The organism is Streptomyces mexicanus, from assembly GCF_902506575.1.
Lineage (GTDB): Bacteria > Actinomycetota > Actinomycetes > Streptomycetales > Streptomycetaceae > Streptomyces > Streptomyces mexicanus.
In genome coordinates this window covers 3,886,162-3,927,394 of record NZ_LR732544.1, presented here as the reverse complement: position 1 = coordinate 3,927,394, position 41,233 = coordinate 3,886,162, and the positions used below count along the sequence as shown (strand labels likewise).

Here is a 41,233-nt window from a genome sequence, read left to right as displayed (position 1 = left end):
GTGCCGCCCCACTCCACGGCACTGCCCGCACAGCCCCGCTCCGGCGGCTCGGTGGAGCGGCCCGGCGGCAGACCGTCCCAGCCACAGCCCGCGCCGGCGCCCCCGACACTGATCGGGTCCGTGCAGCGCGCGATGCGCCTGCTGGAGACCGTCGCCGGTCACCAGCACGGAGCCCCCGCCAAACAGCTCGCCAGGGAAACCGGCCTCGCGCTTCCCACCGCCTACCACCTGTTGCGCACCCTGGTGCACGAGGGCTACCTCCAGCGCGACCGGGGGCTGTTCTTCCTCGGGGACGCGGCCGAACGTCTCGTCAGCAGCGGAGCGGCGCAGAAACGTCGCAGCACGATCGTCGACACACTCGCACAATGGCGTGATCTGATCGGTGTACCGATCTATTACGCGCGGTACCGGGACGGCGAGATCGAGATCCTGTGCGTGTCCGAGACCCCGAGCAACCCGGCGGTCCATGAGTGGGCCGATTTCCGGGAGACCGGACATGCGCACGCGATCGGCCAGTGCCTGCTGTCCCAGCTGGACGAGGCCGCCCGTCGCGACCATGTCGACCGCTACCCGGTGCAGTCCCTCACTCCGTACACGGTCCGTGACGATCACACCCTGCTCCGACGTTTGGAACGCATCGAACGGATGCAGCCTGTAACGGAACGGCAGGAGTATGTGCTGGGAACGATCTGCGCGGCCGTGCCCCTGACCGTCGGGGACGCGGCGGCGACCATCGCGTTGTCACTCCCTGTACATCAGTCCGAACGACTGCTGCCCGCCGCCCGGCAACTGCAGCGCGAGATGGGACGGCGTGTGGGCTCCCTGGCCCTCGCTATCAGTATCTGAAAAATCACTCCTTGTGATCTGCCATATACGTTCAGCAAGATGCCACCAGTGTCACGGGGATGATTCCCGGCCAGTCGACGGCAGATGACGGGGTAGCGATGCGCGAGTCCGTACAGGCAGAGGTCATGATGAGCTTTCTCGTGTCCGAGGAGCTCTCCTTCCGTATTCCGGTGGAACTGCGGTACGAGACCTGTGATCCCTACGCCGTGCGGCTGACCTTCCACTTGCCCGGTGACGCTCCGGTGACGTGGGCCTTCGGACGTGAGCTGCTGATCGACGGGGTGGGTACGCCGTGCGGAGACGGTGATGTGCGGATCTCGCCGGCGGACGGAGACTCCCTGAGCGAGGTGCTGATCCGGCTTCAGGTAGGAAACGACCGGGCGCTCTTCCGTTCTTCCACCGCGCCCCTCGTGGCGTTCCTCGACCGCACGGACAAGCTGGTGCCGCTGGGCCAGGAAGGAGCACTGGCCGACTTCGACGCCCACCTCGACGAGGCCTTGGACCGCATCCTGGCGGAGGAACAGAGCGCGGGCTGAAGCGTTTCCGCATCGGAGTGCGCGGAGGCGTAACGCTTCACCGCGTGCGCCCGTGCGACAGCACCGCTCGGGCACCTCCCGGGCGCGCGGTCACCGCTTGCGCCGCCTGCCCCTTCCCCCGCGTGCCGGAGCCGGCACACCCGCCCGGGAGTGGTCCGGCATCTGCCCCGACGTACGCCCCGGCCGGTCGGCCGCGACCACGAGTGCCGCCAGCGCGGTGGTGACGGGCACGGAGGCGACCAGGCCGATCGAGCCGACCAGAGTACGGACGATTTCCTCCGCGACGAGTTCGCTGTTGGCGACGGTCCCGATGCTGCTGCGTGCGATGGAGAACAGCAGCAACAGGGGCAGCGCGGCACCCGCGTACGCCAGGACCAGAGTGTTGACGACCGACGCGATGTGGTCGCGCCCGATGCGGATCCCTGCGCGATACAGCCCGCGCCAGCCCATCGATGGATTGGCCTCGTGCAGCTCCCAGACGGCCGAGGTCTGTGTCACCGTCACGTCGTCCAGCACGCCGAGCGATCCGATGATGATCCCGGCGAGCAGCAGACCGCTCATGTCGATCGACGGATACAGGCCATGGATGAGGCCGGTGTTGTCGTCGGTGTTGCCGGTCAGCGCGGCCCAGCCGATGAACAGCGAGCCCAGAGCGCCGGTGAGCACCAGGGAGACCAACGTGCCCAGCACCGCCACGGAGGTACGGGCGGACAGACCGTGGCACAGGTACAGCGCGAGCAGCATGATGGCGCTCGACCCGACCACCGCCACGACCAGCGGATTCGAGCCCTGCAGAATCGCCGGCAGGATGAACAGGCTCAGCACCAGAAAGCTGATGGCCAACGCGATCAGCGCCATCACGCCGCGCATCCGCCCGACGACCACTACCGCGAGAGCGAAGGCACCGGCCAGCAAGCCCACCGGAAGGCGCCGGTTGACGTCCGTCACCGAGTACTGCAGCTCCCGTGGCGCGGAGGGCTCGTAGGCGACCACCACCTTCTCACCGCGGTGCAACTGCCGTGACTGGTCCGGCTGCACGATCTCGGTGAACGTACGGCCCTTGTCCTTGCCGGTGTCCACCCGGATGGTGGCCTTCTTGCAGGTGCCGGCTGCCTCAGCCCGGCCAGGGGCCGCTTCGGCGGACGAACTCTCCCCGGTGGGGTTGCCCTCGGCCGACATGCCCCCGGACGCGTTCACCGCTGAACAGCTCACCGCCACCACCGTGGTGACCGTGGCCTGCTGTGTCTGCCGGTCGAAGCCCACGCCGGTGCGCTGGTGCGCGGGCGCGCCACCGGGCCAGAGCACGACGAGCCCGGCCACCACCGCGGCGGCGAACGGGATGAGGATCGCGGCGATGACCTTGCGCAGGTGCTGGGAGACGGGCGCCGCGGGGCCGTGGCTGTGGCTGTGCCCGTGCCCATGGCCTGGGCCACGACCGGGGTCGTGTGAGGGAACCCCACCGGCATGGCCGGGCCGGTCCGGTACCGAGTCCCCTGTGACCCGGGGATCTCCGGCCGGATGCACGCGATGGCCGGAACCCGGGCCACGCCGTGGGTCAGGAGGCGGATGCGGGAACTGCTGGGTGGTCGTCACCGCCCGATCATTGCAAGAACCGGGGAGGCCCACTGTTCAGCGCGCCACACATGACGCTAGCGTGGAGGCACCTTTGCACACGCGGGAGCTCGGAGCACCGGGCTGAGAGGGCGCTGACCTCCGTTTTCGCGATGTTTCACGTGGAACAGCGGTGTTCCACAGCAGACATCGACAGACGGAAACCGCTGCGTCGACCGCTGAACCTGTTACCGGGTAATGCCGGCGTAGGGAGTAGGTCTCATGACCAACAAGGACGTAAGCACGCCTGCCTCCACACAGATGGCCAGCGACGGGGCGCACACCGCTGCCCCCGGGGAGGCGGGGAAGTCCATCGGCTGGCACAAGGCGTACGTCGAGGGCTCACGCCCCGACCTGCGCGTGCCGGTCCGTCAGGTGCACCTGACCAACGGCAGGTCGGTCACGCTGTACGACACATCGGGCCCGTACACCGATCCGCTCGTCGACACCGATGTCCGCAGGGGTCTCGCACCGCTGCGGGAGAACTGGATCATCGCTCGCGGCGACACCGAGGAGTACGCCGGTCGTCCCGCCCGGCCCGAGGACGACGGCATCAAGCACACCTCGCCGCGCGGGGGCCTGCGCAACCTCGACGCGGTGTTCCCGGGCCGACCGCGGCAGCCGCGGCGGGGCCGGGACGGTCAGGCGGTGACGCAGCTGGCGTATGCGCGCCGTGGCGAGATCACCCCGGAGATGGAGTTCGTGGCGCTCCGGGAGAACGTGTCTCCCGAGGTCGTCCGTGAGGAGATCGCGGCAGGCCGGGCCGTGCTGCCGGCCAACGTCAACCACCCGGAGATCGAGCCGATGATCATCGGCAAGCGGTTCCTGGTGAAGGTCAATGCCAACATCGGCAACTCCGCGGTCACCTCCTCCATCGAGGAGGAGGTCGAGAAGATGACCTGGGCGACCCGCTGGGGCGCCGACACGGTGATGGATCTGTCCACGGGCCGCAACATCCACACCACGCGCGAGTGGGTGCTGCGCAACTCCCCGGTCCCCATCGGCACGGTGCCGCTCTACCAGGCGCTGGAGAAGGTCGACGGCAAGGCCGAGGAGCTGACCTGGGAGATCTACAAGGACACCGTCATCGAGCAGGCCGAGCAGGGCGTGGACTACATGACGGTCCACGCCGGCGTGCGCCTGGCGTACGTGCCGCTGACCGCCAACCGCAAGACGGGCATCGTCTCGCGCGGCGGCTCGATCATGGCGGCCTGGTGCCTGGCGCACCACAAGGAATCGTTCCTGTACGAGCACTTCGAGGAGTTGTGCGAGATCCTCGCCGCCTACGACGTGACGTACTCGCTCGGGGACGGTCTTCGGCCCGGCTCCATCGCGGACGCCAACGACGAGGCGCAGTTCGCTGAGCTGCGCACGCTCGGGGAACTCGGCCGGATCGCCAGGCGTTTCAACGTACAGACCATGATCGAGGGCCCGGGACACGTCCCGATGCACAAGATCAAGGAGAACATCGACCTTCAGCAGGAGATCTGCGATGAAGCCCCGTTCTATACGCTCGGCCCGCTGACCACGGACATCGCTCCGGCGTACGACCACATCACGTCCGGCATCGGTGCCGCGATGATCGCCTGGTGGGGCACGGCCATGCTCTGCTACGTCACCCCGAAGGAGCACCTGGGCCTGCCCAACCGGGACGACGTCAAGACAGGCGTGATCACCTACAAGATCGCCGCCCATGCCGCGGACCTCGCCAAGGGGCACCCGGGCGCGCAGGAGTGGGACGACGCGTTGTCCGACGCCCGCTTCGAGTTCCGGTGGGAGGACCAGTTCAACCTCGCCCTCGACCCGGACACGGCACGGGAGTTCCACGACGAGACCCTCCCGGCGGAACCCGCCAAGACGGCCCACTTCTGCTCGATGTGCGGCCCGAAGTTCTGCTCGATGAAGATCTCGCAGGACATCCGCCGTGAACACGGCACCACGCAGGCCGAGATCGAGGAGGGAATGGCACAGAAGTCGAAGGAGTTCGCGGCCGCCGGCAACCGGGTGTATCTGCCGATCGCGGACTGACTCCGGTGGTGGCCGTGCTGGTCCGGGAGTGCCACAGGGTTGCTCCTGGACCAGCCGGCACCGCGGCGCCCCGCCCGTCACGGAAGATCGGGCGGCGCGGCCACGGGCCGGTCACTCGGGCCGGTGCTCGGGCCCTCCGAAGTCCGGGCTGGTGAAGTCAGGGCTGGAAAAGCTCGGCCGGGAGCTGGGAGCCCCGTCGTCCGGACTGCTGAACCCGGGCCGGCCGTAGCCGAGGTGGGGCATGCGGCCGCGCTCGGTGTCCGGATCCGTGCGGCGTGCCGCCGTGGAGCCGGGTTCGGTGAGCGCGTCACGCAGAAACGGGAGGATGCCCCGTTCGAGCAGTGCCGTGCGCCAGGCGTCCCGGGCCTCGGCCACCTCCTCGTCGAGTGCGCCGTACGGACCGGAATCCGACGAGGGACGGTTGCGCAGGGCGGTGACCAGCAGCCCGATGGCGGCGACGAGGATCGCCGCCGCGGCCACCGCGCCGAACACCCAGCCGGCGGTGACCATGGTCTGACCGAAGGCAGCGTCCGTGTCGAGCATCTTCAGGAGGTACCCGAGCAGCAGGAACAGCGCCGCGGCGACCCCCGCGAGGACAGGGGCGAGCACGGCGACGACGGCGCCCGCGCCCGCACCGGCCGCCTCGGCGACCTGCCCCACGGTGGTGCCGAGCGTGGGGGACGTCCCGTCGGGCCCGGCGGACCCGGACGCGGGGACGGACGGGGTGGTGGACGGTGCCGGACGGCGCAGTTCCTGGCGGACCTTGACGTAATGGTGGTACTCGGTGGCCGCGGCCGCCGTGATCAGAGCGGTGGCGTTGAGCGCCATGGTGCGCAGTTGCTCGGTGGTGAGGCGTCGGCCGGTGGCGGCCAGTTCCGGGCGGTGTGGGGCGGAGCGCAGCGCCTCATCGAGGATCCGCTCGTATTCCTGGCGGTCCTCGCTCAGCAGGTGCTGCGGAACGCTGTTCATGTGCATCCCCCGATGCTCCGTAGGGCTTGGGGCTCGCATGCCGGCGAGCCGTCGGGCAGAAACGGAGGGGAGCCTGCTACGGATAAGCCGATGGTAGAGCCGCGACCGCGCGCGGTGACAGGGGGTTTTCACAAATTGCATGCCGAGCTGGGCGGATGCCGACACTCGGCATATGACGGGTGAAGCGTCAGCCTTCCAGCGGCAGTTGGCGGACCAGCAGCTTTCCGGCCATGGTCACACCGCCGTCCATGGCGATGGCCAGGCCGTCGGCGTAGACGTGCGGTCCCTCCACGACCGGGCCGGCGGACTCGTCGCCGTCCTCGGAGCCGACCTCGCCCAGCAGATAGGGGATCGGGCTGTGGCCGTGAACGATCCGGGTGCCGCCGTACGTATCGAGCAGGGAGCGTACGGCGTCGGCGCCGCCCTCGTCGCGGAAGGAGAAGCGCTTGGTGAACTTGCGGAACAGGTCCCAGACCTCGTCCGCGTCGTTGCGGGTGAGTGTCTCGCGGACGGTGTCGTTGACCTCTTCGATGGAAGAGCCGTAGTCGAGATAGGCGGTGGTGTCGGAGTGCACGAGCAGATAGCCGTCGACCTCCTCGACCGCGTCCAGGCGGGCCATCCATTGCAGGTGGTGGTCCTGCAGGCGGTCCATGTCGGCCTTCTGGCCGCCGTTGAGCAGCCAGGCCGCCTGGAAGGTGGCGGTGCCCGCGCCGGAGTTGACGGGCGTGTCACCGAACCGCTTGGCGCCCAGCAGCAGCAGTTCGTGGTTGCCCATGAGCGCCTTGCAGTAGCCGCCGGCCGCGGCGGCCTCGGCGGACAGGCGCATCACCAGGTCGATGACGCCGACCCCGTCCGGGCCGCGGTCGGTGAAGTCGCCGAGGAACCACAGCCGCGCCGTGCCCGCGCACCACTGGCCCGCGGCGTCGATCAGTCCCTGTTCCTGCAGGGCGGCGACCAGCTCGTCCAGATAGCCGTGCACATCGCCGACGACGTACAGCGGGCCGGGGCCGGTGGCCGTCTGCGGGGCCGCGGCGGCGGTCGGGTCCAGGCCCGTCTGGAGCGGGTCACCGGGATGGATGACGGGCAGGTCGCGCTCGGTGGGCGTGTACGCGTCCGAGTAGCCGGCACCGGGTGCCGGGTAGCCCTCGTCGGCGGGCGGGGCGGTATCGGCGGAGTGCGCGCCGGGGGCGTACGGACCGGCCTCGTTCACGTACGCGGGCACCCGGAAGTCGCGCAACGTCGCCGTCCGCTCCACCTCGGGTCCCTGACCGGCCCCCTGAGTCATCGACCCCTCCACCATCGCGCCGCATCTGCACCGCTTCGGACTGCCTGGTCGCAGCGGCCCGCGGTGTCGTGCGCCCATCATAGGAATGCCGATCGCGCCATGTGATGACCCAGGGGTGGTGAATCGGGGCAGGACTCAGGTTCACTGCGGCTTTCGCCCCGTTTGGGCAGTCTTCGGCGGTCCGGCGCCCGGACCGTCCTACTGTTCCTCCGGTGCGCGTGGCGGGCTGACGGTGGTGCGGGGCGGGCGCCGCTGGGACGAGGTGCGCACGATCAGCTCGGTCGGTATGACCTGCTCGACCGGGCGGTCGGATTCGACGCCCTCGATCGCGTCGATGAGGAGCTGGACCACCGCCGTGCCGATGCGGCGCGGCTTCAGCGACAGCGTGGTGATGGGCGGCTCGGTGCTGGCGTACACCGTGGACTCGCTGCAGCACACCAGCAGCAGGTCGTCGGGGACGCGCAGGCCGTAGCGGCGCGCGGCGGCGAGCAGGTCCGTGCCATTGGGGTCGAACAGTCCGTAGACGGCGTCCGGCCGGTCGGGCCGGGCCAGCAGCCGGTCGGCGGCGACGGCGCCCGCGCACGGGTCATGGGCGGGGTAGGCCTCGTACACCGGCTCCTGGCCGACGCGCTCGCACCAGCGCAGGTAGGCGGTGGTCGACAGATGGGTGTACGTGTCCGTCGTGGTGCCGGTGAGCAGCCCGATGCGGCGGGCACCGGCTTCGGCGAGGTGGTCGAGGATGTCGAGGACCGCGGCCTCGTGGTCGTTGTCGACCCAGGCGGTGACCGGGAGCGTGCCGGCCGGGCGGCCGTCGCTGACCACCGGTAAACCCTGGCGGACCAGTTCGCTGACGACCGGGTCCTGGTCGGAGGGGTCGATGACGACCGTGCCGTCCAGGGCGACGTTCGACCACACGTCGTGGCGGGAGGTCGCGGGGAGGATGACGAGGGCGTAGCCGCGGGCCAGGGCGGCCGAGGTGGCGGCGCGGGCCATCTCGGCGAAGTACGCGAACTCGGTGAAGGTGAAAGGTTCATCCCCGTACGTCGTCACGGTCAGGCCGATCAGACCCGACTTGCCCGTACGGAGGGTGCGGGCGGCGGCCGACGGGCGGTATCCCAGCCGGTCGGCCACCTCGCGGACGTGGCGCCGGGTGGCGTCCGGGAGCCGGCCCTTGCCGTTGAGGGCATCGGAGACGGTCGTGATGGAGACTCCGGCGGCGGCGGCCACGTCTCTGATGCCCGCCCGGCCCGGCCGGCTGCCTCGGCGTGAGGTTTCCGCGCGGCTCACCTGATGCTTCCCTGCTGCTGTCATGGCGAGCCGATAGTAGGGCTCATGCGGCGGGGTAGTGCGGACGCATATGCACGCGTTGACAGGCACGTTTCTGCATGGCGGAGAGGGGTGAATTCCCTTGAAAAGGAAGCCAGTTGGGTGACTTGATGCCAGGTTGTGAAGCGGTGGACCGCATGTGCCTGTCGCTCCTCCGAGGTCTCGAAGAGGTCTCAACTCACCTTGACGAGCGACGCGCGCCACGGCGCGAGCCACCGGCGCATAGATATATGTGCGACGCGCCCCCATGTTCGTACGGATTGGGGCGCCGATGCCCGTGATGCCTCTGTGACCTGTGAGGCGAGCCGTCGCGCCGTGGTGGGGGCTGCCGACCCATACGCAGCGGCGCCCAATCCTCATAAGGTGTGCAGTATTGAAGAGCCGGTGTGGTCACGAGGAGGACTGCGGTGAGCGAGACGAGCCCGAAGCTGCGCGCCGAGCTGGAGGGTATCCCCACCTACAAGCCGGGCAAGCCCGCCGCGGCCGAGGGACCGGTGGCATACAAGCTGTCCTCCAACGAGAACCCCTACCCTCCGCTGTCGGGTGTCATGGAGACGGTGACGGCCGCGGCCTGCTCCCTGAACCGGTACCCGGACATGGCCTGCACCGCCCTGACCGCCGAGCTGGCCGATCGCTTCGGGGTGCCGGCCTCCCACGTGGCGACCGGCACCGGTTCCGTGGGCGTCGCCCAGCAGCTCATCCAGGCCACCAGCGGCCCCGGCGACGAGGTCATCTACGCCTGGCGGTCCTTCGAGGCCTACCCGATCATCACCCAGATCAGCGGCGCGGCCTCGGTACAGGTGCCGCTGACGCCGGGGGACGTGCACGATCTCGACGCGATGGCGGACGCGATCACCGACCGCACGCGCCTGATCTTCGTCTGCAACCCCAACAACCCCACCGGCACGGTCGTGCGGCGGGCCGAGCTGGAGCGGTTCCTCGACCGGGTTCCGAGCGATGTGCTGGTGGTCCTCGACGAGGCCTACCGCGAGTTCATCCGCGATGCCGAGGTACCCGACGGCGTGACCCTGTACCGGGAGCGCCCCAACGTCTGCGTGCTGCGGACGTTCTCCAAGGCGTACGGCCTGGCCGGCCTGCGGGTGGGGTTCGCCATCGCCCATGAGCCGGTCGCGGCGGCACTGCGCAAGACGGCGGTGCCGTTCGGCGTGAGCCAGCTGGCGCAGGAGGCGGCGATCGCCTCGCTGCGCGCCGAGGACGAGCTGCTGGGCCGGGTCGGCTCGCTGGTGTGCGAGCGCACGCGCGTGGTCGACGCGCTGCGCGCACAAGGGTGGACGGTGCCCGAGACGCAGGCCAACTTCGTGTGGCTGAGGCTGGGGGAGCGCACGGTCGCCTTCGCCGAGGCGTGCGAGCGGGCGGGAGTGGTCATCCGTCCGTTCCCGGGTGAGGGCGTACGGGTGACCGTGGGCGAGGCCGAGGCGAACGACATCTTCCTGAAGACGGCGGAGGCGTTCCGCAAGGAGATGTGAGCAGCCCCTCGATCCTCCAGGGCCTGTCCGGCGTGGTGCGCCGGGCGGGCCCTCAGTCGTTCAGGCGCTCCACGCGCACCGGGTCGCCGTTGCGGATCGCGGCCAGGCGACGCGGGTCGCCGTCGATCCGGCCGAGGACGTTGCAGGGGCTTGCGAGACGGCACTCGTCACCTTGTGAGATCGGTGTGGGGCCGTAGGGGAGGGCCAGTGCGTCGCCGTCGGTCCAGAAGGCGACCGTGCCGGGCTCGACGACCTGGCGGGCGTCCGTTTCACGTGGAACCGAGACGCCGGTGTCGAAGTAGACCTCCTGGCCCCAGGTGCGCGCGGTGGAGACCAGGGGCAGCGCCTTGGCGAGGGCCTCGGTGGTCGGGGTGTTCTCGAGGGTCGCGGTGAGGTGGCCGGAGGGCCACGAGATCCGTATCTGCATGGCGCGCAATTCAACAAGCTGTTGAAGTTCTTGCCAAGGGGTTGACGCGGTGGCGCAGGGGGGACCCCGCCTTCCGCCCCGAAAATCGGTAGGTCATAATTGCTTGTGAATGTGAACGCGTTCACAAGCTAGTCCGATTGCTGCCCTGTTGTGCAGGACACATCGGGGCAAACCGCCGCCGTGACCACGGCGACGTAAGGAGAGTGACGACGTGAACCTGGCTTTGGCGCCGGAGACACTGGCGCGCTGGCAGTTCGGCATCACGACCGTCTACCACTTCCTGTTCGTTCCCCTGACGATCTCCCTGGCCGCCCTGACGGCCGGCCTGCAGACCGCCTGGGTGCGCACGGAGAAGGAGAAGTACCTAAGAGCCACCAAGTTCTGGGGCAAGCTCTTCCTGATCAACATCGCCATGGGTGTGGTCACCGGCATCGTGCAGGAGTTCCAGTTCGGCATGAACTGGTCGGACTACTCCCGCTTCGTCGGGGACATCTTCGGCGCACCGCTCGCCTTCGAGGCCCTGATCGCGTTCTTCTTCGAGTCCACGTTCATCGGCCTGTGGATCTTCGGCTGGGACAAGCTGCCCAAGAAGATCCATCTGGCCTGCATCTGGATGGTGTCGCTCGGCACGATCCTGTCGGCGTACTTCATCCTGGCGGCCAACTCCTGGATGCAGCACCCCGTCGGCTACCGGATCGACAAGGCCAAGGGCCGCGCCGAACTCACCGACTTCTGGGCTGTGCTGACCCAGAACACCGCCCTCACCCAGGCCTTCCACACGCTCTCCGCCGCCTTCCTGACCGGTGGCGCCTTCATGGTCGGCATCGCGGCCTACCACCTCGCCCGCAAGAAGCACGTGCGCGCGATGAAGACCTCGCTGCGGCTCGGCCTGGTCACCGTCGTCATAGCCGGGCTGCTCACCGCGATCAGCGGCGACACCCTCGGCAAGGTGATGTTCAAGCAGCAGCCGATGAAGATGGCCGCTGCCGAGGCGCTGTGGGACGGGCAGAAGCCGGCTCCCTTCTCGGTCTTCGCCTACGGCAACGTGGAGAAGGGCCACAACTCGGTCGCGATCGAGATCCCCGGTCTGCTGTCCTTCCTGGCCGACGACAGCTTCAGCTCCTATGTCCCCGGTATCAACGACGTCAACAAGGCCGAGCAGCAGAAGTTCGGACCCGGCGACTACCGGCCCAACATCCCCGTCACCTTCTGGGGCTTCCGCTGGATGATCGGGTTCGGCATGGCGTCCTTCGCCATCGGCCTGGCCGGGCTCTGGCTGACCCGCAAGAAGTTCATGCTGCCCCAGCACCTGAGGGTCGGTGAGGACGAGGTGCCGCACCTGGTGCTGTTCAAGAACAAGGCCCTCGATCCGCAGTGGACGAAGTGGTACTGGCGCATCGCGGTGTGGACCCTGGCCTTCCCGCTGATCGCCAACTCCTGGGGCTGGATCTTCACCGAGATGGGCCGGCAGCCGTGGGTCGTCTACGGAGTGCTGCAGACCCGGCACGCGGTCTCCCCCGGCGTCTCCCAGGGTGAGGTCATCACCTCCATGACCGTCTTCACGCTGCTCTACGCCATCCTCGCCGTCGTCGAGGTCAAGCTGCTCGCGAAGTACGTCAAGGCCGGCCCGCCCGAACTGACCGAGGCCGACCTCAACCCGCCCACGAAGATCGGCGGCGATGCCCGTGACGCCGACAAGCCGATGGCCTTCTCGTACTAGGCCGAGGGAGGCACCGTCATGGAACTGCACGACGTCTGGTTCGTCCTCATCGCGGTCCTGTGGACCGGCTACTTCTTCCTGGAGGGATTCGACTTCGGGGTCGGCGTCCTCACCAAGCTGCTCGCCCGGAACCGGACCGAGAAGCGAGTGCTGATCAACACCATCGGCCCCGTCTGGGACGGCAACGAGGTGTGGCTGCTCAGCGCGGGCGGCGCGACCTTCGCCGCCTTCCCCGAGTGGTACGCCACGCTGTTCTCCGGTTTCTACCTGCCGCTGCTGCTCATCCTGGTCTGTCTGATCGTCCGGGGCGTCGCCTTCGAGTACCGGGCCAAGCGGCCGGAGGAGAACTGGCAGCGCAACTGGGAGCACGCGATCTTCTGGTGCTCGCTGATCCCCGCCTTCCTGTGGGGGGTGGCCTTCGGCAACATCGTGCGGGGTGTGAAGATCGACCGGCACCTGGAGTACGTCGGCAACCTCGGTGACCTGCTCAACCCGTACGCGCTGCTCGGCGGTCTGGTGACGCTGACGCTGTTCACCTTCCACGGTGCGGTGTTCACGGCTCTGAAGACCGTCGGTGACATCCGGGAGCGGGCACGCAGGCTCGCCCTGCGCGTGGGACTCGTGACGGCCGTGGTGGCGCTGGCGTTCCTGCTGTGGACGCAGGCCCACTCGGGCAACGGCCGGAGCGTGGTCGCGCTGGTCGTGGCGGTGGTGGCCCTGGTCGCCGCGCTGGTCGCCAACCAGGCAGGACGCGAGGGGTGGTCGTTCGCCCTGTCCGGTGTGACCATCGTGGCCGCCGTGGCGATGCTCTTCCTGTCGCTCTTCCCGAACGTCATGCCGTCCACGCTGGACGCGGGCTGGAGCCTGACGGTCAGCAACGCCTCGTCCAGCCCCTACACCCTCAAGATCATGACCTGGTGTGCGGGGATCGCCACCCCGATCGTCCTGCTCTACCAGGGGTGGACCTACTGGGTGTTCCGCAAGCGGATCGGCACACAGCACATCGCCGAAGCCGCGCACTGAGTCCGATCGGGGTGTGTTTCCCGTGAAACACACCCCACTGGACCGAAGGGCATGTTTCACGTGAAACCGATCGATCCGCGTCTCTTGCGCCACGCCCGGGCCACCCGGCTCTTCCTGTTCGCCACTGTGGCCCTCGGCGCCCTGGGGGCCGGCCTCGTCATCGCCCAGGCCATGCTCATCGCCGAGGCGGTCGTCGGTGCCTTCCAGCACCGGATGACGGTCGGTGAACTGCGCACTCCCCTGCTGCTGTTGGTGGCCGTCGCCTGCGGTCGCGCGCTGGTGTCCTGGCTCACCGAACTCGCCGCGCACCGGACGAGCGCCGCGGTGAAGTCGGAACTCCGTGGACGGCTGCTGGAGCACGCCACAGCACTCGGCCCGGGATGGCTGGGCGGGCAGCGGACCGGTTCCCTGGTCACACTGGCCACGCGGGGCGTGGACGCCCTGGACGACTACTTCTCTCGCTATCTGCCGCAGTTGGGGCTCGCGGTGGTCGTCCCGGTGGCGGTGCTGGCGCGGATCGTCACCGAGGACTGGGTCTCGGCGGCCATCATCGTCGGGACCCTTCCGCTGATCCCCGTCTTCATGATGCTGATCGGCTGGGCCACCCAGTCCCGGATGGACCGGCAGTGGCGGCTGCTGTCCCGGCTCTCCGGGCACTTCCTGGACGTGGTCGCGGGTCTGCCCACCCTGAAGGTGTTCGGCCGGGCCAAGGCGCAGGCGGAGTCGATCCGGCGCATCACCGGCGAGTACCGGCGGGCGACCCTGCGCACGCTGCGGATCGCCTTCCTCTCCTCCTTCGCCCTGGAACTGCTGTCCACCCTGTCGGTGGCCCTGGTGGCCGTGACGATCGGCATGCGCCTGGTCAGTGGGGACATGGACCTGTACACCGGTCTGGTCATCCTGGTGCTCGCGCCCGAGGCCTATCTGCCGCTGCGGCAGGTGGGCGCGCAGTACCACGCGGCAGCGGAGGGCCTGGCGGCCGCCGAGGAGATCTTCGCCGTGCTGGAGAGCCCGCTGCCGCAGTCCGGCACGAGGCCCGTGCCGGACTGCGGGGCCGTGGCCTTCGAGAACGTCGCCGTGCGTTACCCCGGCCGGTCCGCGGACGCCGTGTCCGGTGTCTCCTTCGCGGTGGAGGCGGGGGAGACGGTCGCGCTCGTCGGGCCGAGCGGCGCGGGCAAGTCGACCCTGCTGCACGTCCTGCTGGGGTTCGTCCGTCCCACGGAGGGCCGGGTCCGCGTCGGGGGTGCCGATCTCACCGGCCTTGACCTGGAGCAGTGGCGTTCGCGCATCGCCTGGGTTCCGCAGCGGCCCCATCTGTACGCCGGGACCGTCGCGGAGAACGTACGGCTCGCCCGGCCCGACGCCGACGAGGCAGCGGTCCGCGCGGCCCTGGCCGACGCGGGCGCCCTGGCCTTCGTCGACGCCCTGCCGGAGGGGATGGACACGGTGCTCGGCGAGGACGGCACCGGGCTGTCCGCGGGGCAGCGGCAACGGCTGGCGCTGGCCCGGGCCTTCCTCGCCGACCGGCCGGTCCTGCTGCTCGACGAGCCGACCGCCGCACTGGACGGCGCGACCGAGGCCGAGATCGTGCAGGCCGTACGGCGGCTGTCCGTGGGCAGGACCGTACTGCTCGTCGTGCACCGGCCCGCCCTGCTGGAGCTCGCGGACCGGGTGGTGCGGCTGGACGTTCCGGCCGATGGGCAGGCGCAGCCGCGGGTGCGCGGCGCGATCGCGCCCGAGGAGGGCCGGGCACGCCAGGACGAGGCCGAGAGCGCGTCCCTCATCACCACGTCGGCCGGACCCGCACCCAAGCCGGCAGCGGGCGACGCCCTCGCCCGGGTCCGCGCGCTGTCCGGACCCCGCCGGGGCCGGCTCGCGCTGGCCCTGCTGCTCGGCAGCCTCGCCCTCGCGAGCGCCGTCGGACTGATGGCGACCTCCGGATGGCTCATCTCGCGGGCGTCGCAGCACCCGCCGGTGCTGTACCTGATGGTGGCGGTCACGGCGACCCGGGCCTTCGGCATCGGGCGGGCCGTGTTCCGGTACGCGGAACGGCTGGTCTCGCACGACGCGGTGCTGCGGATGCTGGCCGAGACCCGGGTCGCGGTCTACCGGCGGCTGGAGCGGCTGGCGCCCGCCGGGCTGCGCCGGCTGCGCCGCGGTGACCTGCTCACACGGCTCGTCGCCGACGTGGACGCGCTGCAGGACTACTGGCTGCGCTGGCTGCTGCCCGCCGGCACGGCCCTGACGGTCTCCGCCGCCTCCGTCGCCTTCACGGCCTGGCTGCTGCCGGAGGCCGGGGCGGTCCTCGCCGCCGGACTGCTCGTGGCCGGAGCCGGTGTCCCCCTGCTCACCGGCGCCGTGGCTCGGCGGGCCGAGCGGCGGCTCGCCCCGGCGCGCGGCACGCTCGCCACCCGCGTCACCGACCTGCTCACGGCAACCGCGGAACTGACCGTCGCCGGTGCGCTGCCCGCACGCGCCGCCGAGACCCGCAGGGCCGACGGCGTCCTCACCCGGATCGCCTCACGCGCGGCCACCGCCACCGCGCTGGGCGACGGGCTCACCGCCCTGGTCTCCGGACTGACCGTCGCCGCGGCGGCCCTCGTCGGCGCCCAGGCCGTGGCCGACGGGCGGCTGGGCGGCGTCGCGATGGCCGTCGTCGTCCTCACGCCGCTGGCCGCCTTCGAGGCAGTCCTCGGGATGCCTCTCGCCGTGCAGTACCGGCAGCGGGTGCGCCGCAGCGCCGAGCGGGTGCACGAGGTCCTGGACGCCCCCGAGCCCGTCCATGAGCCGGAGCGGCCCCGGCAGGCGCCGGCGACACCGTTCCCGCTCACGCTCAAGGGGCTGACCGCCCGGCACGCCGGACAGGACCGGGACGCGCTTTGCGGCATCGACCTCACCCTGGACCGGGGCCGCAGGGTGGCCGTGGTGGGCCCGTCCGGTTCCGGCAAGACGACGCTCGCGCAGCTGCTGCTGCGGTTCCTCGACCCGAGCGCGGGCAGCTACACCCTCGGCGGGGTGGACGCCCGCGCCCTGGACGGCGACGACGTACGCCGGCTGGTCGGGTTGTGCGCCCAGGACGCGCACCTCTTCGACAGCTCGGTGCGGGAGAACCTGCTGCTGGCGAAGAAGGACGCGACCGAGGCCGAGCTGCGCGAGGCGCTGGCGCGGGCCCGGCTGCTGGAGTGGGCCGAGTCCCTGCCCGACGGACTGGACACGCTGGTCGGCGAGTACGGTGCCCGGCTGTCCGGTGGTCAGCGGCAGCGGCTGGCCCTGGCTAGGGCCCTGCTCGCCGACTTCCCGGTGCTGGTGCTCGACGAGCCCGCCGAGCACCTGGACCTGCCGACCGCCGATGCGCTCACCGCCGATCTGCTGGCCGCCACGCAGGGCCGTACGACCGTGCTGATCACCCATCGCCTGGCCGGCCTGGAGGCCGTGGACGAGGTGATCGTGCTCGAGGAGGGCCGGGTGGTGCAGCGAGGCCCCTTCGCGGAGCTGGCCGCGCTGCCCGGACCGCTGCGGCGGATGATCGAGCGGGAGGCGGCCGCGGAGCCGCTGGCCGCGGCACGCTAGGGGCCGTCTTGGAGGCCCGTCCGTCCTCGGGGCGGTGGCGACCCGAGGAGCGACCGTTACCGCTGTCGGCTCAGCAGCTGCTCGATCACGACCGCGACCCCGTCGTCGTTGTTGGCGACGGTCCGGCCGGAGGCCGCGGCGATGGCGTCCGGGTGGGCGTTGCCCATGGCGTAGGACTGGCCGGCCCAGGTGAGCATCTCCACGTCGTTCGGCATGTCCCCGAAGGCGACGACCTCCTCGTGCGAGATGCCGCGCTCGGCACAGCACAGGGCGAGCGTGCTGGCCTTGGAGACACCCGGTCCGCTGATCTCCAGCAGAGCGCTCGGGCTGGACCGGGTGATGGTGGCGCGCTCTGCCACGGCGAGGCGGGCCAGGGTGAGGAAGGCGTCGGGATCGAGTGTCGGGTGGTAGGCGAGGATCTTCAGGACCGGCTGCCCGGCGGCGGCACCGTCCGGGTGGAGCAGTTCCTCGGCGGGGGCGAGCGTGTCCGGAGTCTCCCGGTGCATGGTCGGGTAGTCCGGCTCCTGGTGGAAGCCGTAGGTCTGCTCGACCGCGTACACCGTGCCGGGTGCCGCTTCGCGTATCAGCCGGACGGCGTCCAGCGCGTTCTCGCGGGCCAGCTCCCGCACCTTGACGAAGCGATGGGCTCCGGGACCTCCGTGCAGGTCGACCACGGCGGCGCCGTTGCCGCAGATCGCCAGTCCGTGACCGTGCACGTGGTCGCTGACGACGTCCATCCAGCGGGCCGGGCGGCCGGTGACGAAGAACACCTCGATGCCCGCCTCCTCGGCCGCGGCGAGCGCGGCCACCGTGCGGGGCGAGACGGACTTGTCGTCGCGCAGCAGCGTCCCGTCGAGGTCGGTGGCGATCAGCCGGGGTGGAACGGCGGGGACTGCGGCCTGCTCGGGCGAGGCCGAACGCGTGGAAGAGGCCGGGGGCTCGGGCTGGCGCGTCGCTGAGGTCACCGCGCCATTGTCGCGCATATGCCCGCACGCCCGTGCGGGCATGCGCACATCTGAGGGGTTGCCTCGGTCACGCCAGCTGGCCCGGTGCCTCCATCGCGATCTGCTCGAAGACCTTCTGGTCCGCCGCGAAGTCCGAGTCCGGGATCGGCCAGTGCAGCACGATCTCGGTGAATCCCAGCTCCCGGTGCCGGCCCGCGAAGTCGACGAACGCGTCGAGCGACTCCAGCGGACGCCCGCGGTCCGGGGTGAAGCCGGTGAGCAGGATCTTGTCGAGGTCACGCACGTCCCGTCCGATCGCGGCGCAGGCCTCGGCGAGTTTCTCGGTCTGGCCGCGCAGGGCCTGGAGGGACTGCTCCGGCGTACCGTCCTCGAACAGCTTCGGGTCGCCCGTGGTCACCCATGCCTGTCCGTGGCGTGCGGCGAGCCGCAGCCCGCGCGGACCGGTCGCGGCCACCGCGAACGGCAGCCGGGGCCGCTGCACACAGCCGGGGATGGTGCGCGCCTCGTGCGCCGAGTAGAAGGAGCCCTCGTAGGTGACCCCGTCCGTGCCGTCTTCGGTGAGCAGCCGGTCCAGCAGGGAGACGAACTCGGCGAAGCGATCGGCGCGCTCCCGCGGTGTCCACGGGGCCTGGCCGAGCGCGGTGGCGTCGAAACCGGTGCCGCCCGCGCCGATGCCGAGGGTGATCCGGCCGCCGGAGATGTCGTCGAGCGAGATCAGCTCCTTGGCGAGGGTGACCGGGTGCCGGAAGTTCGGCGAGGTGACCAGGGTGCCCAGGCGGATCCGTTCGGTCACGGCCGCGGCGGCGGTCAGGGTGGGCACGGCGCCGAACCACGGGCCGTCCCGGAAGCTGCGCCAGGAGAGGTGGTCGTAGGTGTAGGCGGTGTGGAACCCCAGTTGCTCGGCACGGGTCCATGCCGAACGACCGCCTTCGTGCCAGCGGCGGTACGGAAGGATCACGGTGCTCAGGCGCAGAGTCATGGGCTCGAGCGTACGGGGCCGCGCAGTTTCACGTGAAACGCTCACCGTATGCGGGCGGCCAGCCACGGAGTGAGGCCGATCAGCGGGATGTGCTCGTGGTACGTCCGGTCGCCGGGCAGGGGGACGACGAGGCGGTGTCCGGGCGGAAAGCGCCGGGTCCGGACGTAGGCCCGGTCGTCGAGGACGGCGCGCAGGAAGGCCGGGACGTCGTCGCGGGGTACGTCGGGACATTCGATGCCCTCCACGGTGAGCAGGGCGTCGTCCTCGGGATACAGCCGCACCGCCAGGCGGGGCAGACCGCCGAACTCGACGTAGGCCTCGTGCGGGAGCGAGCCGTCCGGGTCGGTGGTCACCCCGACGCCCGCGGCGCTGCGGCGGGAGGTCTGGTCGGCACCGATGGCGTGGGACACCTCGATCGCACGCCCGAACTCCGCGGCGAGGAGGCGGCAGGCGGCCACGGCGGCCTCGGTCGTGGGCAGATGGCGGTCCATGCGCTCGATCATGCCCGCTCCCCCGTCAGTGCTCCGAAGCGAAGCGCAGGTACTGCGGGGCACGGTGCCCCGTCAGCCACACGCGGTGTTGTCACTGACGCGGAGAGGAGAAGTCATGCAGAAATTTTTCACTCCGGAGGTTTGATCCACAGCAAGTCGCGTTATCCACAAGGCGCGTGGGCGCTTCTGTGGACAACTCACCGATACCCCGGGGGATTTCGCCGGTCCGGGGCGTTCCTCACAGCCGTGGCTGCACGCGCGCCAGCCTGCGCAGGGCACGCGGGGTGAAGCGGGACATGGCGTGGAAGAGGCGGGCCTCGACTGTCACCGGCACCACCGCGTCGTCGCGGACGACGGCACGCAGGACGGCCTGGGCCACCTTCTCCGGCGGGTAGTTGCGCAGCCCGTACAGGCGGGCCGCGCGCTTCTGCCGGCGCCTCTCCTCCTCCGCGTCGACGCCGGCGAAGCGCGCCGTCGCGGTGATGCCGGTGTTGACGAAGCCGGGACAGACCGCGGTGACGCCGATCCCCTGCCCGGCCAGTTCCGCGCGCAGGCACTCGCTGAGCATCAGCACGGCCGCCTTGGAGGTGCTGTAGGCGGGCAACAGCCTGGAGGGCTGGTAGGCGGCCGCCGAGGCGATGGTGACGATGTGGCCGCCCTGCCCGCGCCCGGCCATCTGCCGCCCGAAGAGCCGGCAGCCGTGGATCACACCCCACAGATTGACGTCGAGGACCTTCCTCCAGTCCTCGGTCGTGTGGTCGAAGAACGAGCCGGACAGGCCGATGCCCGCGTTGTTCACCAGCACGTCCACCACGCCGTACTCGGCCGCGACCTTCTCGGCGAGCTTCTCCATCGCCTGCTCGTCGGAGACGTCCACCGTCTCCGCCCAGGAGGCCGGCGCGCCCTGCGACCGGGCCAGTCCGGCGGTGCGGGCGGCGCCCTCGGCGTCGCGGTCCACGACCACCACACGTGCCCCGGACCCGGCGAAGGCCAGCGCGGTCGCCCGGCCGATGCCACTGCCGGCGCCGGTCACCAGCACCAGCTGCCCGGCGAAGCGGTCGGCGTACTTCCCGGTGGGGGCGCACTCGGGGCGTCCGCTCTCGGTCGCGGTCACGAACTCGGTGATCCAGTCCGCCAGGCGGTCGGGGCGGGTGCGCGGGACCCAGTGCTTGGCCGGCAGCGTACGGCGCACCAGTTGCGGAACCCACTGCTCCAGGTCGTCGTAGAGCCGTTCCGACAGGAAGGCGTCTTCCAACGGGGTGATGAGCTGCACGGGCGCGTGCGCGTGGGCGTCCGCGCGCGGCCTGCGCAGCCGGGGCCGGGTGTTGTCCCGGTACAGCCAGGCGCCGTGTGCCGCGTCGCGCGGCAGGGACGAGGTCGGGTAGTCGCCGCCGGGCAGCTTCTCGACGCGCCGCAGAAGCGCCGGCCAGGACCTGCCGAGCGGGCCGCGCCAGGCCAGTTCCGGCAGGGCGGGTGTGTGCAGGAGGTACACGTACCAGGACTTCGCGCCCTGTCCGAGGAGCTGGCCCACCCGGCGCGGTGTGGGCCGCTTGAGGCGGCTGTGGATCCAGTGGCCGAAGTGGTCGAGCGACGGCCCCGAGATGGAGGTGAAGGAGGCGATCCGGCCCGCGGTGCGCCCAACGGTGACGAACTCCCAGGACTGCACCGATCCCCAGTCGTGCCCCACCAGGTGCACCGGCTTGCCGGGGCTGACCGCGTCCGCCACGGCCAGGAAGTCGTCGGTGAGCTTGTCGAGGGTGAACCCGCCGCGCAGCGGTCGCGGCGCCGTGGAGCGGCCGTGGCCCCGGACGTCGTAGAGCACCACGTGGAAGCGGTCGGCGAGGCGCGCGGCGACCTCGGACCACACCTCCTTGCTGTCCGGGTAGCCGTGCACGAGCACGACCGTCGGCCGCTGCGGGTCCCCCAGCTCGGCCACGCACAGCTCCACTTCGCCGGTGTGCACCCGGCGCTCCCGCGCCCCCTGCAACGGCGTCACGCGCGTCACCCTCCTCCGGCCCGGCGCCGCGGTCAGCGGCGACTCGGGCGACTGTCGCAGTAGTTAGACTGCGCGTCAATAGGGCGGGTGGAGACGTCTCCACCCCCTCCCGTGCTACTTGGGAGCCTGTCCCCTAGGGACCCCGTAATACTCGAGACGGACCCCGAAACGGCTCTGCGGTCTGACGACTGGCGTGGCGCGCGTCACTACCGTCGAAGACGTGACTGTGATCGCGACCGAAAGCCTGAGCAAGCGGTTCCCCCGGGTGACCGCGCTCGACCGGCTGTCCGTGGACATCGGAGCCGGTGTGACCGGACTTGTGGGCGCCAACGGCGCCGGCAAATCCACCCTCATCAAGATCCTGCTGGGCCTGTCCCCCGCCACGGAGGGCCGCGCCGAGGTGCTCGGCCACGACGTCGCCACCGAGGGCGCCGCCATCCGCGAGCGCGTCGGCTACATGCCGGAGCACGACTGCCTGCCGCCCGACGTCTCGGCCACCGAGTTCGTCGTCCACATGGCGCGCATGTCCGGCCTGCCGCCCACCGCCGCGCGCGAGCGCACCGCGGACACCCTGCGCCACGTCGGCCTGTACGAGGAGCGCTACCGCCCCATCGGCGGCTACTCCACCGGCATGAAGCAGCGCGTCAAGCTCGCGCAGGCCCTGGTGCACGACCCGCAGCTGGTCTTCCTCGACGAGCCGACCAACGGCCTCGACCCGGTCGGCCGGGACGAGATGCTCGGCCTGATCCGCCGCGTGCACAGCGATTTCGGCATCTCCGTGCTGGTCACCTCCCACCTGCTCGGCGAACTGGAGCGCACCTGCGACCACGTCGTCGTCATCGACGGCGGCAAGCTGCTGCGCTCCAGCTCGACCACCGACTTCACCCAGACCACGACCACCCTCGCCGTCGAGGTCACCGACAGCGACGAGCACCCGGACGGCACCCGCGCGGTGCGCGACGCGCTCCACGCGCGCGGGGTGCCCACCGAGGACGGCACCGGGCTGCCGGGCGCCGGCCACGTCCTGCTCCTGACCGCACAGGGCGAGGAGACCTACGACCTGGTGCGGGACGTGATCGCGGACCTCGGACTCGGCCTGGTGCGCATGGAACAGCGCCGCCACCACATCTCCGAGGTCTTCCGCAACGGCGAACAGCACGGCGACGAACGCGACGGACAGCGGAAGGAGGCGGTCGGCCATGGCGGTTGAGCGGCCCCTGCCCACACCGGTCACCTCGACGGGTGACCAGACGCGCATCCACAACATCGGCTACCGGTCCTACGACGGCCCCCGGCTCGGCCGCGCCTACGCCCGCCGGTCGCTGTACTCGCAGTCCCTGCGCGGCGCCTACGGCCTCGGCCGCTCGGCGAAGTCCAAGGTCCTGCCGATGCTGCTGTTCGTGGTGATGTGCGTGCCCGCGGCCATCATGGTCGCCGTCGCGGTCGCCACCAAGGCCAAGGACCTGCCCGTCGACTACACCCGCTACGCGATCATCATGCAGGCCGTCATCAGCCTGTACGTCGCCTCGCAGGCGCCCCAGGCCGTCTCGCGCGACCTGCGCTTCAAGACCGTGCCGCTGTACTTCTCCCGGCCCATCGAGACCGCGGACTACGTGCGCGCCAAGTACGCGGCCCTCGCCTCGGCCCTGTTCATCCTGACCGCCGCGCCGCTGCTCGTGCTCTACGTGGGCGCGCTGCTGGCCAAGCTGGACTTCGCCGACCAGACCAAGGGATTCGCCGAAGGACTCGTCTCCGTGGCTCTGCTCTCACTGCTCTTCGCCGGCATCGGCCTGGTCATCGCCGCCGTCACCCCGCGCCGCGGCTTCGGCATCGCAGCCGTGATCGCCGTCCTCGTCATCTCCTACGGCGCGGTCTCCACCCTCCAGGCCATCGCCGACGTCCAGGACTCCTCCGGCGCCATCCCCTGGATCGGCCTGTTCTCACCGATCACCCTGATCGACGGCGTACAGAGCGCCTTCCTGGGCGCGACCTCCGCGGCCCCCGGAGGCGTCGCTCCGGGCACCGGAGCCGGCATCGTCCACGTCCTGGTCGTCGCGGGCCTGGTCGCCGCCGCCTATGGCCTGCTGCTGCGCCGCTACAGGAAGGTGGGCCTGTGATGACCACCCCCGCCCCGTCGTCCGCCACCACCCTTCCGAAGAAGGGGCTGCGCCCATGAGCACGCTCTCCATCGACCACGTCTCCCGCTGGTTCGGCAACGTGGTCGCCGTCAACGACGTCACCATGAGCATCGGGCCCGGCGTCACCGGACTGCTCGGCCCCAACGGCGCCGGAAAGTCGACGCTGATCAACATGATGGGCGGCTTCCTGGCCCCCTCCACGGGCACCGTCACCCTCGACGGGCAGCCGGTGTGGCGCAACGAGCAGATCTACCGCCACATCGGCATCGTGCCCGAGCGGGAGGCGATGTACGACTTCCTCACCGGCCGCGAATTCGTCCTCGCCAACGCCGAACTGCACGGCCTGGGCGCGAAGGAGGCCCAGAAGGCGCTGGCCACGGTGGAGATGGAGTACGCCCAGGACCGGAAGATCTCCACGTACTCCAAGGGCATGCGCCAGCGCGTGAAGATGGCGAGCGCGCTCGTGCACGAACCCTCCCTGCTCCTGCTGGACGAGCCGTTCAACGGCATGGACCCGCGCCAGCGCATGCAGCTGATGGACCTGCTGCGCCGCATGGGCGACGAGGGACGCACGGTGCTGTTCTCCTCCCACATCCTGGAGGAGGTCGAACAGCTCGCCTGGCACATCGAGGTCGTCGTCGCCGGACGGCACGCGGCCAGCGGCGACTTCCGCAGGATCCGCCGCCTGATGACCGACCGTCCGCACCGCTATCTGGTCCGCTCCAGCGACGACCGGGCCCTGGCGGCCGCGCTCATCGCCGACCCCTCCACGTCCGGCATCGAGGTCGACCAGGTCGAGGGCGCCCTGCGCATCCAGGCCGTGGACTTCGGCCGCTTCACGGCCCTGCTGCCCAAGGTGGCCCGGGACCACGGCATCCGGCTGCACACGGTCTCGCCGTCCGACGAGTCCCTCGAGTCCGTCTTCTCGTATCTGGTCGCGGCGTAGGAGGCCGAAGATGTACGACCCCACCGTCGCCCGGCTCACCTACCGGGCCCTGCTCGGCCGCCGCCGGGCCCTCGTCCTCGGCGCGCTGCCGCTGCTGCTCGTCGTCATCGCACTCGTCGTCCGCGCCCTGACCGGCGCCGACGACCAGACCGCGGTGAACGTCCTGGGCGGCTTCGCGCTCGCCACCATGGTGCCGATCATCGGCGTGATCGCCGGCACCGGCGCGATCGGTCCGGAGATCGACGACGGTTCCGTCGTCTACCTGCTGTCCAAGCCGCTCAAGCGGCCCACGATCATCTTCACCAAGCTGATCGTCGCCGTCGCCGTGACCATGGTCTTCTCGGCGGTGCCGACCCTGATCGCCGGTCTGATCCTGAACGGCAACGGCCAGCAGATCGCCGTCGCCTACACGGTCGCCGCGCTCGTCTCCTCCATCGCCTACTCGGCGTTGTTCCTGCTGCTGGGCACGGTGTCCCGGCACGCGGTGGTCTTCGGGCTGGTCTACGCGCTGGTCTGGGAGGCGCTGTTCGGCTCCCTGGTGCCGGGCGCGCGCACGCTGAGCGTCCAACAGTGGTCGCTGGCCGTGGCCCACAAGATGGCCGGAGGCGATCTGGTGACCTCCGAGGTGGGGCTGCCGACGGCCACCGTGCTGCTGGTGGCGGTCACCGTCCTGGCCACCTGGTACGCCGGGCAGAAGCTGCGGTCGCTGACGCTGGCGGGCGAGGAGTGACGGGCTCCCGGCTTTGACGGGGGCTTCGTCTCGCCCGGGCCCACTGGGCGGGCGGTGCCGCAGCCGGTGCCACCGCTGGCGGTCACCCGTCTGTTCGTTTTATTCGGTGGCGTCCGATGTCGTGGCAGGGCACAGTGGTTGTGCCCCAAACGCCGGGATCGTCCCGGCGTCACCGACTGGGAGCGGAGGTGGGCGACGCCCATGCACGGCAGTACGCCCCCCTCCCGACAGGGCGGCCCGAGGCCGGCTCCGGAGTGATGCGCCACCCCTCCGTGGAGCCGCGGGGACTGCCCGGGGCGGCCGCTTCGAGCACGCGATGTCGCTCTCGCGTGGGCCGCCCACCCAGCCGTTGCCACGGGGGCTCGGCCGCGCGCGGTGGCCGAGCCCCCCGGGCTTCGGGCCTGGATCGGACCGAAGCACGAGCGACCCGGACCCCACCTTCAGCGGCGACGGCCGGCTGATCACGCACTTCTCGGCGGGCGACTTCTCGAGTGCTCATGAGGTGGCGCTGCGGTCCGACGGCAGGATCGTGGCCGCCGGTGACGCCGCGACGGACCTGGCCCTGGCCCGCTACCTGCCCTGACGCGGCGGCTCTAGCCGAGCAGCCGCTCCAGGACGACCGCGATCCCGTCCTCCTCGTTGGAGGACGTGATCTCGTCGGCCACCGCCCTCAGTTCCGCGTGGGCGTTGGCCATGGCCACGCCGCGGGCCGCCCAGGCGAACATCGGGACGTCGTTGGGCATGTCGCCGAAGGCGATCGTGTCGGCGGCCTTCAGGCCCAGCCGACGGGCCGCCAGGGACAGGCCCGTGGCCTTGGACAGGCCGAGCGGGAGCAGTTCCACGACGCCCTCGCCCGCCATGGCCACCGTGACGAAGCCGCCGGCGGTCTGCCGGGCCGCCTCCGCCAGCTCGTCGTCGCCCATCGTCGGATGCTGTATGTAGATCTTGTTCAGGGGCGCCGTCCAAAGGTCGGAGGCGGCCGTGAACGGAGTGGCGGGCAGCTTGCCGGTGACCGCGTAGCCCGGGCCCACCAGCACCTCGCCGTCCAGACCGTCCCGGCTGGCCGCCAGGTACAGCGGACCCACCTCGGCCTCGATCTTGGCCAGGGCCACGCCCGCAAGCTGCCGGTCCAGGGTGACCGAGGTCAGCAGGCGGTGGGAGCCGGCGTCGTACACCTGGGCGCCCTGGCCGCAGACGGCGAGGCCGTCGTAGCCGAGGTCGTCCAGGATGGGCCGGGTCCAGGGGACCGCGCGGCCGGTGACGACGATGTGCGCGGCGCCCGCCGCGGTGGCCGCGGCGAGCGCGTCACGGGTGCGCTGCGAGATCGACTGGTCGGAGCGCAGCAGTGTTCCGTCGAGATCGGTGGCGATCAGCCGGTACGGGAATCCGGTCACTTGGCGACCGGCTCCAGGACCTCACGGCCTCCCAGGTAGGGGCGCAGCACCTCGGGGACCCGGACGGAGCCGTCGGCCTGCTGGTGGTTCTCCAGGATCGCGACGATGGTGCGCGGGACGGCGCACAGCGTGCCGTTGAGCGTGGCCAGCGGGCGGACCTGCTTGCCGTCGCGGACGCGGATCTGCAGCCGGCGGGACTGGAACTCGGTGCAGTCCGAGGTCGAGGTCAGCTCGCGGTACTTGCCCTGGGTCGGGATCCACGCCTCGCAGTCGAACTTGCGCGCGGCCGAGGCGCCGAGGTCACCGGAGGCCACGTCGATGACGCGGAACGGCAGCTCCAGCGAGGTCAGCCACTGCTTCTCCCACTCCAGCAGCCGCCGGTGCTCCTCCTGCGACTCCTCGGGCGTGACGTAGGAGAACATCTCGACCTTGTCGAACTGGTGCACGCGGAAGATGCCGCGGGTGTCCTTGCCGTGCGAGCCGGCCTCGCGGCGGAAGCACGGCGAGAAGCCCGCGTAGCGCAGGGGCAGCCGGTCCGCGTCGATGATCTCGTCCATGTGGTACGCCGCCAGGGGCACCTCGGAGGTGCCGACCAGGTACAGATCGTCCTTGTCGAGGTGGTAGACGTCCTGGGCGGCCTGGCCGAGGAAGCCGGTGCCGGCCATCGACTGCGGGCGGACCAGCGCCGGGGTCAGCATCGGCGTGAAGCCGGCCGCCGTGGCCTGCGCCAGCGCGGCGTTCACCAGGGCCAGCTCCAGCAGGGCGCCGACGCCGGTGAGGAAGTAGAAGCGCGAGCCGGAGACCTTCGCGCCGCGCTCCACGTCGATCGCGCCGAGCAGCTGGCCCAGCTCCAGGTGGTCCTTGGGCTCGAAGCCCTCGGCGGCGAAGTCGCGGATGGTGCCGTGGGTCTCCAGCGTGACGAAGTCCTCCTCGCCGCCGACGGGCACGTCGGGGTGGACGAGGTTGCCGAGCTGGAGCAGCAGCTCCTGGGTCTCGGCGTCGGCCGCGTCGCGTGCGGCGTCGGCCTCCTTGACGTCGGCGGCCAGCTGGCTCGCCTTCTTCAGCAGCTCGGCCTTCTCCTCGCCGGTGGCCTTGGGGATGAGCTTGCCGAGCTGCTTCTGCTCGGCGCGCAGCTCGTCGAAGCGGACGCCGGACGACCTGCGCCGCTCGTCGGCAGACAGGAGGGCGTCGACGAGCGCGACGTCCTCTCCACGGGCACGCTGGGAGGCGCGCGCACGGTCGGGGTCCTCACGGAGCAGACGAAGGTCAATCACGCGTCCAGGCTACCGGTGCCGCGTTCCGCCTCACGACTCTGTATTCCGGAACGAGCATTACGTACCGTTATGGATGAATTGCGGTGTGTGTCCATTGCGGGCTCGCCTCTGTCCGGAGGGGGGTGGCCACCGCGCGGCGATTGGGCGGCGGTTGGCCGGATCGGCTTGTCGCCAGCGGCACTTGGGTCCGGGTTGTCCACAGCGCGGCGGACTTCCCGCAGAGTTATCCACAGGCTGTGCGAAAGATCTGTGGACGCCGGAATTGATCACTCCGGAAGTTGTGGCGGAGGGAAGTCGGAACGAAAGATTCCCGGTTCAAACCAGTCCGGCATCCACTTTCGGTGGAAAGAGGTCGCCCCAAAAGATGAATCAGAGGAAACGACTGGACGAAGGGTGACCTGTCCGGGCATGGATCCACCCAGGAGGTGTAAGGAGATTTGTCGACGGAATCGGCCTTTGATGCTGCCTGATGTCGACTTGTCCTCAGGTCGAGAAGGGAACCTGTGGATAACTTCTGTGGATAACCCCACGCGGCTAGAAACGGCCGTCCTGGCAGCGCGCCACCCAGTCCGCCGCCGCCATGAACTCCTCGTCCGAGGTCCCGGGGAACGGATCCCGTACGTCCGCGACCGAGACGTTCGCGCGCGGATAGGAGCCGAGGAACCGCACCTGCAGGCAGATCCGCTTCAGCCCCATCAGGGCCTCGGCCATCCGGCGGTCGGTGATGTGCCCCTCGGCGTCGATGCAGAAGCAGTAATTGCCGATGCCGGCGCCCGTCGGGCGGGACTGCAGCAACATGAGGTTGATGCCGCGGCTGGCGAACTCGCCCAGCAGGTCGCGCAGCGCGCCCGGGTGGTCGTCCCGCTGCCACAGCACCACGGAGGTCTTGTCGGCGCCACTCGGGGCCGCGGGCCGGGCAGGCCGGCCGACCAGCACGAACCGGGTCTGCGCGGTCTCCGGGAAGTCGTGGATGCCGGTCTCCAGGGCCTGCAGCCCGTACCGTTCGGCCGCGAACTCGCCGGCGAAGGCGGCGTCGAAGCGGCCCTCCTGGACCAGGCGGGCGCCGTCCGCGTTGGAGGCGGCCGACTCCCACACGGCGTCCGGGAGGTTCGCCTTGAGCCAGTTGCGCACCTGGGGCTGGGCGGCCGGGTGGGCGGTGACCGTCTTGATGTCCGACAGGCTCGTGCCGGGCCGCACCAGCAGCGCGAAGGTGATCGACAGCAGCACCTCGCGGTAGATCATCAGCGGCTGGCCCGCGACCAGTTCGTCGAGGGTGGTGGTGATGCCGCCCTCGACGGAGTTCTCGATCGGCACGAACGCGGCCTCGGCCTCACCGGTGCGCACCGCGTCCAGCGCGGACTGCACGGACACGTAGGGGACCAACTCCCGGGTGGCCGCCTCGGGAAGCGTACGCAGAGCGACTTCGGTGAAGGTGCCCTCGGGACCGAGATACGCATAGCTCGCTGGCATGACCTCACCCTAATGGCCTCTGAGCGAGGCGTCGCACGTGTCTCACGGGCGCCCCTCCCGCGGGTGAACGCGCGGTGCGGCGACCGGCTCATCCCTCCAGCAGCCGCTCCCCCACGTACTCACCCTTCGCCGCCCCACCGGGCACCGCGAACAGTCCGCTGGCCTCGTGCCGGATGTACTGCGACAGCGCGTCCCCGCGGTCCAGCTTGCGCTGCACGGGCACGAAGCCGCGCAGCGGGTCCGCCTGCCAGCAGATGAACAGCAGGCCCGCGTCCGGGGTGCCGTCGGCGTCGTAGCCGTCGTGGTAGGAGAAGGGACGCCGCAGCATGGCGGCACCGCCGTTCTGGTCGGGCCGCGTGATCCGGGCGTGGGCGTTGACCGGGATCACGTACTCGCCGTTCTTGTCCGTCTTCTCCAGGTCCATCTCGGTCGTCTCGGTGCCCCCGGTGAGCGGGGCTCCGTCGGACTTGCGGCGCCCGATGACGTTCTCCTGCTGGGCGGGGGAGAGCTTCTCCCAGTCGTCCAGGAGCATGCGGATGCGGCGTACGACGGCGTAGGAGCCGTTCGCCATCCAGGAGGGCGTGCCGTCACCGGGCACGAAGATCCGCTGGGCGAAGTCGGAGTCGGTCGGCTTGGGATTGCCCGTGCCGTCGATCTGGCCCATCAGGTTGCGCGCGGTCATGGGGCGCGCGGTGGCGCCCGGTGACCGGTTGAAGCCGTTCATCTGCCAGCGGATGCGGGCGGCGCCGCCCGCGTCCTTCTGGATCGCGCGCAGGGCGTGGAAGGCGACCAGTGCGTCATCGGCGCCGATCTGCACCCACAGGTCGCCGTTGCTGCGGGCTTTGTCGAGGTGGTCGGAGGAGAAGTCCGGCAGCGGGTCGAGGGCGGCAGGGCGTTGCTTCTGCAGGCCGGTCCGGTCGAAGAAGCTGTGCCCGAAGCCGAACGTGATCGTCAGCGACGAGGGCCCGGCGTCCCGGGCGACGTCGGTGTCGCCGTGCGGGGCCGGCTCGCCCGCCATCAGCCGCTCGGCCGTCGTCGACCAGCGCCGCAGCAGCGCGGCCGCCTCCGTGCGGCCCGCGCCGGCCGCCAGGTCGAAGGCGATGAGGTGGCCGCAGGACTGGAGGGCGTCGGTGATGCCGGGCTGATGTTTCCCGTGAAACTTTGCGCGGCCCGCACCGAGTGAGGTGAGCGGGGCGGCACCGGCGGGTGCGGCCGCCGCGTATCCGGCGGCGGCGCCCGCCGCGCCCCGCGCGAGCCCGGTGGCGCCGGCGGTGCCGAGCAGCCGTCGTCGGGACACGCCGGTGCGGGGGGAGACGTTCTCGGTGCCGGCCTGCCGGGGGAGGCGGGCGGTTTCCGGGAGGGTCTGGTCCTGGTCGGTCATGGTGGAGCTCAGCCGATCTGCGCGTTCTTGGTGACGGTCACCTCGTCGATGTCGGAGGTCCGCACGGACACGGCGACCTTCCAGTCGCCCGCCATGGGGATCTGCACTCCGCTCGCGGCCCAGTGGCCGGTGGTGATGTGCTCGGGCGCCACCGGCAGCGGCCCGATGTTCTTCGAGGTCAGGGTCAGGGCGACCTTGATCTCCGGGATGTCGAAGGGCCGGCCGTCGGGCCGCTCGACGTACACGTGCAGCTCGTTGCCGCCGACCCGCGCGGGGTCGAGGTCGAGCCGTACGACGCCCTTGCCGTTCTCGCCACCGGTGTCGAACGGCATGTCGAGGGTGACCGTCCCCGCGGACGACGAGGAGGACGCGGAGGACGATGTGGCGGCCGTGGCCTCCTCCTGGGTGCGGGCCGGTTCGGTCTGCGTGAGCACGGTGGTGACGGCGAGCACCACGACGGCGACGGCCGCCTCCGCGAGCACGGAGCGGCGCAGTCCGAACCGGTTCGGATCGGCGTCGCGCAGCCGCTTGCGCCGCGCGGCGTCCACGGCGGCGCGCTGCCGCGCCAGCTGCGCGGCCCGCCGCGCGTCTCCGGCGGCCGACCCGCCCGGGTCCGCGGCCGCGGCGCCGCCACCGACGCCTGCGGGCTGCTTCGCCTTCGGCCTGTCCGCCTCTTCCGCTCCCGCCGTGTCCGCCTGCTGCGCCGTCTCGGCGGCGTGGCTGCTCTCCGTCACCCCGGCCGTGTCCGGGCCGGCGTCCGTGTCCCGCCGGTCGTGCTCCTGCGCCGCGTCCTTCCGTGCCGAGGTCAGGGCCCCGCCGTCCGCCGCCCGCGCCAGCCGTCCCGTCCAGCGGCGCGAGAACCACGCGAGGGCGATCATCACCAGCACCAAACCGATCTTCACCAGGAGCAGCTGCCCGTAGCGGGTGCCGGTCAATGCGGACCAGGAGCCCACCTGGCGCCAGGCCTGGTAGGTGCCGGTGGCGACGAGCGCCAGGACCGACCCGAAGGCGATCCGCGAGAAGCGGTGCACGGCAGCGGCCGGGACGGGCGTCTCGGCGGGCGCCCGGTACAGCGCGATCAGCAGCGTGGCGAGCCCGCCGAACCAGGCGGCGACGGCGAGCAGGTGGATCACGTCGACCGGCATGGCGATGCCCGGCTGCAGCCCGGTCGAGGCGTGCTCGGCCATCGCCCAGCTCGCGGCGAGTCCGGCGGCGACCACGACGCCGCCGATCGCGAGCCCGAACGTCAGGTCCCGTTTCTCCTCCTCGGCCCGCTTCTCGTACGCGCCGAAGAGCACCGCGACGAACAGCGCGGCGGCGGCGAGCAGCAGCAGCCGGGAGACGAGCGCCGCGCCCGTCTTGGTCTGCAGCACCTGCCCGAGCAGGTCCATGTCGACGACGTCACCGAGCTTGCCGGAGGTGGTGTACGAGCCGCGCAGGAGCAGCAGCGCCAGGGTGGCGGCGGTCAGCGCGAGCCAGCCGCTGACCACGGTGCGCTGGACGATCCGCACGCCGGCCCCGCGCTGCCAGCAGGCCAGGACGAAGGCGGCCCCACCGACCAGGACGATCAGGCCGGCGTAGGACACGTACCGACCGATCCCGTACAGCACGCCGACGGTTCCGCCGCCGGCCTCCTGACCGCCGACGGCGACCGAGGTCTTGGAGGGTGCGCCGATGGAGAAGGTGTAGGCGCCGCCCACCGGGTGGCTGTCGGCCGAGACGACCTGGTAGGTGACGGTGTAGGTGCCCTGGGCGAGGCCGCCGCGCAGCCGCACGGCGTAGGTGGTCCCGCTGACGTTCGCGGGTTTTCCGGCGTCCACGCGCGTGCCGTGCGGGTCGAGGACGCGCAGCGAGTCGTCGTTCAGGGCGACCTTCTCGGAGAAGGTCAGCGACACCTGGGCGGGTGCCGTGGCGACCACCACCCCCTGCTGGGGGTCGCTGCCGGTCAGCGCGGCGTGCGCCGAGGCCGGACCGGCGCCGGCCAGGAGCAGGCCGGTGGCGGCCAGGAGCAGCAGCACCAGGGTCCGGGCGCGGGGGGCGATGGTCCGCGTCAAGGTGGTCCCTTTCTCAGTGTCCGGTCGCGGGGTTGTAGGTGGCCGGCTTCACCGGCATCCGGACCTTCAGGTCCCCGGACGTGGCGAAGTGCAGTTCGACGGTGATCGTCCGGCCCTGGACGGGCTTGGTGGTGAGCCGGTCGAACATCAGGTGGTTGCCGCCGCTGCGGAACACCAGCCGGCCGTGGGCGGGGACGGTGAGGCGGTCGACCTGCTCCATCGCCCCGCCGTCGGTCCGGTGCAGGGTGACGGAGCCGGCGGCGTCGCTGGTGACCGAGGTGAGCTGGTCGGCGGCGTCTCCCTTGTTCTCGATCGTCAGGAAACCGGCGGCCATGGAGTCGGAGACCGGCTCGGGTATGTAGGGCGAGGTGACGGACAGCTCGGGCCCGGACCCGCCGGACTCCGCGCCGGAGGCGGACCCGCCGCACCCGGTCAGCAGCACGGCACCGGCCAGGGCCGTCACGGCGAGCGGGACCGCCGTGGTCGGCCGCCTCACGGGTTCTGCCCCTTGATGATCTTGGGGAGGTCCTTGGTGTAGTCGTCGACGGTGGCGTCCTCGCCGTAGACGACGTAGCCCTGGTTCGTCTTGGGCGAGAAGGCGACCACCTGGGTGCCGTGTACCGAGACGAGCTTGCCGTTCTTGTCCTTCTTGGTCGGCTCGATGGCGATCCCCAGGCTGCGGGCCCCGGCCTGGATGGTGGCGAAGTCGCCGGTCAGCCCGATGAACTGCGGGTCGATGCCGTTGAGCCACTTGCCGAGTTCGGCGGGGGTGTCGCGGCCGGGGTCGGTGGTGACGAAGACGACGCGGAGCTTGTCCTGCTCGGCCTTGGGCAGGGCCTTCTTGGCGACCGCGAGGTTGTTCATGGTCAGCGGGCAGACGTCGGGGCAGTGGGTGTAGCCGAAGTAGATCAGCGTGGGCCGGCCCGCCGTCTCCTGACGGAGGTCGTACTTCTTGCCGTGGGTGTCGGTGAGCACCAGGTCGGGCTTCTCGAACGGCTGGTCGAGGACCGTCGCCGCCTGGTGGGAGGTCTCCTCGGAGACGACGGCGACGGGCTTGCCGCTGTCGTCCCCGCTGCCGCAGGCGGTGAGGGTCATGGTGGCGGCGGCGAGCATCGCGGCCGCCGCGAACGTCTTCTTGCGCATAGAAAAATGTCCCAGATGTGAGGTCTCCGGTGCGCACCGGGGTCGTACGCAAGCGTCGTACGGCCCCGGTGCGCGACCCGGACGAAAGACGAGCAGCGTCAGGCGGTGGTCCGCCGGCGGCCGGCGAACACGCCGTAGGCCACGCCCGCGGCGCCGAGGACGATGCCCACGACGCCCAGGACGCGGGCGGTGGTGTCCGTGTCGTTCTGCGCGGCGGCGGAGGCCGTGCCGCTCCGGGCGGCGGCCGGGGTGGCGTCGTCGGACGCCCCCTTCCCGTCACTGCCGGAGGCCGCGGCCAGCTCCAGCACCGGCGCCGGGTTGTCCGGCTCGGCCTGGCCCTTCTGCGGCACCTCGATCCAGCGGACGACCTGCTTGTCGGAGTACGTCTGCAGCGCCTTGAAGACGAGCTGGTCGGCGTCCTCGGGCAGCTGGCCGACGGACACCGGGAACTTCTGGAAGAAGCCCGGCTCGATGCCGTCGCCGTCGGCGGTCCAGGTCACCTTGGTGACGGCCTCGGAGATCGTCTCGCCGTGCATCTGCACGGGCTTGGCCAGCTTGGACTTGGTGATGTCGATCTTCCAGCCGTTCATCGGCTGCGGCATCACCGAGGCCAGCGGGTGGTCGGTGGGGAAGTTGACCTCGACCTTGGTGGTGGAGGCGTTGTCGCGCTCGTTGGGGACCTTGAAGTCGACGACGGCGTAGCCGCCCTTGGTCGCGGTGCCCTCCGGCTGCACGGTGACGTGGGCGAACGCCGGGACGGACAGCGCGAGGACGGCCGTGCCGCTCAGGGCGCCGACGGTGACGAGCCGAGAGGTCTTGAAGGCCTTCATGGCAGGGAGCACTCCACTTCGAGTGAGTCCGGTCGTCCGGCCGGACGACCGGGTCGGAGCCCGGCCGTCCCGGTGTGTTCGGGGGACGACCGGGGTGGTGATGTCCGGTGGGTTCCGTTGGGAAAGGGCTGCCGGTGCGTCGGGGGAGGCGGTCGCAGGGGCCGGGCCTCTCGGACGCGGGCACGGCGCGCACGCGCCTGGATGTGCGGGCGCGCACCCGTGCCGCACGACGGCGGCCGCCTCCCTCGGACGGAACCCGCTCACGGGAGTCCGGTGGGTGCTGGTCGGCCGTGTCGCGTCAGGCAGCCAGGGAGAAGACGGCGGCCGGCGGGCCGCGGCGGATCACCGTGTGCTGGAGTGCGGTGGTGGGGGGCGCCAGGGACGAGGAGCCGGCGGTGCGCGAGAAGCGCGGGCCGGTGCCGGGGGCCGCGGGCAGCCCGGCGCACAGCGCGCGCACCAGGGCGAGCGCCCCGCGCAGGGAGCGTGCGAGGGCGCCCTCGGCCACTCCGTGCGCCGACAGCTCGATCAGCCGCAGCAGGGCGAGGTCGCCCCGGCGCAGCAGCCAGCCCCCGGGGATCGCGGCGAGCAGGTGCCCGAGCAGCATGGGCAGGGACGGCATCAGCGAGGCCGCCGTGCCCGCGGCGGACAGGGCGTCCGCCGAGTGGTGCAGAGCCGGTTGGGGGAGCGCGGAGGAGTGCGGGGCGGGACCGGCGTAGAGGTGGGCGCCGGTGAGGATCCGGTAGGCCCTGGCCGGGCTGATGGCGGCCGGGGTGGTGCCGCACATGTAGCGCGCGGCCTGCGCCACGAGCCACTCGTTCGGCATGGCGCGGCCGGTCGCCCCTACCGTGCCCAGGTTCATCGACCCCATGGCGGCCATGCCGCCCGGTGCGTGCTGCCCGAGCCCGAACACCGTGTGCAGCGCGGTCTGCCCGACCGTGAGCAGCGCCGCGATCCCCGGCAGCGAGCGCGCCCGCCCGGCGAGCGGCGCCACGACGAGCAGCGTCCCCACGAAGCCCGCGCCCAGCGTCCACAGCGGCACGGTGGCACAGGAGGCCAGCGTGTGACCGGCCGCGGCCAGCACGACGCAGACCGCGGCGAACACCGCGGCCCGCAGCAGCCGGAGGTCGCGTCCGGCACGTGCCGTGCGCGTGTGGGGGGCAGACATGGCGGCCTCATCATCCCACTGGGCCGCCGCGCTCCGTACGCCAGGTCCGCAAAATGCGGTACGTCCCTATGGCCCCTTCTGCGCGTCGCTACGGCGCCCTCTCCGCGTCCCCCTGGCGCCTTCGCCGTTGTCCTCCCTGGCAGCTGCCTCGCGTTCCCCCTTGCACCTTCTGCGAAAGGTGGCTCGTGCATACACCGATTCCGGCGCCGCCGCATCCGCCGATCGGGCGGTCCGGCGTCAACGCGGTGCTTACGGCCGGACACGCCGGGCAATACGTATCGGTATGTCGAGCCGCGGCCAGGAGGCTGGAGCATGAGCATCTGGTGGTCACTCCATCTGCGGCGTGACGCTGCGAGCGTGCCGCTCGCCCGGCGGCTGCTGCTGGGCACGATGGAGACCGCGGGCGTCGACCCCGACATCTCCTACGAGCTGTCCGTCGCCCTGAGCGAGGCCTGCGCGAACGCCGTCGAGCACGGCGGGGACGGCGACTCCTCCGAGGTCTTCCGCGTCACCGCCTACCTGGACGGCGAGATGTGCCGCATCGAGGTGGCCGACGCGGGCCCCGGTTTCCCCTCCGGCGGGCGCAGCCCGCAGATCCGCGCCGCGCCGGCGGACGCCGAGCACGGCCGCGGCCTGTGCCTCATCCAGGAACTCGCCGACCACGTCCACATCGGCAACAAGCCGGGCCGGGGCGGGGCCGTGGTGAGCTTCGACAAGCTCCTCAAGTGGCGCGAGGACGCACCGCTGGTGGCGGTGTGAAACACAGCCGGCCGCTGCCGGCCGGGCCGCCGCGGGGGCGCCGGCTCACCCCTCACTCCCCGTCCAGGACCTTCGCCAGCACGTCCAGCGCCTGCGGAAACACCCGCTCCCGGGGCGTGCCGTAGCCGACGACGAGTCCCTGCGGCCGGTTCTCGCCCGGGCTGTGCCAGTGCTCGCCCAGGTGTCCGAGGGCGAGCCCCTCGGCCTCCGCCCGGGCCAGCACCCGGGCCTCGTCGGGGACGTCGACCAAGGCGTGCAGCCCGGCGGCGATGCCGCGCACCCGGCGGGAGCCCAGCCGGTCCAGCAACTGGTCCCGGCGGCGCCGGTAGCGCAGCCGGCAGGCGCGGACGTGCCGGTCGTAGGCGTGGCTGTCGATCAGCTCGGCGAGCGCCAGCTGCCCGATGGTCTCCGTGTGGTGGTCGCTGTGCAGCTTGGCGTCGGCGACCGCGTCGACCAGGTGCGGCGGCAGCACCATCCAGCCCAGCCGCAGGGCCGGCCCGAGGGTCTTGGAGGCGGTCCCCAGGTAGACGACGTGTCCCGGCGCCATGCCCTGCAGCGCACCCACGGGCTGGCGGTCGTAGCGGAACTCGCCGTCGTAGTCGTCCTCGACGATCAGTCCGCCGCGGGCGCGGGCCCAGTCGGTCAACGCCCGCCGCCGCTGCGGGTGCAGGGTCACGCCGGTCGGGTACTGGTGCGCGGGCGTGACGACCACCGCCTGCTCCTCGCCGAGGTCGTCGGCGCACACCCCGCGCTCGTCGACCCGTACCGGCACCGTGCTGCCGCCGTTGTGCCGCACCACCTGGCGGTGGAAGGCCGGCCCGGGGTCCTCCATGGCCATCGCGGCGCCGTCCAGCACCCGGGTGAGCAGCGCGAGTCCCTGCACATAACCCGAGGTGATCACGATCCGCTCGGGCGGCGCGAGCACCCCGCGCGCCCGGCCCAGGTAGCCCGACAGCGCGGTGCGCAGCTCGATCCGGCCGCGCGGGTCACCGTAGTCGTACGCCAGTGAGGGCGCCGTGGCGATGGCGCGGCGCAGCGCCCGCAGCCAGGCGGCCGCCGGGAACGCGCCCACGTCCGGGCTGCCGGGCCGCAGGTCGAAGCGCGGCGCGCCCGCGCGTGGCGCCGCTCCGGGCACCTCGGCCTCGACGGTGGGCAGCGCGGCGACCTGGGTGCCCGAGCCCTGCCGGGCGGTCAGGTAGCCCTCGGCGACCAACTGGTCGTAGGCCGCCTTCGCCGTGCCGCGGGAGATGCCCAGTTCGGCGGCCAGGCGCCGGGTCGCCGGCAGCCGGCTGCCGGGCGCCAGCCGTCCGTCCCGTACGGCGTCCCTGATGGCCCGCTCCAGACCGGCGCGGCGCCCGTCCGGGGCGTCCGGCTGGAGCCGCAGTTCCGCCCCCACCCCTGACCAGAATCCGTCCACGTCCACGACAACCCTCCCCCTGGGCACGTGAAGCCCGTCGCATCCGATGTTTCCCGTGAAACCGGGAACGCCCGTCTCCCGTGAACCAGGAACCCCACGCTCGTTTCCCGTGAAACCGGGTGACAGGCAAGGCGCCTGTCGGCACAGGAAGGGCCGGGCACCCATGGATGCCCGGCCGTCCCTCTCCTGTCAGCCCTTCAGCGACGCCATCCAGGACTCGACCTCGTCCGACCGGCGCGGCAGCGCGGCGGACAGGTTCCGGTTGCCGTCCTCGGTGACGAGGATGTCGTCCTCGATCCGCACGCCGATGCCGCGGTACTCCTGCGGGACCGTCAGGTCGTCGGCCTGGAAGTACAGGCCCGGCTCGACGGTGAGGACCATGCCCGGCTCCAGCGTCCCGTCGACGTAGGTCTCGGTGCGCGCGACGGCGCAGTCGTGGACGTCCATGCCGAGCATGTGCCCGGTGCCGTGCAGGGTCCAGCGGCGCTGCAGGCCGAGTTCCAGGACACGCTCGACGGGGCCCTCGACCAGGCCCCACTCGACGAGCTTCTCGGCGAGCACGCGCTGGGCGGCGTCGTGGAAGTCGCGGTACTTGGCGCCCGGCTTCACGGCCGCGATACCGGCCTCCTGGGCCTCGTACACGGCGTCGTAGATCTTCTTCTGGATCTCGCTGTACGTGCCGTTGACCGGCAGGGTGCGCGTGACGTCGGCGGTGTAGAGCGTGTGCGTCTCCACACCGGCGTCCAGCAGGAGCAGGTCGCCGGAGCGGACCGGGCCGTCGTTGCGCACCCAGTGCAGGGTGCAGGCGTGCGGGCCGGCCGCGGCGATGGTGCCGTAGCCGACGTCGTTGCCCTCGACGCGGGCGCGGAGGAAGAACGTGCCTTCGACGTAGCGCTCGCTGGTCGCCTCCGCCTTGTCGAGGACCTTCACCACGTCCTCGAAGCCGCGCACGGTGGAGTCGACGGCCTTCTGCAGCTCGCCGATCTCGAAGGCGTCCTTGACCAGGCGCATCTCGGAGAGGAAGACCCGCAGCTCCTCGTCGCGCTCGGCGGTGACCTTGTCGGTCAGGGCCGCCTCGATGCCGGCGTCGTAGCCGCGCACCACGCGGACCGGGCCGGTGGCCGCCTTCAGCTTCTCCGGCAGCTCGCGCACGTCGGAGGCGGGGATGCCGTACAGCAGCTCGGCCTCGGTCAGCGAGTGCCGGCGGCCGACCCACAGCTCGCCCTGTCCGTCGAGCCAGAACTCGCCGTTCTCCCGGTTGGAGCGGGGCAGCAGGTAGAGGGTCGCCTGGTGGCCGTCCGCGGTGGGCTCCAGGACGAGGACGCCGTCCTCGGTCTGGTTGCCGGTGAGGTAGGCGTACTCGACCGAGGACCGGAAGGGGTACTCGGTGTCGTTGGAGCGGGTCTTCAGGTTGCCCGCGGGGATCACCAGGCGCTCCCCGGGGAAGCGCGCGGACAGCGCGGCGCGGCGGCGGGCGGTGTGCTCCGCCTGCTCGATCGGCGCGAGGTCACGCAGCTCGGTGTCGGCCCAGCCGGACTTCATGTTCTCGGCGAGCTCGTCGGACACGCCCGGGTACAGGCCGTTCTTGCGCTGCTTGATCGGCTCTTCGGCCTCGGTCTCCGGGGTCTCCGGGGTGAGCTCCTCCGCCACGGTCTTCCTCCTTGATACGGCACTGGACCACCCCCCATCGTACGGTCGTACGGAAGGGGCCAGGGGCGCCGGCGCCTGTTACCCGGCGCTGGGGAAGCCGTGGCCGGGGGCTGCGCGAAGCCGGGCCGGGCGTTGCGCGAGGACGGGACCGGGAGTTACTCGAACCGCGCCGCCAGCAGCGCGACGTCCTCCGCGCCGTCGGTCGCGTCCAGGCCGTCCGGCAGCAGCGCGTGCAGCACGTGGTCGGCGACCGCGCCCGGGTCGTGCCGGATCGCGCGCGGGACGTTCGCCGCGGCCGCGTGCAGCCGGGCGAAGGCGTGGTCGACGGACTGACCGGTGCGGTGCAGCAGCCCGTCGGTGTACAGCAGCACCGTTTCGCCCGCGACCGTCTGGAACTCCACGCTCGGCGCCTCCCAGCAGGCGAGCATGCCCAGCGGCGCGGACACGGACGTCTCCACGAACTGCGTGCGCCGCTCGCCGACCAGCAGCGGCGGGCAGTGCCCGGCGCCGGCCAGGGTGATCCGGCGCAGCGCGGGCTCGCAGTAGGCGAACAGCGCGGTGGCCGATCGGGCGGGTTCCGTCAGCCGCAGCAGCAGCTCCAGGTCGGACAGGACGGCGACGGGGTCCTCGCCCTCCATCACGGCGTACGCGCGCAGGGAGGCGCGCAGCCGGCCCATGGCCGCGACGGCGCCGGGCCCGGAGCCGGTGACCGAGCCGACCGCGAGGCCGAGCGCGGCGTCGGGCAGGGGCAGCGCGTCGTACCAGTCGCCGCCGCCGCGCGGGCCGGTGCGGTGCCGGGCGGCGAGCTGGACGCCGGTGAGCCGGGGCAGCCGGGAGGGCAGCAGTTCCTCGTACATCGTCGCCATGCACGCGCGCGTGCGCTCGCCGTCCAGCAGCCGCGCCAGGTGCTCGGTGGCGAAGCGGGTGTAGAGGCCGGCCAGGTGCCGCCGCCGTTCGTCCGGTTCGGCGGGTTCGTCGTACAGCCACACGGCGGCGCCCAGGTGGCCGGCGGCCTCGGTGCACAGGGGCAGCGCGTAGCTGGCCGCGTAGCCCAGACGCGTGGCCACCTCGCGGTGGCGCGGGTCGAGACCGTCCTCCGCGAACAGGTCGGGCCGCACGACCTCGCCCCGGCGGCCGGGCCGTCCGGCGGCGGTGTCGAGCAGGGCGCCGTGGGGCAGCGCGCCGCGCGGCACGGTCTCGATGTGCCCGAGGTCGGAGCGGGCCAGGCCCAGGCCGACGGTCGTGTCGGGGCCCAGCCCGTCGTCCGGTTCCAGCGCGACGAGACCGCGCCGGGCGCCCACGAGGGCGGCACCGGCGCGCAGCAGTTCCTTCAGGGCGGCGTCCAGACGGTCCGTCCGGGCCAGCCGTTCGGTCAGCTCGTGCAGGGTGGTGAGGTCGGAGACCCAGCCCGCGAGCCGGTCCCGCAGGACGGCGCCGACGCCCCCCACCCGCCACGGCCTGCGCGCTCCGTCCTGCAGGACCGGCCCGCCGGCCGGGTCCCCGACCCCTCCCCCCCCCACGACCCCGCCCACCGCCCGGCCCCGCCCGACCCTCCCCACCCCCCCCCGCGGGGAACCCCCCCCCCCGGTCCCCCCCCCCTGGGCCCCCGGCCCCGCCCCCCCC

34 protein-coding genes are annotated in these 41,233 nt (G+C 71.5%); 13 read left to right on the top strand and 21 right to left on the bottom strand.

Annotated elements, in window-relative coordinates:
* Positions 1–51: 51 nt before the first annotated feature.
* Positions 52–846, top strand: coding sequence for an IclR family transcriptional regulator (locus GV126_RS17545; RefSeq protein WP_268977495.1), 795 nt, complete (start codon positions 52–54; stop codon positions 844–846).
* A 98-nt stretch (positions 847–944) separates the two neighbouring features.
* Entirely contained in the window at positions 945–1,382 is a 438-nt protein-coding gene (locus GV126_RS17540; RefSeq protein ID WP_159673849.1) for an SsgA family sporulation/cell division regulator, read from the top strand.
* Positions 1,383–1,472: 90 nt separating this feature from the next.
* On the opposite strand, the gene GV126_RS17535 is transcribed toward GV126_RS17540, so the two are convergent.
* Entirely contained in the window at positions 1,473–2,975 is a 1,503-nt protein-coding gene (locus tag GV126_RS17535) for a YibE/F family protein (RefSeq protein WP_159667661.1), read from the bottom strand.
* Between the two features lie 240 nt (positions 2,976–3,215).
* Between GV126_RS17535 and thiC the strand changes: the two genes are divergently transcribed.
* Positions 3,216–5,021: a phosphomethylpyrimidine synthase ThiC gene (gene thiC, locus GV126_RS17530; protein WP_159667658.1), complete on the top strand. Its 1,806-nt coding sequence runs from the start codon at positions 3,216–3,218 to the stop codon at positions 5,019–5,021.
* A gap of 111 nt (positions 5,022–5,132) precedes the next feature.
* On the opposite strand, the gene GV126_RS17525 is transcribed toward thiC, so the two are convergent.
* From GV126_RS17525 to GV126_RS17515, 3 genes are all read right to left on the bottom strand, one after another.
* Positions 5,133–5,996: a hypothetical protein gene (locus GV126_RS17525; protein ID WP_159667655.1), complete on the bottom strand. Its 864-nt coding sequence runs from the start codon at positions 5,994–5,996 to the stop codon at positions 5,133–5,135.
* Positions 5,997–6,177: 181 nt separating this feature from the next.
* Positions 6,178–7,275, bottom strand: coding sequence for a metallophosphoesterase family protein (locus GV126_RS17520; RefSeq protein ID WP_185947325.1), 1,098 nt, complete (start codon positions 7,273–7,275; stop codon positions 6,178–6,180).
* Positions 7,276–7,473: 198 nt separating this feature from the next.
* Positions 7,474–8,586 carry a LacI family DNA-binding transcriptional regulator gene (locus tag GV126_RS17515; RefSeq protein ID WP_159667649.1) on the bottom strand — a complete coding sequence of 371 codons (1,113 nt, stop codon included), beginning with the start codon at positions 8,584–8,586 and terminating at the stop codon, positions 7,474–7,476.
* A 422-nt stretch (positions 8,587–9,008) separates the two neighbouring features.
* On the opposite strand from GV126_RS17515, the gene hisC reads away from it, so the two are divergent.
* Positions 9,009–10,088 carry a histidinol-phosphate transaminase gene (gene hisC, locus GV126_RS17510; protein ID WP_159667646.1) on the top strand — a complete coding sequence of 360 codons (1,080 nt, stop codon included), beginning with the start codon at positions 9,009–9,011 and terminating at the stop codon, positions 10,086–10,088.
* A 52-nt stretch (positions 10,089–10,140) separates the two neighbouring features.
* Here the strand turns inward: hisC and GV126_RS17505 are convergent, their stop codons facing one another.
* Positions 10,141–10,515, bottom strand: a complete 375-nt coding sequence (locus tag GV126_RS17505; protein ID WP_159667643.1) for a cyclophilin-like fold protein — start codon at positions 10,513–10,515, stop codon at positions 10,141–10,143.
* 211 nt (positions 10,516–10,726) lie between these two features.
* Here GV126_RS17505 and GV126_RS17500 point away from each other — a divergent pair, with 211 nt between their 5' ends.
* From GV126_RS17500 to cydD, 3 genes are read left to right on the top strand one after another with little or no spacing between them, the layout of a single operon-like run.
* The gene (locus GV126_RS17500) at positions 10,727–12,235 is read left to right on the top strand and encodes a cytochrome ubiquinol oxidase subunit I (RefSeq protein WP_159667640.1); all 1,509 of its coding nucleotides are present in this window, start codon (positions 10,727–10,729) and stop codon (positions 12,233–12,235) included.
* An 18-nt stretch (positions 12,236–12,253) separates the two neighbouring features.
* Positions 12,254–13,258 (top strand): cytochrome d ubiquinol oxidase subunit II, encoded by a 1,005-nt coding sequence (cydB, locus tag GV126_RS17495; protein ID WP_159667637.1) that lies wholly within the window; start codon positions 12,254–12,256, stop codon positions 13,256–13,258.
* A 51-nt stretch (positions 13,259–13,309) separates the two neighbouring features.
* On the top strand, positions 13,310–16,828 hold the full coding sequence (gene cydD, locus GV126_RS17490) for a thiol reductant ABC exporter subunit CydD (RefSeq protein ID WP_202035567.1): 3,519 nt from the start codon (positions 13,310–13,312) through the stop codon (positions 16,826–16,828).
* Positions 16,829–16,884: 56 nt separating this feature from the next.
* Here cydD and GV126_RS17485 read toward each other — a convergent pair whose 3' ends face one another.
* From GV126_RS17485 to GV126_RS17470, 4 genes are all read right to left on the bottom strand, one after another.
* Positions 16,885–17,811 carry an HAD-IIB family hydrolase gene (locus GV126_RS17485; protein ID WP_185947367.1) on the bottom strand — a complete coding sequence of 309 codons (927 nt, stop codon included), beginning with the start codon at positions 17,809–17,811 and terminating at the stop codon, positions 16,885–16,887.
* 49 nt (positions 17,812–17,860) lie between these two features.
* Positions 17,861–18,772: an LLM class flavin-dependent oxidoreductase gene (locus GV126_RS17480; RefSeq protein ID WP_159667631.1), complete on the bottom strand. Its 912-nt coding sequence runs from the start codon at positions 18,770–18,772 to the stop codon at positions 17,861–17,863.
* Positions 18,773–18,813: 41 nt separating this feature from the next.
* Positions 18,814–19,275: a hypothetical protein gene (locus GV126_RS17475; RefSeq protein WP_159667628.1), complete on the bottom strand. Its 462-nt coding sequence runs from the start codon at positions 19,273–19,275 to the stop codon at positions 18,814–18,816.
* Positions 19,276–19,501: 226 nt separating this feature from the next.
* Positions 19,502–21,259: an SDR family oxidoreductase gene (locus GV126_RS17470; protein WP_159667625.1), complete on the bottom strand. Its 1,758-nt coding sequence runs from the start codon at positions 21,257–21,259 to the stop codon at positions 19,502–19,504.
* A 226-nt stretch (positions 21,260–21,485) separates the two neighbouring features.
* On the opposite strand from GV126_RS17470, the gene GV126_RS17465 reads away from it, so the two are divergent.
* The 5 genes from GV126_RS17465 (at position 21,486) to GV126_RS17445 (ending at position 25,656) form a co-directional block, all read left to right on the top strand.
* Positions 21,486–22,469: an ABC transporter ATP-binding protein gene (locus GV126_RS17465; protein WP_159673845.1), complete on the top strand. Its 984-nt coding sequence runs from the start codon at positions 21,486–21,488 to the stop codon at positions 22,467–22,469.
* Positions 22,459–23,376 carry an ABC transporter permease gene (locus GV126_RS17460; RefSeq protein WP_159667622.1) on the top strand — a complete coding sequence of 306 codons (918 nt, stop codon included), beginning with the start codon at positions 22,459–22,461 and terminating at the stop codon, positions 23,374–23,376. The genes GV126_RS17465 and GV126_RS17460 overlap by 11 nt, the downstream gene beginning before the upstream one ends.
* 55 nt (positions 23,377–23,431) lie before the next feature.
* A complete protein-coding gene (locus tag GV126_RS17455) occupies positions 23,432–24,343 on the top strand; it encodes an ABC transporter ATP-binding protein (RefSeq protein WP_159667619.1) in 912 nt (303 codons plus the stop codon).
* A 10-nt stretch (positions 24,344–24,353) separates the two neighbouring features.
* Positions 24,354–25,073, top strand: coding sequence for an ABC transporter permease subunit (locus GV126_RS17450; RefSeq protein WP_159667616.1), 720 nt, complete (start codon positions 24,354–24,356; stop codon positions 25,071–25,073).
* Positions 25,074–25,389: 316 nt separating this feature from the next.
* Complete coding sequence (locus GV126_RS17445) at positions 25,390–25,656, top strand: hypothetical protein (RefSeq protein ID WP_159667613.1); 267 nt, start codon at positions 25,390–25,392, stop codon at positions 25,654–25,656.
* Positions 25,657–25,666: 10 nt separating this feature from the next.
* On the opposite strand, the gene GV126_RS17440 is transcribed toward GV126_RS17445, so the two are convergent.
* From GV126_RS17440 to GV126_RS17400, 9 genes are all read right to left on the bottom strand, one after another.
* Positions 25,667–26,467: an HAD family hydrolase gene (locus GV126_RS17440; protein ID WP_159667610.1), complete on the bottom strand. Its 801-nt coding sequence runs from the start codon at positions 26,465–26,467 to the stop codon at positions 25,667–25,669.
* The gene (gene serS, locus GV126_RS17435) at positions 26,464–27,741 is read right to left on the bottom strand and encodes a serine--tRNA ligase (RefSeq protein WP_159667607.1); all 1,278 of its coding nucleotides are present in this window, start codon (positions 27,739–27,741) and stop codon (positions 26,464–26,466) included. The genes GV126_RS17440 and serS overlap by 4 nt, the downstream gene beginning before the upstream one ends.
* 534 nt (positions 27,742–28,275) lie before the next feature.
* Entirely contained in the window at positions 28,276–29,211 is a 936-nt protein-coding gene (pheA, locus tag GV126_RS17430) for a prephenate dehydratase (protein WP_159667604.1), read from the bottom strand.
* Between the two features lie 88 nt (positions 29,212–29,299).
* Positions 29,300–30,592 (bottom strand): iron uptake transporter deferrochelatase/peroxidase subunit, encoded by a 1,293-nt coding sequence (efeB, locus tag GV126_RS17425; RefSeq protein WP_159667601.1) that lies wholly within the window; start codon positions 30,590–30,592, stop codon positions 29,300–29,302.
* Positions 30,593–30,600: 8 nt separating this feature from the next.
* A complete protein-coding gene (locus tag GV126_RS17420; RefSeq protein WP_159667598.1) occupies positions 30,601–32,646 on the bottom strand; it encodes a copper resistance CopC/CopD family protein in 2,046 nt (681 codons plus the stop codon).
* Between the two features lie 13 nt (positions 32,647–32,659).
* On the bottom strand, positions 32,660–33,142 hold the full coding sequence (locus GV126_RS17415) for a copper chaperone PCu(A)C (RefSeq protein ID WP_159667595.1): 483 nt from the start codon (positions 33,140–33,142) through the stop codon (positions 32,660–32,662).
* Entirely contained in the window at positions 33,139–33,789 is a 651-nt protein-coding gene (locus GV126_RS17410; RefSeq protein WP_159667592.1) for an SCO family protein, read from the bottom strand. The genes GV126_RS17415 and GV126_RS17410 overlap by 4 nt, the downstream gene beginning before the upstream one ends.
* Before the next feature lie 98 nt (positions 33,790–33,887).
* Positions 33,888–34,619, bottom strand: coding sequence for a YcnI family copper-binding membrane protein (locus tag GV126_RS17405; RefSeq protein ID WP_159667588.1), 732 nt, complete (start codon positions 34,617–34,619; stop codon positions 33,888–33,890).
* Positions 34,620–34,917: 298 nt separating this feature from the next.
* A complete protein-coding gene (locus GV126_RS17400; RefSeq protein WP_159667585.1) occupies positions 34,918–35,784 on the bottom strand; it encodes a hypothetical protein in 867 nt (288 codons plus the stop codon).
* Positions 35,785–36,096: 312 nt separating this feature from the next.
* Between GV126_RS17400 and GV126_RS17395 the strand changes: the two genes are divergently transcribed.
* The gene (locus tag GV126_RS17395) at positions 36,097–36,543 is read left to right on the top strand and encodes an ATP-binding protein (RefSeq protein WP_159667582.1); all 447 of its coding nucleotides are present in this window, start codon (positions 36,097–36,099) and stop codon (positions 36,541–36,543) included.
* Between the two features lie 52 nt (positions 36,544–36,595).
* On the opposite strand, the gene pdxR is transcribed toward GV126_RS17395, so the two are convergent.
* The 3 genes from pdxR to GV126_RS17380 all read right to left on the bottom strand — a co-directional run bounded on the left by pdxR (position 36,596) and on the right by GV126_RS17380 (position 41,058).
* Complete coding sequence (gene pdxR / locus GV126_RS17390; RefSeq protein WP_159673843.1) at positions 36,596–37,960, bottom strand: MocR-like pyridoxine biosynthesis transcription factor PdxR; 1,365 nt, start codon at positions 37,958–37,960, stop codon at positions 36,596–36,598.
* A gap of 189 nt (positions 37,961–38,149) precedes the next feature.
* Complete coding sequence (locus GV126_RS17385; RefSeq protein ID WP_159667579.1) at positions 38,150–39,610, bottom strand: aminopeptidase P family protein; 1,461 nt, start codon at positions 39,608–39,610, stop codon at positions 38,150–38,152.
* A 155-nt stretch (positions 39,611–39,765) separates the two neighbouring features.
* Positions 39,766–41,058 carry a PP2C family protein-serine/threonine phosphatase gene (locus tag GV126_RS17380; RefSeq protein ID WP_236570037.1) on the bottom strand — a complete coding sequence of 431 codons (1,293 nt, stop codon included), beginning with the start codon at positions 41,056–41,058 and terminating at the stop codon, positions 39,766–39,768.
* Positions 41,059–41,233: the final 175 nt, after the last annotated feature.

Coding starts and splice junctions, on each gene's coding strand:
- GV126_RS17540 (WP_159673849.1), top strand. CDS start 945: ATGCGCGAGTCCGTACAGGCAGAGGTCATGATGAGCTTTCTCGTGTCC.
- thiC (WP_159667658.1), top strand. CDS start 3,216: ATGACCAACAAGGACGTAAGCACGCCTGCCTCCACACAGATGGCCAGC.
- GV126_RS17525 (WP_159667655.1), bottom strand. CDS start 5,996: ATGCACATGAACAGCGTTCCGCAGCACCTGCTGAGCGAGGACCGCCAG.
- GV126_RS17520 (WP_185947325.1), bottom strand. CDS start 7,275: ATGACTCAGGGGGCCGGTCAGGGACCCGAGGTGGAGCGGACGGCGACG.
- GV126_RS17515 (WP_159667649.1), bottom strand. CDS start 8,586: ATGACAGCAGCAGGGAAGCATCAGGTGAGCCGCGCGGAAACCTCACGC.
- GV126_RS17505 (WP_159667643.1), bottom strand. CDS start 10,515: ATGCAGATACGGATCTCGTGGCCCTCCGGCCACCTCACCGCGACCCTC.
- cydB (WP_159667637.1), top strand. CDS start 12,254: ATGGAACTGCACGACGTCTGGTTCGTCCTCATCGCGGTCCTGTGGACC.
- cydD (WP_202035567.1), top strand. CDS start 13,310: ATGTTTCACGTGAAACCGATCGATCCGCGTCTCTTGCGCCACGCCCGG.
- GV126_RS17485 (WP_185947367.1), bottom strand. CDS start 17,811: ATGCGCGACAATGGCGCGGTGACCTCAGCGACGCGCCAGCCCGAGCCC.
- GV126_RS17480 (WP_159667631.1), bottom strand. CDS start 18,772: ATGACTCTGCGCCTGAGCACCGTGATCCTTCCGTACCGCCGCTGGCAC.
- GV126_RS17475 (WP_159667628.1), bottom strand. CDS start 19,275: ATGATCGAGCGCATGGACCGCCATCTGCCCACGACCGAGGCCGCCGTG.
- GV126_RS17460 (WP_159667622.1), top strand. CDS start 22,459: ATGGCGGTTGAGCGGCCCCTGCCCACACCGGTCACCTCGACGGGTGAC.
- GV126_RS17455 (WP_159667619.1), top strand. CDS start 23,432: ATGAGCACGCTCTCCATCGACCACGTCTCCCGCTGGTTCGGCAACGTG.
- GV126_RS17450 (WP_159667616.1), top strand. CDS start 24,354: ATGTACGACCCCACCGTCGCCCGGCTCACCTACCGGGCCCTGCTCGGC.
- GV126_RS17445 (WP_159667613.1), top strand. CDS start 25,390: ATGTCGCTCTCGCGTGGGCCGCCCACCCAGCCGTTGCCACGGGGGCTC.
- pheA (WP_159667604.1), bottom strand. CDS start 29,211: ATGCCAGCGAGCTATGCGTATCTCGGTCCCGAGGGCACCTTCACCGAA.
- efeB (WP_159667601.1), bottom strand. CDS start 30,592: ATGACCGACCAGGACCAGACCCTCCCGGAAACCGCCCGCCTCCCCCGG.
- GV126_RS17410 (WP_159667592.1), bottom strand. CDS start 33,789: ATGCGCAAGAAGACGTTCGCGGCGGCCGCGATGCTCGCCGCCGCCACC.
- GV126_RS17405 (WP_159667588.1), bottom strand. CDS start 34,619: ATGAAGGCCTTCAAGACCTCTCGGCTCGTCACCGTCGGCGCCCTGAGC.
- GV126_RS17400 (WP_159667585.1), bottom strand. CDS start 35,784: ATGTCTGCCCCCCACACGCGCACGGCACGTGCCGGACGCGACCTCCGG.
- GV126_RS17395 (WP_159667582.1), top strand. CDS start 36,097: ATGAGCATCTGGTGGTCACTCCATCTGCGGCGTGACGCTGCGAGCGTG.